The 53783-nt window shown below is 71.9% G+C and carries 37 protein-coding genes, 1 tRNA gene, 1 rRNA gene and 1 pseudogene; 29 read left to right on the top strand and 11 right to left on the bottom strand.

Annotated features, from left to right (window positions below; translation table 11 throughout):
- The first annotated feature begins 10 nt into the window (after positions 1 to 10).
- Both rrf and SCWH03_RS26930 read left to right on the top strand, forming a co-directional pair.
- Positions 11 to 127 (top strand): 5S ribosomal RNA (rrf, locus tag SCWH03_RS26935).
- A 317-nt stretch (positions 128 to 444) separates the two neighbouring features.
- Positions 445 to 517: transfer RNA gene (locus SCWH03_RS26930), tRNA-Thr, on the top strand.
- A gap of 60 nt (positions 518 to 577) precedes the next feature.
- On the opposite strand, the gene SCWH03_RS26925 is transcribed toward SCWH03_RS26930, so the two are convergent.
- The gene (locus SCWH03_RS26925; RefSeq protein ID WP_173267319.1) at positions 578 to 3232 is read right to left on the bottom strand and encodes a SpoIIE family protein phosphatase; all 2655 of its coding nucleotides are present in this window, start codon (positions 3230 to 3232) and stop codon (positions 578 to 580) included.
- 272 nt (positions 3233 to 3504) lie between these two features.
- On the opposite strand from SCWH03_RS26925, the gene SCWH03_RS26920 reads away from it, so the two are divergent.
- The 10 genes from SCWH03_RS26920 (at position 3505) to SCWH03_RS26875 (ending at position 18604) form a co-directional block, all read left to right on the top strand.
- Entirely contained in the window at positions 3505 to 9000 is a 5496-nt protein-coding gene (locus SCWH03_RS26920; RefSeq protein ID WP_173267318.1) for a HAMP domain-containing protein, read from the top strand.
- Between the two features lie 306 nt (positions 9001 to 9306).
- Positions 9307 to 9984 carry a response regulator gene (locus SCWH03_RS26915; protein ID WP_173267316.1) on the top strand — a complete coding sequence of 226 codons (678 nt, stop codon included), beginning with the start codon at positions 9307 to 9309 and terminating at the stop codon, positions 9982 to 9984.
- A gap of 476 nt (positions 9985 to 10460) precedes the next feature.
- Positions 10461 to 13238 (top strand): DNA translocase FtsK, encoded by a 2778-nt coding sequence (locus tag SCWH03_RS26910; RefSeq protein WP_173267314.1) that lies wholly within the window; start codon positions 10461 to 10463, stop codon positions 13236 to 13238.
- A gap of 205 nt (positions 13239 to 13443) precedes the next feature.
- Positions 13444 to 14265: a helix-turn-helix domain-containing protein gene (locus SCWH03_RS26905; protein ID WP_173267325.1), complete on the top strand. Its 822-nt coding sequence runs from the start codon at positions 13444 to 13446 to the stop codon at positions 14263 to 14265.
- A 119-nt stretch (positions 14266 to 14384) separates the two neighbouring features.
- The gene (gene rimO, locus SCWH03_RS26900) at positions 14385 to 15878 is read left to right on the top strand and encodes a 30S ribosomal protein S12 methylthiotransferase RimO (RefSeq protein WP_173267312.1); all 1494 of its coding nucleotides are present in this window, start codon (positions 14385 to 14387) and stop codon (positions 15876 to 15878) included.
- Complete coding sequence (pgsA, locus tag SCWH03_RS26895; RefSeq protein ID WP_173267310.1) at positions 15875 to 16552, top strand: CDP-diacylglycerol--glycerol-3-phosphate 3-phosphatidyltransferase; 678 nt, start codon at positions 15875 to 15877, stop codon at positions 16550 to 16552. Before rimO ends, pgsA begins: the two co-directional genes overlap by 4 nt.
- Positions 16549 to 17073, top strand: coding sequence for a CinA family protein (locus SCWH03_RS26890; protein ID WP_173267308.1), 525 nt, complete (start codon positions 16549 to 16551; stop codon positions 17071 to 17073). The genes pgsA and SCWH03_RS26890 overlap by 4 nt, the downstream gene beginning before the upstream one ends.
- A gap of 94 nt (positions 17074 to 17167) precedes the next feature.
- Positions 17168 to 17545 (top strand): helix-turn-helix domain-containing protein, encoded by a 378-nt coding sequence (locus tag SCWH03_RS26885; RefSeq protein WP_173267306.1) that lies wholly within the window; start codon positions 17168 to 17170, stop codon positions 17543 to 17545.
- Positions 17546 to 17663: 118 nt separating this feature from the next.
- The gene (locus tag SCWH03_RS26880) at positions 17664 to 18134 is read left to right on the top strand and encodes a Dps family protein (protein WP_173267304.1); all 471 of its coding nucleotides are present in this window, start codon (positions 17664 to 17666) and stop codon (positions 18132 to 18134) included.
- A 215-nt stretch (positions 18135 to 18349) separates the two neighbouring features.
- Positions 18350 to 18604 (top strand): hypothetical protein, encoded by a 255-nt coding sequence (locus SCWH03_RS26875; RefSeq protein ID WP_173267302.1) that lies wholly within the window; start codon positions 18350 to 18352, stop codon positions 18602 to 18604.
- 549 nt (positions 18605 to 19153) lie between these two features.
- On the opposite strand, the gene SCWH03_RS26870 is transcribed toward SCWH03_RS26875, so the two are convergent.
- Both SCWH03_RS26870 and SCWH03_RS26865 read right to left on the bottom strand, forming a co-directional pair.
- On the bottom strand, positions 19154 to 19987 hold the full coding sequence (locus SCWH03_RS26870) for an Fpg/Nei family DNA glycosylase (RefSeq protein ID WP_173267301.1): 834 nt from the start codon (positions 19985 to 19987) through the stop codon (positions 19154 to 19156).
- Between the two features lie 335 nt (positions 19988 to 20322).
- The gene (locus SCWH03_RS26865; protein WP_173267299.1) at positions 20323 to 24945 is read right to left on the bottom strand and encodes an ATP-dependent helicase; all 4623 of its coding nucleotides are present in this window, start codon (positions 24943 to 24945) and stop codon (positions 20323 to 20325) included.
- Positions 24946 to 25001: 56 nt separating this feature from the next.
- Between SCWH03_RS26865 and SCWH03_RS26860 the strand changes: the two genes are divergently transcribed.
- The 7 genes and pseudogenes from SCWH03_RS26860 to recX all read left to right on the top strand — a co-directional run.
- On the top strand, positions 25002 to 25886 hold the full coding sequence (locus tag SCWH03_RS26860) for an AraC family transcriptional regulator (protein WP_254077054.1): 885 nt from the start codon (positions 25002 to 25004) through the stop codon (positions 25884 to 25886).
- Between the two features lie 188 nt (positions 25887 to 26074).
- Positions 26075 to 26869 carry an AzlC family ABC transporter permease gene (locus tag SCWH03_RS26855; RefSeq protein ID WP_371872788.1) on the top strand — a complete coding sequence of 265 codons (795 nt, stop codon included), beginning with the start codon at positions 26075 to 26077 and terminating at the stop codon, positions 26867 to 26869.
- Complete coding sequence (locus SCWH03_RS26850; RefSeq protein ID WP_173267297.1) at positions 26866 to 27174, top strand: AzlD domain-containing protein; 309 nt, start codon at positions 26866 to 26868, stop codon at positions 27172 to 27174. The genes SCWH03_RS26855 and SCWH03_RS26850 overlap by 4 nt, the downstream gene beginning before the upstream one ends.
- 206 nt (positions 27175 to 27380) lie before the next feature.
- Positions 27381 to 27575 (top strand): DUF3046 domain-containing protein, encoded by a 195-nt coding sequence (locus SCWH03_RS26845; protein WP_173267295.1) that lies wholly within the window; start codon positions 27381 to 27383, stop codon positions 27573 to 27575.
- Between the two features lie 462 nt (positions 27576 to 28037).
- A complete protein-coding gene (locus SCWH03_RS26840; protein WP_173267293.1) occupies positions 28038 to 29180 on the top strand; it encodes an AI-2E family transporter in 1143 nt (380 codons plus the stop codon).
- A 309-nt stretch (positions 29181 to 29489) separates the two neighbouring features.
- A complete protein-coding gene (gene recA, locus SCWH03_RS26835; protein ID WP_173267291.1) occupies positions 29490 to 30623 on the top strand; it encodes a recombinase RecA in 1134 nt (377 codons plus the stop codon).
- Positions 30518 to 31225, top strand: a pseudogene (gene recX, locus SCWH03_RS26830) (recombination regulator RecX); the annotation flags it as partial. The gene recA and the pseudogene recX, both read left to right, overlap by 106 nt.
- 321 nt (positions 31226 to 31546) lie before the next feature.
- Here recX and SCWH03_RS26825 read toward each other — a convergent pair.
- The 5 genes from SCWH03_RS26825 to SCWH03_RS26805 all read right to left on the bottom strand — a co-directional run bounded on the left by SCWH03_RS26825 (position 31547) and on the right by SCWH03_RS26805 (position 37244).
- Positions 31547 to 33157, bottom strand: coding sequence for an FAD-dependent monooxygenase (locus SCWH03_RS26825; protein WP_173267290.1), 1611 nt, complete (start codon positions 33155 to 33157; stop codon positions 31547 to 31549).
- Between the two features lie 697 nt (positions 33158 to 33854).
- Entirely contained in the window at positions 33855 to 34769 is a 915-nt protein-coding gene (locus SCWH03_RS26820) for an amino acid ABC transporter permease (RefSeq protein ID WP_173267289.1), read from the bottom strand.
- Positions 34766 to 35431, bottom strand: a complete 666-nt coding sequence (locus SCWH03_RS26815) for an amino acid ABC transporter permease (RefSeq protein WP_173267288.1) — start codon at positions 35429 to 35431, stop codon at positions 34766 to 34768. The genes SCWH03_RS26820 and SCWH03_RS26815 overlap by 4 nt, the downstream gene beginning before the upstream one ends.
- A gap of 96 nt (positions 35432 to 35527) precedes the next feature.
- Positions 35528 to 36370 (bottom strand): glutamate ABC transporter substrate-binding protein, encoded by an 843-nt coding sequence (locus tag SCWH03_RS26810; protein WP_173267287.1) that lies wholly within the window; start codon positions 36368 to 36370, stop codon positions 35528 to 35530.
- Between the two features lie 88 nt (positions 36371 to 36458).
- Positions 36459 to 37244, bottom strand: a complete 786-nt coding sequence (locus SCWH03_RS26805; RefSeq protein ID WP_173267286.1) for an amino acid ABC transporter ATP-binding protein — start codon at positions 37242 to 37244, stop codon at positions 36459 to 36461.
- Positions 37245 to 37498: 254 nt separating this feature from the next.
- Between SCWH03_RS26805 and SCWH03_RS26800 the strand changes: the two genes are divergently transcribed.
- Together SCWH03_RS26800 and SCWH03_RS26795 are read left to right on the top strand one after the other, a co-directional pair.
- Positions 37499 to 38200 (top strand): response regulator transcription factor, encoded by a 702-nt coding sequence (locus SCWH03_RS26800; protein WP_173267285.1) that lies wholly within the window; start codon positions 37499 to 37501, stop codon positions 38198 to 38200.
- A 14-nt stretch (positions 38201 to 38214) separates the two neighbouring features.
- Complete coding sequence (locus tag SCWH03_RS26795) at positions 38215 to 39612, top strand: sensor histidine kinase (protein ID WP_173267284.1); 1398 nt, start codon at positions 38215 to 38217, stop codon at positions 39610 to 39612.
- 445 nt (positions 39613 to 40057) lie between these two features.
- Here the strand turns inward: SCWH03_RS26795 and SCWH03_RS26790 are convergent, their stop codons facing one another.
- The gene (locus SCWH03_RS26790; protein ID WP_173267282.1) at positions 40058 to 41056 is read right to left on the bottom strand and encodes a TAXI family TRAP transporter solute-binding subunit; all 999 of its coding nucleotides are present in this window, start codon (positions 41054 to 41056) and stop codon (positions 40058 to 40060) included.
- 150 nt (positions 41057 to 41206) lie between these two features.
- On the opposite strand from SCWH03_RS26790, the gene miaB reads away from it, so the two are divergent.
- Both miaB and SCWH03_RS26780 read left to right on the top strand, forming a co-directional pair.
- Positions 41207 to 42697, top strand: coding sequence for a tRNA (N6-isopentenyl adenosine(37)-C2)-methylthiotransferase MiaB (gene miaB / locus SCWH03_RS26785; protein ID WP_173267280.1), 1491 nt, complete (start codon positions 41207 to 41209; stop codon positions 42695 to 42697).
- Positions 42698 to 43081: 384 nt separating this feature from the next.
- The gene (locus tag SCWH03_RS26780) at positions 43082 to 43798 is read left to right on the top strand and encodes a class III extradiol dioxygenase subunit B-like domain-containing protein (protein WP_173267279.1); all 717 of its coding nucleotides are present in this window, start codon (positions 43082 to 43084) and stop codon (positions 43796 to 43798) included.
- 385 nt (positions 43799 to 44183) lie between these two features.
- Here SCWH03_RS26780 and SCWH03_RS26775 read toward each other — a convergent pair whose 3' ends face one another.
- On the bottom strand, positions 44184 to 44441 hold the full coding sequence (locus SCWH03_RS26775; protein ID WP_173267277.1) for an Rv0909 family putative TA system antitoxin: 258 nt from the start codon (positions 44439 to 44441) through the stop codon (positions 44184 to 44186).
- A 19-nt stretch (positions 44442 to 44460) separates the two neighbouring features.
- Positions 44461 to 44769 (bottom strand): hypothetical protein, encoded by a 309-nt coding sequence (locus SCWH03_RS26770; RefSeq protein WP_173267275.1) that lies wholly within the window; start codon positions 44767 to 44769, stop codon positions 44461 to 44463.
- A 384-nt stretch (positions 44770 to 45153) separates the two neighbouring features.
- On the opposite strand from SCWH03_RS26770, the gene miaA reads away from it, so the two are divergent.
- The 6 genes from miaA (at position 45154) to hflX (ending at position 53483) form a co-directional block, all read left to right on the top strand.
- The gene (gene miaA / locus SCWH03_RS26765; RefSeq protein WP_173267273.1) at positions 45154 to 46092 is read left to right on the top strand and encodes a tRNA (adenosine(37)-N6)-dimethylallyltransferase MiaA; all 939 of its coding nucleotides are present in this window, start codon (positions 45154 to 45156) and stop codon (positions 46090 to 46092) included.
- Positions 46093 to 46197: 105 nt separating this feature from the next.
- Positions 46198 to 46650, top strand: coding sequence for a hypothetical protein (locus SCWH03_RS26760; protein WP_173267321.1), 453 nt, complete (start codon positions 46198 to 46200; stop codon positions 46648 to 46650).
- Between the two features lie 29 nt (positions 46651 to 46679).
- On the top strand, positions 46680 to 47573 hold the full coding sequence (gene dapF, locus SCWH03_RS26755; RefSeq protein WP_173267271.1) for a diaminopimelate epimerase: 894 nt from the start codon (positions 46680 to 46682) through the stop codon (positions 47571 to 47573).
- 305 nt (positions 47574 to 47878) lie between these two features.
- On the top strand, positions 47879 to 50011 hold the full coding sequence (locus SCWH03_RS26750; protein WP_173267270.1) for a RelA/SpoT family protein: 2133 nt from the start codon (positions 47879 to 47881) through the stop codon (positions 50009 to 50011).
- A 142-nt stretch (positions 50012 to 50153) separates the two neighbouring features.
- Complete coding sequence (locus SCWH03_RS26745; protein WP_173267268.1) at positions 50154 to 51641, top strand: M1 family metallopeptidase; 1488 nt, start codon at positions 50154 to 50156, stop codon at positions 51639 to 51641.
- A gap of 351 nt (positions 51642 to 51992) precedes the next feature.
- Positions 51993 to 53483, top strand: coding sequence for a GTPase HflX (hflX, locus tag SCWH03_RS26740; RefSeq protein WP_173267266.1), 1491 nt, complete (start codon positions 51993 to 51995; stop codon positions 53481 to 53483).
- The last annotated feature ends 300 nt before the right edge of the window (positions 53484 to 53783 follow it).

The following is a 53783-nucleotide window of genomic DNA, read 5'->3' as shown; positions in this document are numbered from 1 at the left end:
TTCATAGAGTTTCGGTGGTCATAGCGTGAGGGAAACGCCCGGTTACATTCCGAACCCGGAAGCTAAGCCTTTCAGCGCCGATGGTACTGCAGGGGGGACCCTGTGGGAGAGTAGGACACCGCCGAACAATTATTGAGCCTCAACCCCCGGGTGAATACTCGGGGGTTGAGGCTTTTTGGCGTTCCCCAAGTGATGTCCCGTTGTCTTCGGTGAATCAGCGCGCGGAGTCGGATGCGGTGTATCGCCGGGCGGAGGCCGTCCTCGTACCGGGTGCACCCCGGGTGAATCGACAACGCGCCGGAGAGACCCGGCCGGGGCCGGCCGCACGAGGTGGACTTACCTTGCTGACGTGCACTCAGAGAGTCGCCCGACTGATTAGGAGCACACGTCAGTTCGGGGTATGCTTCATTCCGTTGCCGAGTAGACGACCACACAAGGCAACAGGCCCCTATAGCTCAGTCGGCAGAGCGTCTCCATGGTAAGGAGAAGGTCAACGGTTCGATTCCGTTTGGGGGCTCCGATCGATACAGGCCCCCCGCCTCCCGGCGGGGGGCCTGTTGCGTACCCGTGTCCCGTGTCAGCTTCCGTGCGGTTCAGGTACGCGCATCGCGAGGATCGCCATATCGTCCGAGGCCGGCTCGGCCGCGAAACGCTCGACCGCGCGGAGCACACGTGCCGCGACCGCCCCGGCCGTCAGGCCCGTGCACGTCGTCAGGACATCGGTCAGACCGTCGTCCCCGAGCATGCGGGTGCCCTCACGCCGTTCTGTGACACCGTCGGTGACACAGAGAAGCACGTCGCCCGGATCGAGGGTGACTGTCTGCTCGTAGAGCTCCAAATCCTCCATCACCCCCAGCAGCGGTTGCGGCTCGGCCGCGGGCTCCACGGAGCCGTTCTGGCGCAGCCGCAGCGGCAGGGGGTGCCCGGCGCAGACGACCTTCAGCAGCGCCGAGCCGTCCTCCTGGGGCCAGAGCTCGCCGTACAGCAGGGTGAGGAAACGGCTGCGGGAACCCTCGTCGAGGATCGCCGCGTTGAGCCGCTCCAGCACCGCCGGACCGCCGAAGCCCTCCCGTGCGAGCAGCCGCAGTGCGTGGCGGGCGAGGCCGGTCACCGCGGCCGCCTCGGGGCCCGTGCCGCAGACGTCACCGATGGCGAAGCCGTACGCCCCGTCGCGGATCGGGAAGAGGTCGTAGAAGTCCCCGCCGACCTCGTTTCCCTCGCCGGCCGCCCGGTAGATGACCTCCACCTCCACGCCCGGTACCTGCGGCAGGCCCGGTGGCAGCAGGCTGCGCTGCAGTGACTGGCTGATGGCCGTGCGCTCGGAGTAGAGCCTGGCGTTGTCCAGCGCGAGGGCGGCCCGGCGGGAGAGGTCCTCGGCCAGTTCCAGGATCTCCTGGCGGAAATGGTCGTCGGACGGTTTGCCCAGCGTCAGCATCCCGATGACGCGGTTGCGGGCCACGAGGGGAAGGACCACCGTCTCGCCGCCGACCGCGGAGGCCGTGGCCAGAGTGGTGCCGATGCCGGACGACATATGGGCGGCGCCGAGGCCGAGTTCACGCATGGAGGTGCGCAGAGCGGCCTGGTGCGCCGCCTGGGCCGGGGCGGTCCATACGCGGGCGCCGGGCGCCGGAACCGGGTCCGGCGGTTCGATCTTGGAGAGCAGGGCCTTGAGGCCGTCGATGCGGTCCTCGTCCTCGTGCAGGACATACGAGAGGTAGGGCTCGGAGGACTGGTCGGAGATCGTGTAGACCGCGCACCAGGTGGCGAGCGTCGGCACGGTCATCTGCGCCATCAGGGCCAGGGTCTGGTCGCGGTCGAGCGTGCCCGCCAGCAGGTCCGAGGCCTCGACGAGGAAGCTGAGGGATCCTCGGCGCAGCCGCTCCAGCTCGCCCAGCCGTGCGGACTCGACGGCGAGTGCGATCCGGTCGGCGGCGAACTGCAGGCGCAGCGCTTCCTCGTTGGAGTAGCGGCCCGGGACCTCGGCGGCGACGCCCAGGGAGCCGGTGAGCCTGCCCTCGACCTTCAGCGGGACGGTGACGACGGAACGCATTCCGGTGCCGCCGAGGAGAGGAACCGCACCGGGGACCGAGGTGAGGTCCTCGTGGACGGCGGGCATACGGGCCGAACCGTAGCGGCCCGTGCCCGCCTCGACGGGAACCCGGGCGAAGCGCTGGCGGGCCGAGGGGAGCCCGGTGGTGGCCCGTACCTCGAGTTCCGTCTCGTCGTCGGTGGCCAGCAGGAGGAACGCCGCGTCGCCGTCGAGCATGTCGCGGGCGCGTTCGACGGTGCGCCGGAGGAGGCCGTCGAGATCGTCCGGCGCCGGGGAGCCGATGAAGACCTCGAACGGGTCCGCGCTGCGGTGGTCGCGGGCGGTGCCGTCCGCCGAAGGGGCGCGCGTCGGCGTCCGGAGCACGGCCCGCTCGTAGTCGCGCACCAGCAGGCAGACGGTGGACGCCTCGCCCCGGGTGTCGCGTACGCGGAGGTGGGAGGCGTAGACGGGGACCACCCGGCCGTCCATGCCGCGGATGCCGTAGCTGCCCTCCCAGCGGGAGAGCCGCAGTGCCTCCGCGAGGCCGGTGCCGATGCCGGGGGTCTGCGGCCAGGCGGCGAGGTCGCCGAGCGGCTTGCCGACCACCTGGTCCGCCGCGTACCCGAAGAGGTGTTCGGCGTCGTCGTTCCATGAGCCGACGGCACCGTTGCGGTCGATCTGGACGACGGCGACGCGGACGCGCTCGTCGGCGACGGGAAGAAGGTCGACCGGGAGGACCGGGCCCGCCGAGCGCGTCCCCACGGTGCGCTGCGGAAGGTCGAGTCGGAACCAGACGTGCTTGCGGGTCGGCGTGTACTCGACGCCCCAGCGGGAGGCGAGGGCGGCGCAGAGCAGCAGTCCGCGCCCGTTCTCCCGGTCGGGGTGGGCGACGGCTCTGCTGCCGCTCTGGATGGGGATCTCGCGTTCCGGATAGCGGTCGGCGACCTCGATCCGCACGCCTGCCCCGGTCCGCAGGCAGAGCACGTCCGCGGCGGTACCCGCGTGGATCACCGCGTTGGTGACGAGTTCACTGGTGAGGACGACGGCGTCGTCGACGACATCGCAGTACCCCCAGCCCTGGAGGGTGTCGCGGACGAACGTGCGCGCCGTGGCCACCGACCGTCCCTCCGGGGCGAAGCATGCGGCCGCCCGTGCGGTGATCTCGGAACTGCTCGTACGCATCTCGACGCCCGGCTCGGCCATGGTCGATGTCCGCCCCTCCCGGTGCCCGGTCTGGTAGTCCTTGCGCCATGCCGCCCCCCGCCGGGCGACCGGGGCGGTTGGACAGCCGGATGCCAGGTTACTTACCTTCGCTGTCCGAGCGGATGCCGGTCACCGCCGTTTCCGCCTTACAGGGGTGGGGACGCTATGCGAAGCTGCCGAACTGTTATGGCCTGGTTCGGCCGTGGTGAAACACTGGGCAAGCTTGCTGAGACAACCCGAGCTTTACGGGCGACCCCTGCGGGAGGGACAAGGTGGAGTCTGGTGCGACGGCGCGTGGCGAGGGCACGCGCGCACAAGGCGGACAGTCCCGGAGGAATCAGTCACGCGGGGGAACCACCCAGGTGGACACCGCGGCACTGAACCGGCTTCTCGCCGCCCTGTCGGCCATGCGGGACGGAAACTTCCGTAAGCGGCTGACCGTTTCGGGCGATGGCGTGATGGCCGAGATCGCCGCCGTCTACAACGAGGTCGCCGACCGCAATCTGCATCTGACCGGGGAGCTCGCGCGTGTCCGGCGTGTCGTGGGCCGTGAGGGGAAACTCACGGAACGCCTCGCCCCCGGCGCCTGCGAGGGTTCCTGGGCGGCCGCGATCGAGGCGTCCAACGAGCTGGTGGACGATCTGGCGCGCCCGGTGTCCGAAGTGGGCCGGGTGCTGTCGGCGGTGGCTGAGGGCGACCTGGAGCACCGCATGGAGCTCCGGTCGCACGCGGCGGACGGCTCGGGTGGGGCGGTGCGGCCGCTGCGCGGCGAGTTCCTGAAGGTCGCGCGCACGGTGAACAACCTGGTGGACCAGTTGTCCGCGTTCACCGACGAGGTGACGCGGGTGGCGCTTGAGGTCGGTACCGAGGGCAAGCTCGGCGGCCAGGCCCAAGTGCGCGGTATGTCCGGTTCATGGAAGGATCTCACGGATTCCGTGAACACCATGGCGTACCGGCTCACGGCGCAGGTCCGCGACATCGCCCTGGTGACCACGGCGGTCGCCAAGGGGGACCTGTCGCGCAAGGTCACCGTGCATGTCGCCGGCGAGATGCTGCAGCTGAAGAACACCGTCAACACGATGGTCGACCAGCTGTCCTCGTTCTCCTCGGAGGTGACCCGGGTCGCCCGTGAGGTGGGTACCGAGGGCGAACTGGGCGGCCAGGCGACGGTGCCGGGGGTCGCCGGCGTGTGGAAGGACCTCACCGACTCCGTCAACACGATGGCGGGCAATCTGACCTCGCAGGTGCGGGGCATCGCCGAGGTGACGACGGCGGTGGCGAACGGCGATCTGTCGCAGAAGGTCACGGTGAGCGCGCGGGGCGAGGTCGCCCAGCTGGCCGAGACCATCAACCAGATGACCGAGACCCTCCGCACGTTCGCGGACGAGGTGACCCGGGTGGCCAGCGAGGTGGGCGCCGAGGGCCTGCTCGGCGGCCAGGCCCAGGTGCCGGGTGCCGCGGGCACCTGGAAGGACCTGACCGATTCGGTCAACACGGTCTTCCGGAACCTGACCACCCAGGTGAGGGATATCGCGCAGGTGACGACGGCGGTGGCGAACGGTGATCTGTCGCAGAAGGTCACGGTCGACGTCGCGGGCGAGATGCTCGAGCTGAAGAACACCGTCAACACCATGGTGGACCAGTTGCAGTCGTTCGGTTCCGAGGTGACCCGGGTGGCGCGGGAGGTCGGTGTCGAGGGCCGGCTGGGCGGGCAGGCCGCTGTGCCGGGCGCGGCGGGCACGTGGAAGGACCTGACCGATTCGGTCAACACGGCGTTCCGCAATCTCACCGGTCAGGTGAGGGATATCGCGCAGGTGACGACGGCGGTGGCGAACGGTGATCTGTCGCAGAAGGTCACGGTCGACGTCGCGGGCGAGATGCTCGAGCTGAAGAACACCGTCAACACCATGGTGGCGCAGCTGTCCTCGTTCGCCGACCAGGTGACGCGCATGGCCCGGGACGTGGGGACGGAAGGCCGACTCGGCGGCCAGGCGCGGGTCGACGGAGTGTCCGGCACCTGGAAGGAACTCACCGACTCCGTCAACTTCATGGCGGGCAATCTGACGTCGCAGGTGCGCCAGATCGCCCAGGTGACCACGGCGGTGGCGCGGGGTGATCTGTCGCAGAAGATCGATGTGGACGCGCGGGGCGAGATCCTGGAGCTGAAGAACACCATCAACACGATGGTGGACCAGCTGTCGGCGTTCGCCGAGCAGGTGACCCGGGTGGCGCGTGAGGTGGGCACGGACGGGCGGCTCGGCGGCCAGGCGCAGGTGCCGGGCGTGGCCGGGGTGTGGCGGGACCTGACGGACTCGGTGAACGGCATGGCCGGGAACCTCACGGCCCAGGTGCGCAACATCGCCCAGGTCGCCACGGCGGTGGCGCGGGGTGATCTGTCGCAGAAGATCGATGTGGACGCGCGGGGCGAGATCCTGGAGCTGAAGAACACCCTCAACACGATGGTGGACCAGCTGTCGTCGTTCGCCGAGCAGGTGACCCGGGTGGCGCGTGAGGTGGGCACGGAGGGCATCCTCGGCGGCCAGGCCGAGGTGCAGGGAGTCTCCGGTACCTGGAAGGACCTCACCCAGTCCGTCAACTTCATGGCGAACAACCTGACCAGCCAGGTGCGCAACATCGCCGAGGTGACGACGGCGGTCGCCAAGGGCGATCTGTCGAAGAAGATCACGGTTGACGCCAAGGGCGAGATCCTGGAGCTGGTCACGACCGTCAACACGATGGTGGACCAGCTCTCCAACTTCGCCGACGAGGTGACGCGGGTGGCGCGGGAGGTGGGCACCGAGGGCATCCTCGGCGGCCAGGCCCGGGTCCGAGGTGTCACGGGCATCTGGAAGGACCTCAGCGACAACGTCAACCTGATGGCCAACAACCTGACCAGCCAGGTGCGGAACATCTCCCGGGTGTCCTCGGCGGTCGCCACCGGCGACCTGACGAAGAAGGTGACGGTCGAGGCCCGTGGCGAGGTCGCGGAACTCGCCGACACCGTCAACACGATGGTGACGACCCTGTCGTCGTTCGCCGCAGAGGTCACCCGGGTGGCGCGGGAGGTGGGCACCGAGGGCATCCTCGGCGGCCAGGCGCGGGTGCCGGGCGTCGCCGGCACCTGGAAGGACCTGACCGAGTCGGTGAACTCGATGGCGTCCAACCTGACCGGTCAGGTGCGGCAGATCGCGACGGTCACCACCGCCATCGCCAAGGGCGATCTCACCAAGAAGATCGACATCGATGCGCGGGGCGAGATCCAGGACCTCAAGGACACCATCAACACGATGGTCGACCAGTTGTCGTCGTTCGCCGAGGAGGTCACCCGGGTGGCCAGGGAGGTGGGTACGGACGGCATGCTCGGCGGTCAGGCCCGGGTGCGCGACGTGGACGGCACCTGGCGGGACCTGACGGAGTCGGTGAACGAGATGGCCGGGAACCTGACCCGGCAGGTGCGCGCGATCGCCGCCGTCGCCACCGCGGTGACCCGCGGCGATCTCAATCTGAAGATCGACGTGGACGCGGCCGGCGAGATCCAGGTCCTGCAGGACAACATCAACACGATGATCGCCAACCTTCGGGACACCACCCTCGCCAACGAGGAGCAGGACTGGCTGAAGGGCAATCTGGCCCGTATCTCCGGTCTGATGCAGGGCCGCCGGGACCTCGACGACGTCGCCTCGCTGATCATGAGCGAGCTGACACCGGTGGTCTCGGCGCAGCACGGTGCCTTCTTCCTCGCCATGCCGACGGGCGGCGGGGACGAGCTCGGCCCGGGCGGTGAGAGCTCGTACGAGCTGGTGATGCGCGCCAGTTACGGCTACTCGGCCGGGCTGATGCCCACCTCGTTCCGGCCGGGTGAGACCCTGATCGGCACGGCGGCCGAGGAGAAGCGGACGATCCAGGTCAACGTTCCGCCGGGGTATCTGAAGATCTCGTCGGGCCTCGGTGAGGCGTCGCCGGCGCATGTGATCGTGCTGCCGGTGCTGTTCGAGGGCAAGGTGCTCGGTGTGATCGAACTTGCGTCGTTCCAGCCGTTCACCCAGATCCAGCGCGATTTCCTCAACCAGATCGCCGAGATGATCGCCACCAGCGTCAACACCATCAGCGTGAACACCAAGACCGAGGTGCTGCTCATGCAGTCCCAGGAGCTGACCGAGCAGCTGCGGGAGCGCTCGGAGGAACTGGAGAACCGGCAGAAGGCACTGCAGTCCTCGAATGCGGAACTGGAGGAGAAGGCCGAGCTGCTGGCCCGGCAGAACCGCGACATCGAGGTGAAGAACACCGAGATCGAGGAGGCGCGGCAGGTGCTGGAGGAGCGGGCCGAGCAGCTCGCCGTCTCCATGCGCTACAAGTCCGAGTTCCTGGCGAACATGTCGCACGAGCTGAGGACCCCGCTCAACTCGCTGCTGATCCTGGCCAAGCTGCTGGCGGACAACGCGGACACCAATCTCACGCCCAAGCAGGTGGAGTTCGCCGAGACGATCCACGGGGCGGGGTCCGACCTGCTGCAGCTGATCAACGACATCCTCGATCTGTCGAAGGTCGAGGCCGGCAAGATGGACGTCAGCCCGACCCGGATCGCCCTGGTGCAGCTCGTCGACTATGTGGAGGCGACGTTCCGGCCGCTCACGGTGGAGAAGGGGCTCGACTTCTCGGTGCGGGTCTCGCCGGAGCTGCCCGCGACGCTCCACACGGACGAGCAGCGGTTGCTGCAGGTGCTGCGCAACCTGCTCTCGAACGCCGTGAAGTTCACCGACACCGGGGCCGTGGAGCTGGTGATCCGGCCGGCCAGTGCCGATGTGCCGCAGTCGATCCGCGAGCAGCTGCTGGAGGCCGGTTCGCTGCGCGAGGCCGACGGCGATCTGATCGCCTTCTCGGTCACCGACACCGGCATCGGGATCGCGGCCAGCAAGATGCGGGTGATCTTCGAGGCGTTCAAGCAGGCCGACGGCACGACCAGCCGCAAGTACGGCGGTACGGGCCTGGGGCTGTCGATCAGCCGGGAGATCGCCCGGCTGCTCGGGGGCGAGATCCACGCGGCGAGCGAGCCGGGCCGCGGTTCGACGTTCACGCTGTATCTGCCGCTGCGCCTCGGCGAACTGCCGCCGCAGGGCTATCCGCCGCTCGTGCCCGGTTCCGAGGCGCAGGCTGCGGCGCTTGGCGACATGCGGCAGGCCGAGTATCCGCCCGGCGCGCAGGGGCCCTCCGCCGGGGAGCCGAACGGGGCCGGCGGTACGCTGTTCCGCCGCCGCCGCAAGGCGCTGGGGGCCGCGGACCTGCGGGACGCGCTGCCCGGGCAGCCCACGGCGGCCACGAGCTTCGTGGCTGAGCCCTGGACGGGGCTGTCCCCGCAGGAGCAGGGCAAGGAGCCGCGCCGCGCCTACCAGTTCCACAGTGAGAAGGTGCTGATCGTCGACGACGACATCCGCAATGTCTTCGCGCTCACCAGCGTCCTGGAACAGCACGGTCTGTCCGTGCTGTACGCGGAGAACGGGCGGGAGGGCATCGAGATGCTGGAGCAGCACGATGATGTGGCGGTCGTGCTGATGGACATCATGATGCCCGAGATGGACGGCTATGCGACGACGACCGCGATCCGCAGGATGCCGCAGTTCGCGGGGCTGCCGATCGTCGCTCTCACGGCGAAGGCGATGAAGGGGGACCGGGAGAAGGCGATCGAATCGGGTGCTTCCGACTACGTCACCAAGCCGGTCGATCCTGATCACCTTCTCGCTGTGATGGATCAGTGGATGCACGGAAAGTGACGATGGTTGCTCAAGTGCACATCACAGTCTGATTGCGGATCGTAGGGATTCCCGTGAACCGCTGACTGGCCGTGCCCGGAAGCGTGTGGGGAGGGAGAATCCGGGGAACCTTCTCGTCTCCCACCGCGTTTCCGCGGTGTGCGCGGTGACATCGCGGTGACAGGGTGTGGCGACGGGCGGGGTGCGGCTACCATGACCGGCACAAGGACGGGCGGCGCAAGGGAGTCGTCCCTCGGGGCGGCGCCCGGTGTCTCCGCCGGCTCATCGAGCCGGGGAGAGCCAAAGCCGGGGCGAGGAGGGCGAGGCATGGTGCAGAAGGCCAAGATCCTCCTGGTCGATGACCGGCCGGAGAATCTGCTGGCGCTGGAGGCCATCCTCTCCGCGCTCGATCAGACACTGGTTCGGGCATCGTCCGGGGAGGAAGCGCTCAAGGCGCTGCTGACGGACGACTTCGCGGTCATTCTGCTGGACGTTCAGATGCCGGGAATGGACGGGTTCGAGACCGCAGCGCACATCAAGCGCCGGGAGCGGACCAGAGACATCCCGATCATCTTCCTCACCGCGATCAACCACGGCCCGCACCACACCTTCCGCGGTTACGCCGCAGGCGCGGTGGACTACATCTCCAAGCCGTTCGACCCCTGGGTGCTCCGGGCCAAGGTCTCCGTCTTCGTCGAGCTCTACATGAAGAACTGCCAGCTGCGCGAGCAGGCGGCCCTGCTCCGGCTCCAGCTGGAGGGCGGGCTCGGCGCGGGCGAGGCCAAGGAGCCTGCGGGGCTCCTCGCCGAACTGTCCGCGCGGCTGGCGGCGGTGGAGGAACAGGCCGAGGCGCTCTCCAAGCAGCTCGACGACGAGTCCGCGGACGCGGCGGCCGTCGCCACCGCGGCCCACCTCGAACGCAAACTCACCGGACTGCGCAGAGCGCTGGACGCCCTGGAGCCCGGCGCGGGCGCCGGTTCGCCCGCGCTTCCGTCCCAGAGCTAGTGCTGAGCCGGTGCCGCGACCGGAACGGTTCCAGCGGCCCGTGCCACCTGAGCGGCGCCTCGCGCCCCTTTCGCGCTGCCTGGGGGCCGTCCCCCGTAGGAGGGACGCCCCCCGGCCTGGTGACGCCTCCTCACGTCCCGGGGGCCGGGAGGAGGCACGGCGCCCGGGCTCTTGGATCCCAGGGGCCCGGGAGACCCCGGGCACCAGGCCCGGACGCTCCCGGCACCCTCACCGCGGTGCTTTCCGGCGGACCGTTCTCCTGCTGCTTTTGTCCCGCAGCCACCGCCGGGACCGGTCGAGGGCCGCAGGCGCGGCACACGCGCGGCACGCCCGCGGCACACGAAGGGGGCACCCGAACGGCACTGGTGAACGGCCGCTGAGCGAATGTCAGCTCGCGGACACCCCAAGGACGACACGAACGGGTGAACCGGTGGGCACGCGTGTCCCTCGCCTTCCACACCGGTAACCTCACCACCATGGCCTCACGTACGTCCGGCAAGGGTTCCCCAGGCGCGTCGGGTACCGCGCAGCCGCGCTCCGGCCGTACGACCGGTGCCGCGAAGAAGGCGGCGCCCGCCAGGAAGGCCACGGAGCGGAAGCCGGCTGCCAAGCGCGCTCCGGCCCAGAAGACGCCCGCCCGCAGGGCGGTGGCGAAGAAGGCCGCGCCCAGGCCCGCGCCGAACCCCACCGGCGGTGTCCTGTGGCTGATCCGCGCCATGTGGCTCGGCGTCGCTCACGCGGTCGGTGCCGTGTTCCGCGGCATAGGACGCGGAGCCAAGGGGCTCGACCCCGTGCACCGCAAGGACGGGCTCGCGCTGCTGCTGCTCGCCCTCTCGCTGATCGTCGCCGCGGGCACCTGGTCCGATCTGCGCGGCCCGGTCGGCGACCTCGTCGAGATGCTCGTCACCGGTGCCTTCGGCCGGCTCGATCTGCTCCTGCCGATCCTGCTCGCCGCGATCGCCGTAAGGCTGATCCTCCACCCCGAGCAGTCCGACGCCAACGGCCGTATCGTCATCGGGCTCACGGCGCTGGTCGTCGGCGTGCTCGGACAGGTCCACATCGCCTGCGGCTCGCCGGGACGCGGGGACGGCGAGGAGGCGATGCAGGCGGCGGGCGGCCTGATCGGCTGGGCCGCCTCCAGGCCGCTGGTCCTCATGATGACGGAGGTGCTCGCCGTACCGCTGCTGGTGCTGCTCGCGGTCTTCGGTCTGCTCGTCGTCACCGCCACCCCGGTCAACGCGATCCCGCAGCGGCTTCGCGGGCTCGGGGTCCGCCTCGGGCTGCTGGAGGAACCGTACCGGCGAGGTGCGGACGAGGCCGGAGAGCCGGGGGAGCGCGAGGAGGAGTGGCACGAGGCGACCTCCCCGCCCCGCCGCACCTCTGTGCGCCGGGGCGCCGAGGGGTACGGCACCGACACGGCCGAGGAGGCGGCGCTGTCCCGGCGCAGGCGGCGAGGACCCTCCACCCAGCCCGACGCCGGACGGCCGATGGACGCCGTCGACGTCGCCGCTGCCGCCGCTGCCGCTCTCGACGGGGCCGTCCTCAACGGCATGCCGCCGTCGCCCGTCGTGGCCGGTCTGACCCGCGACCTCACCGCCGACCGGGAGCGCGCCGCCGGGCCGCTGCCAGGTGTGCGGAAGGCGCGGCCCGCGCCGGCGGTGCCCGCGGAGGCGGCGGAGACGCAGGCCCCTGCGGGCTCGGTGCCCGATCTGACGAAGCCCGCTCCCGACACGCCGCAGTCCCTGCCCCCGCGGGCCGAACAGCTCCAGCTCTCCGGTGACATCACCTACGGGCTGCCGTCCCTGGACCTTCTGGAGCGCGGCGGGCCGGGCAAGAGCCGCAGCGCGGCCAACGACGCGATCGTCGCCGCGCTCACGAATGTCTTCACGGAGTTCAAGGTCGACGCCGCCGTCACCGGTTTCACCCGCGGTCCGACGGTCACCCGCTACGAGGTCGAACTCGGCCCCGCCGTCAAGGTGGAGCGCATCACCGCGCTGACGAAGAACATCGCCTACGCCGTGGCGAGCCCCGACGTGCGGATCATCTCGCCGATCCCCGGCAAGTCCGCCGTCGGCATCGAGATCCCGAACACCGACCGGGAGATGGTCAACCTCGGCGACGTGCTGCGGCTGGCGGACGCGGCCGAGGACGACCACCCCATGCTGGTCGCACTCGGCAAGGACGTCGAGGGGGGCTACGTCATGGCCAACCTGGCGAACATGCCGCACATCCTGGTCGCCGGCGCCACCGGCTCCGGCAAGTCCTCCTGCGTCAACTGCCTGATCACCTCGGTGATGATGCGGGCCACCCCCGAGGACGTGCGGATGGTCCTCGTCGACCCCAAGCGGGTCGAACTCACGGCCTACGAGGGCATCCCGCACCTGATCACGCCGATCATCACCAACCCCAAGCGGGCCGCGGAGGCCCTGCAGTGGGTCGTGCGTGAGATGGACCTGCGCTACGACGACCTGGCCGCCTACGGATTCCGGCACATCGACGACTTCAACCGGGCCGTGCGCAGCGGCCGGGCCAAGGCTCCCGAGGGCAGCGAGCGCGAGCTCCAGCCGTACCCCTACCTGCTGGTGATCGTCGACGAGCTGGCGGATCTGATGATGGTCGCCGCACGCGACGTCGAGGACGCCATCGTCCGGATCACCCAGCTGGCCCGTGCCGCCGGCATCCATCTGGTCCTGGCCACCCAGAGGCCGTCGGTCGACGTGGTCACCGGCCTGATCAAGGCGAACGTCCCCTCCCGGCTCGCCTTCGCCACCTCCTCACTCGCCGACAGCCGGGTCATCCTGGATCAGCCGGGCGCGGAGAAGCTGATCGGCAAGGGCGACGGCCTGTTCCTGCCCATGGGAGCGGGTAAGCCGACCCGGATGCAGGGCGCCTTTGTGACCGAGGAGGAGGTCGCGTCCGTCGTACGCCACTGCAAGGAGCAGATGGCCCCCGTGTTCCGGGACGACGTGGTGGTCGGGACGAAGCAGCAGAAGGAAGTCGACGAGGACATCGGCGACGACCTCGACCTGCTCTGCCAGGCCGCCGAGCTGGTGGTCTCCACGCAGTTCGGCTCGACGTCCATGCTGCAGCGCAAGCTCCGGGTCGGCTTCGCCAAGGCGGGCCGCCTCATGGACCTCATGGAGTCCAGGAGCATCGTGGGCCCCAGTGAGGGCTCGAAGGCGCGCGACGTGCTGGTGAAACCCGATGAGCTGGATGGAGTGCTCGCGGTGATCCGTGGGGAGTCTGATTCGTAGGAAAGGGCGGGGCAACCGTTTCCCCCGGCTGTACGTCACGTTGGATGGAGAGCGGGGCGTTCCCCGCTCTCCCCGCTCTCCATACCAATGTGACGTACGGCCATTCCGATGGCGTACAAACTGCGTCCGCCCGGTTGCCCCACCCTTTCGTACCACCCCTAGACTGAACCTCCAGCAGGTGGCTACACGCTCGAAAGGCGCCCCCGTGTCCATCGGCAACTCCCCCGAAGACGGCCGTCCTTCCCTCGAAGACGACGGGCCTTCGATCGGCCGCTCGCTCCGGCAGGCGCGTACCGACGCAGGTCTGACCGTCGACGAGCTCAGCATCTCCACCCGTGTGCGCGTCCCCATCGTGCAGGCGATCGAGCAGGACGACTTCTCGCGCTGCGGCGGCGACGTCTACGCCCGCGGGCACGTCAGGACGCTCGCGCGCGCCGTGGGGCTGGATCCGGACCCCCTCGTCGCGCGGTACGACGCCGAGCACGGCGGACGTCCCTCGCCGACACCGGCGGCCCCGCTCTTCGAGGCGGAGCGCATCCGTCCGGAGCGCAGGCGCCCCAACTGGACCGCAGCGATGGTCGCCGCGATCGTCGCCGTCATCGGCTTCGTGGGCTTCACCCTTTTCAGCGGCCCTGACGGAGCCGGCAGCACCAAGCAGGTCGCCGAGGGCTCCGCACCCGAGAGGAGCAGCCCCCTGCCGTCTCCGGCGAAGCCGGCGGCGCCCGAGCCAGAGGCCTCGGAGAGCGCCATCGCCGCCGTCCCGCAGGACAAGGTGACGGTGAAGCTGACGGCGGTCGACGACAAGAGCTGGATCTCCGCCAAGTCCGCCCACGGCAAGCTGCTCTTCGACGGGCTGCTCCTGGCGGGCGAGTCAAAGACCTTCCAGGACGACGAGCGGCTGGATCTCATCCTCGGCAACGCGGGCGCCATCGAACTCTTCGTGAACGGCAAGAAGGTCGAGGACGAGTTCGAAAGCGGGCAGGTGGAGCGGCTCTCCTACGCCAAGGGCGACCCCGAGGCCGGCTGAACGCCGCCGGCACCGGGCGGCCCCTCGACCGGGGCCGGCCGCGAGCCGCCCGCCGCCCGTCGCGAGGGCGGCAACCCTGGCGGACAGGGCGCGGGCCGGGACGAAGTAGTCTTGAGCCCATGCCCGAACGCCGTACCGTCGCCCTTGTCACTCTTGGCTGCGCCCGTAACGAGGTGGACTCGGAGGAGCTCGCAGGCCGCCTGGCAGCGGACGGCTGGGAGCTCGTCGAGGAAGCCGCCGATGCGGATGTCGCGGTCGTGAACACCTGCGGCTTCGTCGAGGCCGCCAAGAAGGACTCCGTCGACGCCCTGCTCGAGGCCAACGATCTCAAGGACCACGGGAAGACGCAGGCCGTCGTGGCGGTCGGCTGCATGGCCGAGCGGTACGGCAGGGAACTCGCCGACGCCCTGCCCGAGGCCGACGGAGTGCTGGGCTTCGACGACTACGCCGACATCTCGGACCGCCTCCAGACCATCCTGAGCGGAGGCATCCACGCCTCCCACGCGCCGCGGGACCGCCGCAAGCTGCTGCCGATCAGCCCGTCGGCTCGGCAGGGCGTGGACGTGTCCCTCCCCGGGCACGCCCAGGCCCCTGCCCCTGCCCCTGCCCCGCAGGACGTGCCCGCGGATCTCCCCGAGGGTCTGGCGCCCGCCTCCGGACCGCGCGCACCCCTCCGCCGCCGGCTGCACAGCAGCCCGGTCGCCTCGGTGAAACTGGCCTCCGGCTGCGACCGGCGCTGCTCGTTCTGCGCCATCCCGTCCTTCCGCGGCTCCTTCGTCTCCCGCAGGCCGAGCGATGTGCTGGGAGAGACCCGCTGGCTCGCCGAGCAGGGCGTGAAGGAGATCATGCTGGTCTCCGAGAACAACACCTCGTACGGCAAGGACCTCGGCGACATCCGGCTGCTGGAGGCGCTGCTGCCCGAACTCGCCGCCGTCGACGGCATCGAGCGGGTAAGGGTCAGCTATCTGCAGCCGGCCGAGATGCGCCCGGGGCTGATCGACGTCCTCACCTCCACTGAGAAGGTCGCACCCTATTTCGACCTCTCGTTCCAGCACAGCGCCCCCGGAGTGCTGCGCGCCATGCGGCGCTTCGGCGACACCGAGCGGTTCCTGGAGCTGCTGGAGACCATCCGCGGCAAGGCCCCGGAGGCAGGTGTGCGCTCCAACTTCATCGTCGGGTTCCCGGGTGAGGACGAGGCGGACTTCGCCGAGCTCGAGCGCTTCCTCACCGAGGCGCGGCTGGACGCGATCGGTGTCTTCGGCTACTCCGACGAGGAGGGCACCGAGGCCGCAGGTTACGAGCGCAAGCTGGACCAGGACGTCGTCGACGTGCGCCTGGCGCGGCTGTCCCGGCTCGCCGAGGAGCTGACCGCCCAGCGGGCCGAGGAGCGCCTGGGCGAGTCCCTGCGGGTCCTCGTCGAGTCCGTCGACGGCGAGGACGGCTCCGTCGGCCGTGCGGCCCACCAGGCGCCCGAGACCGATGGGCAGGTGCTCTTCCCGAGTACCACGGGCCTGGCGCCCGGACGTATGGTCGAAGCGAAGGTCGTCGGTACGGAAGGCGTCGATCTCGTGGCCGACGTGGTTTCGGACTGTCGCGAGGAGGCGGGCAGATGACCGGAGCGCCGGCATCCGCCGCGGGCGGTACCGGGAGGCCGGCGCCCGGCGGGAAGCTGGGCGCTGCGGCCGTCAACCAGGCCAGCCTGTGGAACATCGCCAACATCCTCACCATGGTGCGGCTGCTGCTCGTGCCCGGATTCGTCGTGCTGCTGCTCATGGACGGCGGGCACGACCCGGTCTGGCGGGCCTGGGCGTGGGCGGCCTTCGCCGTCGCCATGATCACGGACATCTTCGACGGGCATCTGGCGCGTACGTACAACCTGGTCACGGACTTCGGGAAGATCGCGGACCCGATCGCCGACAAGGCGATCATGGCCGCGGGGCTGATCTGCCTGTCGACGCTCGGGGATCTGCCGTGGTGGGTGACCGGAGTGATCCTCTTTCGCGAGCTGGGGATCACCCTGATGCGCTTCTGGGTGATCCGCCACGGAGTGATCCCCGCCAGTCGCGGCGGCAAGCTCAAGACCCTCGCGCAGGGCACCGCGGTCGGCATGTACGTGCTCGTGCTCACCGGGCCGCTGGCCACGCTGCGCTGGTGGGTGATGGCCGCGGCGGTGATCCTGACGGTCGCCACCGGCCTGGACTACGTACGTCAGGCGGTAATCCTGCGGCGCAGGGGGCTCGCGGCCGAACGGTCCGCCGAGCGGGAGCGGGCGGAGTCGCCGCGATGAGCAGCGCGGCCGGGGTGCTGTCCCTGCTGGCGGAGCGCGGCCAGAGCCTGGCCGTGGCGGAGTCCCTCACGGGAGGTCTCGTGGCCGCGGAGCTGACCTCCGTTCCGGGAGCGTCGAGGAGCTTCCTCGGGTCCGTGACCGCGTACGCGACCGCCCTCAAACGGGACCTCCTGGGGGTCGACGAGGCCCTCCTGTCCGCTGACGGGGCGGTGCATCCGGAGGTCGCCGCGCAGATGGCCGCGGGTGTGAGGACCCGGATGGAGGCCGACTGGGGCATCGCCACCACCGGCGTCGCGGGGCCCGATCCCCAGGACGGACAACCGGTGGGCACGGTCTTCGTCGCGGTCGCGGGTCCCGGCGGCACTGGCAAAGTGGCCCGGCTGAGGTTGAACGGCGACCGCTCGGTCATCCGTAGAGAGAGTGTCCGAGGGGTGCTGGCACTGCTCGCCGGCGAACTCTCGGGCGACGGGCGGGCACAGGATACGGAACAGAACGGGGGGAACGGATGTTTGCAGCCCTGAGTGAACACGACATCGCTCCCCGCACGGCCGCGGCGCGAGGCGGTACGGTGGGGCGTGAAGGATGCGGCTACGCGGTCCGAGGAGGGAGCCACCGATGATTCTGCTCCGTCGCCTGCTGGGTGACGTGCTGCGTCGGCAGCGCCAGCGCCAGGGCCGTACTCTGCGCGAAGTCTCCTCGTCCGCCCGAGTCTCTCTCGGCTATCTCTCCGAGGTGGAGCGGGGGCAGAAGGAGGCTTCCTCCGAGCTGCTCTCCGCCATCTGCGACGCGCTTGACGTACGGATGTCCGAGCTCATGCGTGAAGTCAGCGATGAGCTGTCGCTCGCCGAGCTGGCGGAGTCGGCGGCGAGCGGGCCGGTGTCCGCGCCGGTGCGTCCGCTGAACTCCGTGTCCGTGACATCGGTCGCGGGCGTGCCGACGGAACGGGTGACCATCAAGGCGCCGACGGAAGCAGTGGACGTCGTCGCCGCCTGATCTCCAGGTGTGAGCCCCGGTCGGGTGGGTACCCGACCGGGGCTTCTCTCATCCCCGAATAACCGTTTTATTCCATATGTGTCATGGTGGAGAACGGTGCCGTCGAACGGAGGTCACTATGTGTGCGGTGAAGAGCATCCTGCCCGAGGACGCGCGCAAGGTCACGGGCGAGGCCCTCCAGGGCGCCCTGGTCGATCTGATCGATCTTGCGCTCGTGGCCAAGCAGGTGCACTGGAACGTGGTCGGGCCCCGCTTCCGCTCGGTGCATCTGCAGCTGGACGAGGTCGTGACCACGGCGCGGATGCACTCCGACACCGTGGCCGAGCGCGCTTCCGCCATCGGGGTCGCCCCCGACGGCCGTGCCGAGAGCGTCGCGTCCGCGAGCGCCATCGGGAAGGTCCCGGACGGCTGGATCCAGGACTCGGACGTCGTCAGCACCATGGTCAAGTCGCTGTCCGCGGTGATCGACCGGATGCGGGAGCGTATCCGGATCACCGACGAGCCGGATCCGGTGAGCCAGGACATCCTTATCGCGCTCACGGCCGATCTCGAGAAGCACGCCTGGATGTTCCAGGCAGAGAGCGTCTAGCCGTGGGTATATCCGGAGCCTCCTCCGGAGCCTCCTCCGGGGCCGCTGCCGCGGCCGGGGCGGACATCGCGCCGGGACGGCTGCGGGGGCGCACGGTCCGGGGCACGGCCCCCAGGGGCGCCAGGCGCGGATGCTGCGAGCGCGCCGGGTATGCAACCGGTGCGCCCTCCCGCCGCGTGATCCGTCCGGTCTAGCGTCGACCGGAGGAGGCGGCCATGGAGAGGCGATGGGTCCTGCTGCCGGCGCTCGCGCTGGGCGCTACGTGGTGGTGGGCCGTGCTGCGGCTGGTGCTGGTGCCGGAGCACGCGGGGCTCGTCGAGGGGGCAGTGGCGGCAGGCGGGTGGGGGCTCAGCCTGCTGCCGGTGCACGTGGCGTCGCGGACCGGGGACGCCCGTGGGGCCGGGGGGGCGAACACGGCTACCAGGGCCTCGCGACGCCCCCGTTCGGCCGGAGGGTACGGCACGCCGTGAACGACGGCGGTCGGAGGCGGGGCGCGGTATCGCGCCGAGCGGCGCGTGTCCGCGTCTCGCCGCCCCGTCCGAGCGCTGGGAACCCGGCCATGACCGCCTCCGCCCCCTCTGTGGGAGCGCACGCCGGTAGCTGCCCTGGGGCGGGTGGGTACCGGCCTGGCCCGGGGCGCGGGCCCGGCCTGCGGCGGCGCTGGAACGCGCCTGCCCGGCCGGTTTGCACAGCACGCGGTGAGCGTGCGGTGATACCCGCCTCGGTGGGTCGACGGTGGTGGTGATGCCTCCGCGGCCCTGCTGGCGGACGCGCCGCGGCCCACGGGACCCCGAACGCGCGGCGGTCGTGTGACGGTCGTGTCCTGGCCGTACCCGGTGGAGGCCCTGACCGGAGCGTGGGCCGACATCCGAATCTCCGTCCATCGCCGGTGCGCGGTGAAGAGACGGGGCAAGGCGGCCCTGGCCGCTTCCGGGGCATCCGCCGTCCTCCCCGTCGCGCTCCGGGAGGGCAGCGGTGGCGACGCCGTGCGGCGGAACCGACAGCGCGATGATGGGGCGTCAGTCCGCGGGACCGGACTGGCACCCCGGGCACCAGTAGGAGACCCGGTCGTCCCGGCCGGCCCTGCGGATCGCGGTGCCGCAGCGCAGGCACGGGTGACCCCGCCGCCCGTACACGAAGAGGCGCTGCTCGCCCGGGCGCAGGGGGTTCTCTCGCCGGTCGCCTCCGCGGCCGCCGACGCTTCCACCGGGGGTGGTGCGCCGGTCGAAGGTCTCCTTGTTGGTCTCCAGCAGACGCCGGGCCGTTGCGACCAGGCGCTCGGGAAGGTCCGGAGGCAGGTCGCCGACCGGGAGCCAGGGAGTGACCCCGGCCAGGAAGGCCAGCTCCGACTTGTAGACATTGCCGATGCCCGCGAGGTTGCGCTGGTCCAGCAGGGCCTCGCCGATCGGTCGTGCCGGGTCGGCCAGCAGGTTGCGCACGGCAGCGTCCGGATCCCAGTCCGGACCCAGCAGATCCGGCCCGAGATGCCCCACCGCCTTCTCCTCGTCTCGCGTGCGCAGCAGTTCCAGCACGGGCAGGCGGTATCCCACGGCGGTGTGCCCGGTGTTGCCGAGTACGGCCCGGATCTGGTGGTTCGGTCCGCCGAGCCGGCACCCGCCACCGGGGAAGACCCGCCAGGAGCCGTCCATCCGGAGATGGGAGTGCAGGGTGAGCCCACCTTCGATACGGGTGAGCAGGTGCTTCCCTCGCGCGGTGACGTCCAGCACCTCCCGGCCGGTGAGATCGGCGGTGGCGAAGCGGGGAACCCTGAGTTCGGAGCGGGTCAGCGTCCATCCCGCCAGCGCGGTGTGGAGCTTTCGGGCAGTCCGCCAGACAGTGTCTCCTTCGGGCATGCCTCCATGATGCGCGTTCCGGCCTCATGGCGTTCCGGCCTCATGGCGGCCGGGCCGGGGATACGGCCGTTCCGGCCGCTGATGGCGAAGCCCCGGCGTGCGGGCGGGCCTGCCCGAGCCTCCTCCGACCGGTGGCGCGAGAGGACCGGTGCCCGCCCTTAGCGCTGCCGGGACCCTTCCTGCGCGCGGCGCCGGCAGTCGGGCAAGGGGCCGGGGCCCGCGGTCGCACGGGTGCGCTCTCTCCGGGCGCCCGCCCCCTGGAGAGAAGGCACCCGCCGGCCGCCGTGCCCCTCGGCTGGAAGCGTGCCCGTGGTCAGGCCGTGGTCAGGCCGTGGTCAGGCCCGTATGCGCAGGCCGCGCGGGGTGGCGTGGAAACCGCTCTCCTCCAGCGGGCGGGAGAGCGGAGAGGTCAGAGCCGGCGCACCGTTGATCCGCTCGACCGTGATCGTGCCGAGCATGCCAGCCCCGCCCGCCTCGGCCAGGGCCCCGGCCGCGGCACGGAGCGCGGGGTCGTCCGGTTCGGAGGGCCAGAACAGCAAGGTCTTGCCGCCCCGCTCCAGGTAGAGCGTGAGTTCCCCGTCGACGAGTACGACCAGTGAGCCCGCCTTGCGGCCCGGTTTGTGGGTCGCGCCGACCGGCGGCTCGGGCCAGGGCAGCGCGGCCCCGTACACGTTCGCCGGGTCGGCGGCGGCCAGGACCGTCGCACGCGGTGCGGTGTTCCCGTCGGCGCGCTCCCGGGCACCGGCCGCGGCCCGCAGCCGGTCCACCGCCCCGTCCATCGCGAACTGGGCGGCTCCGAGCCCCTCGACGACATAGCCGCGCCGGGCCTGCCCGCTGTCCTCGAAGACGGAGAGGATGCGGTATGTCGCCGAGAAGCCGCCCTCGACGCCTTCGGCGGCGACCGCGCCTCTGGTGACGACACCATGCCGGTCGAGCAGTGTGCGGGCGAGGGCATGGGCGCGGTGCGTGGGGTCGGGCTCGTGCGCGGGCAGCAGTGACCAGCGTCCGGAGACGGTGGGTGGGCCGTTCCGGGACGCGGTCCGTGCGGCAGAGGTCAAGGAGCCGTACCGGCCGCGCGGGACCGTGCGCCGGGCACGGTGCGCGGTGGAGCCCGCCGTCCGTCCGGACCCCAGGAGCGAGCGCAGCGGCGCCAGGGTGTCGTTGGTCAGCCGCCCGGACCAGGCGAGTTCCCACAGCGCGTCGGCGAGCTGGGGGTCGGTGACCTCCGGGTGCGTGGTGGCCCGGACCTGGTCCGCGATGTGGCGGAAGAACAGGCCGTAGCCTCCCGCGAGGGTGCGCAGCACCGATTCGTGGAGGGCCGTCAGCTCCAGCGGGTGGGGCTGCGGCAGCAGGAGTGGGGCGGCGTCCGCGTGATAGAGCGAGACCCAGCCGTCCTTGCCCGGCAGGGCTCCGGCTCCGGCCCACACCACCTCGCCTGACGTGGTCAGCTCGTCCAGCATGCCCGGTGTGTATCCGGCTACCCGGGAGGGGAGGATCAGCTTTTCCAGCGCGGAGGCGGGCACGGGGGCTCCCTGGAGCTGCTCGACGGTACGGGCCAGTCCGTCGATTCCGCGCAGACCGGTGCCGCCCAGGTGCTGCCACTGGGGCAGGAAGGTGGCGAGGGCGGCGGGCGGCACCGGCTCCAGCTCCTGGCGGAGCACGGCGAGGGAGCGGCGCCGCAGCCGGCGCAGCACGGTGGCGTCGCACCACTCCTGGCCGATGCCCGAGGGATGGAACTCGCCCTGGACGACCCGCCCTGCAGCGGCGAGCCGCTGCAGGGCCCCGTCCGTCACGGCCGCGCCCAGTCCGAATCGCGCTGCTGCCTGCGACGAGGTGAAGGGCCCGTGGGTGCGGGCGAAACGGGCCAGCAGATCGCCGAGTGGGTCCTTCACCGGCTCGGTGAACGCCTCCGGGACGCCCACCGGAAGCGCAGTGCCGAGTGCGTCCCTGAGACGCCCCGCGTCCTCCACCACCGCCCAGTGCTCCGCACCGGCGATCCGTACCCGGATGGCGCGGCGGGTGCCGGCGAGTTCCCCGGGCCAGCCCGGGTCGGCTCCGCGCTCGGTCAGCTCCCCGGTCGTCAGCGGCCCGAGGACCCGCAGCAGGTCGGCGACGCCTTCCACGTCCTTCACCCTGCGGTCGTCCGTGAGCCACTGGAGTTCCCGCTCCAGCTCGTCCAGGACGTCCGCGTCGAGCAGTTCACGCAGCTCCGCCCGGCCGAGGAGCTCGGCGAGCAGCCGGGAGTCCAGCGAGAGGGCCGCGGCCCGGCGCTCGGCGAGCGGCGAGTCGCCCTCGTAGAGGAACTGGGCCACGTAGCCGAAGAGGAGCGAGCGTGCGAAGGGGGAGGGCTCGGGGGTGGTGACCTCGACGAGCCGCACCTTGCGGGACTCGATGTCGCCCATCAGCTCCTCGAGCCCGGGGACGTCGAAGACGTCCTGGAGGCACTCCCGCACGGCCTCGAGGACGATCGGGAACGAGCCGAACTCGCTGGCGACCTGGAGCAGCTGGGCCGCGCGCTGGCGCTGCTGCCACAGCGGGGTCCGCTTGCCGGGGTTTCTGCGCGGCAGCAGCAGGGCGCGTGCCGCGCACTCGCGGAACCGGGAGGCGAACAGCGCGGACCCGCCCACCTGGTCGGTGACGATCTGACCGATCTCGCCCTTGCCGAACAGGGTGTCGCCGGCGCCGACCGGCGCCTGGTCGCCGTCGTAGGAGGTGTCGGGGTGCACCTGGTCCTGGTCCAGCAGGTCGAGGCCCATCAGGTCGGCGTCGGGCAGCCGCAGCACGATCCCGTCGTCCGCGTGCATGACCTGGGCGTCCATGCCGTACCGCTCGGAGAGGCGCGCGCCCAGAGCCAGCGCCCAGGGAGCGTGGACCTGGGCGCCGAACGGCGAGTGCACCACGACCCGCCAGTCTCCCAGCTCGTCCCGGAAGCGCTCGACGACGATGGTGCGGTCGTCGGGCACATGTCCGCAGGCCCGGCGCTGTTCGTCGAGGTACGACAGGACGTTCCCGGCCGCCCAGCCGTCGAGGCCGGCAGTCATCAGCCGCAGCCGGGCGTCCTCCTCGGGCAGCGACCCGATCTCGCGGAGGAAGGCGCCCACGGCCCTGCCCAGCTCCAGCGGGCGGCCCAGCTGGTCGCCCTTCCAGAACGGCAGCCTGCCGGGTGCCCCAGGGGCGGGGGAGACGAGCACCCGGTCGCGGGTGATGTCCTCGATCCGCCAGGACGTGGTGCCCAGGGTGAAGACGTCGCCGACCCGGGACTCGTAGACCATCTCCTCGTCGAGTTCGCCGACCCTGCCGCCGCCCTTCTGGGGGTCCGCACCGGCGAGGAAGACGCCGAACAGCCCGCGGTCCGGGATGGTGCCACCCGAGGTGACCGCCAGGCGCTGTGCACCGGGGCGGCCCGTGACCGTCCCGGCGACCCGGTCCCACACCACCCGGGGGCGCAGCTCGGCGAAGGCGTCGGACGGGTACCGGCCCGCCAGCATGTCCAGCACGGCCGTGAAGGCCGACTCGGGGAGCGAGGCGAAGGGCGCGGCGCGGCGCACGACCGCCAGCAGGTCGTCGAACTGCCAGGTGTCCAGGGCGACCATGGCGACGAGCTGCTGGGCCAGCACGTCCAGCGGATTGGCGGGGACGCGGAGCGATTCGATCGCCCCCGTGCGCATCCGCTCGGTGACGACGGCCGCCTGGACCAGATCACCCCGGTACTTGGGGAAGACGACACCCGTGGACACCGCGCCCACCTGGTGCCCGGCACGGCCGACGCGCTGCAGGCCGGAGGCGACCGACGGCGGGGACTCGACCTGGACGACCAGGTCCACCGCGCCCATGTCGATGCCCAGCTCCAGGCTGGACGTCGCGACGACGGCGGGCAGCCTGCCCGCCTTCAGGTCCTCCTCGACAAGTGCGCGCTGCTCCTTGGAGACCGAGCCGTGGTGCGCACGGGCGAGCAGCGGGGGCGCGCCCTGCGCCGCGCCGGACTGCGCCATGATCTCGGCGGGCGGGGCGCCGTCGGGAAGGGGCTTTCCCATGGTCCGCTCGTAGGCGATCTCGTTGAGCCGGTTGCAGAGCCGCTCCGCGAGACGGCGGGAGTTCGCGAAGACGATCGTGGAGCGGTGGGCCTGCACCAGATCGGCGATGCGCTCCTCCACCTGCGGCCAGATCGACGGCTTCTCTCCGGGGCCGTCCGGTTCGGACGCCGGAGAGCCGCCGAGCTCCCCCATGTCCTCGACCGGGACGACGACGGACAGGTCGAACTCCTTCCCGGAGGGCGGCTGGACGATCTCCGCCCGGCGCCCCGGCGACAGATAGCGGGCCACCTCGTCCACCGGCCGGACGGTCGCCGAGAGGCCGATCCTGCGGGCCGGCCGGGGCAGCAGTCCGTCCAGGCGCTCCAGAGACAGCGCCAGGTGCGCGCCGCGCTTGGTGCCGGCGACCGCGTGCACCTCGTCCACGATCACCGTCTCGACGCCGCTCAGCGACTCGCGGCCGGCCGAGGTGAGCATCAGGAACAGCGACTCGGGGGTGGTGATCAGGATGTCCGGGGGGCGGGTCGCCAGCGCCCGCCGCTCGGCCGCGGGGGTGTCTCCGGACCTGATGCCGACGCGGACCTCGGGCTCGGGCAGCCCGAGCCGCACCGCCTCCTGCCGGATACCGGTCAGCGGGCTGCGCAGGTTGCGCTCCACGTCGACCGCGAGGGCCTTCAGCGGCGACACGTACAGCACCCGGCAGCGCTTCTTGGCGTCCGCCGGTGGCGGGGCGGACGTCAGACCGTCGAGGGCGGCCAGGAACGCGGCGAGGGTCTTCCCGGATCCGGTCGGGGCCACGACCAGCACGTCGGAGCCGCGGCCGATCGCCCGCCAGGCGCCCTCCTGAGCCGCGGTGGGCGCGCTGAAGGCCCCGGTGAACCAGCCGCGGGTCGCGGCGGCGAAGGTGTCGAGTGCACTGCCAGCCATGACACCCATCGTGCACCGACCCACTGACAAGCGCCCGGACCTGCGAGGATATCGACATGGCCGAGGGCGAGTGGGCGCGGTACTGGCAGCACGAGCGGCTTCCGGGCATCGACCTGCTCCGGGCCCGTTACGTGCGGCACGCGTTCCCCCGCCACAGCCACGAGGGCTACGTCTTCGGGACGATCACACACGGCCTCGAGGAGGTCGGGCTGCCGGGCGGCACGGTGCACGCCGGGCCGGGCACGGTGGTGATGATCAATCCTGAGGTGCCGCACACCGCCCGGGCCGGGGTCGCGGAGGGCTGGGTGTACTCGACGCTCTACCCGTCGTCCCGGGTGGTGGCGGAGATAGCGGCGGAGACCACGACGATCAGGGGAACCGCCGGCTTCGCGGAGACCGCCGTGGACGACCCCCGGGCGGCCCTGCTGATCCGCGAAGTGCACCGTGCGGCCGAGGAGGGCGACGCGCTCGCCGCCGACAGCGTGCTGCGGATCATGGTGGCGCGGCTGCTGCGCCGCCACGGGAGCAGCCTCCCGGCCCGCGTGCCGCTCACGGCGGGTGCGCGCGATGCCGAGCGCGCCCGGGCGGTGCTGGAGGAGCGGATGGCGGACCCGCCCACCCTGCACGGCCTCGCCGCGGAGCTGGGGACCGGCCCGTTCGCCCTGCTGCGGGCCTTCCGCGACCGCTACGGGATGCCTCCGCACACCTGGCTCACCGACGCACGCGTGCGCCGGGCCCGGGGGCTGCTGGATGTGGGCGTGGTTCCCGCGCAGGCGGCCGCCGCGGTCGGATTCACCGATCAGCCCCACCTGAACCGGCACTTCAGACGGATCGTGGGGGTGCCCCCGGGGGCCTACCTGCGGGGAAGGGGAGTCCGGTGGGCCCCGGCAGTCTCGTCCTCCGTCGGGGCGGGCGGCGGCCGGCCACTGCGGCGCGGGTAGGTCTCACGGTGCGCGGAGGCGGGTACGGCGGCTCGGGGCACGGCAGGGGTGCCGGACGGAAGGCGGACGGCGGAGGGCCGCGGGGGGCGGCGGCGGGGAGACGCGGCGTGTCAGGTCAGGGATGAGGCGGCGCCCGCGTGCAAGAACGTACAAGACCGTGATGGGTCCGGCCCCGTAGCGTCCATGACGTGTCCGAGCAGACAGCATCACCAGACATACCCGTCGACGTCGAACGCCGCACCGCGGCCGGTGCGGCGGACTCGGCCGGGGCGCCTCATACCACCGGCGTACCGGAGAAGGCCGACTCCGCCGTGGTGCGGGACGCCCTCGGGGTGGGCGTCGCCGTCGGCCTGTCCGGCTTCGCCTTCGGTGTGACCGCCGCGGGCGCCGGCCTCGACGTCCCCCAGACCTGCGCTTTGAGCCTGTTCGTCTTCACCGGTGCGTCGCAGTTCGCATTGGTCGGGGCGCTGGCCGCGGGCGGCAACCCGTTCACCGCCGCCGCCGGAGCCTTCTTCCTCGGTACCCGCAACGCCTTCTACGGCCTGCGGCTCTCCCAGCTCCTCGCCGTGCGCCGCGCCGTGCGTCCCCTCGCGGCCCACTGGGTCATCGACGAGACCACCGCGGTGGCCCTGGCGCAGCCCACCCGCAGGGCCGCCCGTATCGGCTTCACCGTCACCGGGCTGACACTCTATCTGCTGTGGAATCTCACCACCCTGCTCGGGGCGCTTGGCGCCGAGGCGGTGGGCGACATGAACGCCTGGGGACTGGACGCGGCCGGGCCCGCCGTCTTCCTGGCACTGCTGGCACCCATGCTGCGCACGACGAGCGATCGGGTGGTCGCGGGGATCGCGGTCGCCCTCGGGCTGGGGCTGCTGCCGGTGCTGCCCGCCGGAGTGCCGGTACTGGTCGCGGCACTGGCGGCGCCCGCCGTCCTCTGGTGGCAGGGGCGGATGACCGGCAGGCGGAAGGGGGCGGACCGTTGAACGCCTGGATCGCCATCGGAGTCACCACCGCCGCCTGCTACCTGGTCAAACTGGCCGGTCTGCTGGTGCCGGCGGGCACGCTGGAGCGACCGCTCGTCCGGCGGCTCGCCGCCCTGCTCCCGGTTGCCCTGCTGGCCGCGCTCACGGCCCAGCAGACGTTCGGCGCGGGCCGTGTACTGGTGCTGGACGCCCGCGCGGCCGGGCTGGCCGCCGCGGCGGTGGCGCTGGTCCTGCGGGCGCCGCTCCTGGTCGTGGTCGCCGCAGCCGTGGCCGTCACCGCGGCGGCAAGGGCTCTCGGGGGCTGAGCCGGCGGCCCCGTCCCGCGGAGCCGGGGCGAGGGGCGAGGGGCCGTGGACGAGAGCCGGAGACGACCGGTGCTCGTGTCGCGCGACGGTATGGCACGGCGCGTGCCGGAGGTGCTCCGGCCCTGCTCCGGCGGACAGGGGCGAACGGGCTTCGCGCACAGCGTACGGACGGGGCTGGACCTCTCGGGTGGGCGGATACTGATGTCATGCGGCTGACGACTTTCTGGGAGCGGATGGAAGAGCACTTCGGTGCGGTCTACGCCGACTCCTTCGCACGCGACCATGTGATGGCGGAACTCGGGGGCCGGACGGTGTACGAGGCGCTGGCGGCCGGCTGGGAGACGAAGGACGTGTGGCGCGGCGTGTGCGCGGCGGCCGGGATCCCCGCGGACAGGCGCTGACCGGGCGCCCGCCCCGCCCTCCGGCCCGGCGCCCGCCCCGCCCTCCGGCCCGGCGCCCGCCCCGCCCTCCGGCCCGGCGCCCGCCCCGCCCTCCGGCCCGGCGCCCGCCCCGGCCCCTGGCCCGGGTCGGTCCCCTGCGTCCCGCGGTCCGCTCCGGGGACCGTGTGGTCCCGCGATGTGCCGACCCCGGCCCGTGGTCCGCGCCTTGTCCACAGGCCCGCGCCGGGCGCCACCGTGGTAGGCGAGACTTGCTCCGTGGCAGCGGACGACGGGACCACCCAGGAAGAGAACCGCCCGGCCTCCCGGCACGCGGAGGCCGGGCGGCCGGACGGCGGCGCCGGAAGTGGCGCGGCAGGTGCCCCGGCCCGGGGGGCCGTCCCCCCGCCCGCAGCCGCGCCGGACGGGAGCGGCGGGAGCGGCGGGGACTGCCGGGCAGCGGGCGCGGCGGTCCCACAGCTCCGGATGCCCCGCTGGCTGCCCCGCGCGATGGTGCTGGCGCTGGCCCTCTACGGGTGCTTCCAGCTCGGCAGCTGGGCCTTCCACCAGCTGATCGGTCTGTTGGTCAATGTGCTGATCGCGTTCTTCCTGGCGCTCGCGATCGAGCCGGCCGTCGGCCGGATGGCGGCCCGCGGCATACGCCGCGGCATCGCCACCTTCCTCGTCTTCATCGCGGTGCTGGCCGCGAGTGTCGGCTTCGTCGTGGTGCTCGGCTCGATGCTGGCCGGTCAGATCGTCGAGATGGTCGAGGATTTCCCCGAGTACCTGGACCAGGTGATCAACTGGATCAACAGGACCTTCCACAGCGAACTGTCCAGGGTCGCGATCCAGGACAGCCTGCTGCGTTCGGACTGGCTGCAGAAGTACGTGCAGAACGGCGCGACCGGTGTACTCGATGTCTCCGCGACGGTGCTCGGCGGTCTGTTCAAACTGCTGACGATCTTCCTTTTCTCCTTCTACTTCGCGGCGGACGGGCCGAGGCTGCGGCGCGCGCTGTGCTCGGTGCTGCCGCCGTCCAAGCAGGCCGAGGTGCTGAGGGCGTGGGAGATCGCCGTCGACAAGACCGGCGGATATCTGTACTCGCGCGGCCTGATGGCGCTGATCTCGGGGTTCGCCCACTACGTGCTGCTCGCGATGCTGGATGTGCCCTATGCCCCGGCGCTGGCCGTGTGGGTGGGACTGGTCTCGCAGTTCATCCCGACCATCGGCACCTATCTCGCGGGTGCCCTGCCGATGCTCATCGCCTTCACGACCAACCCCTGGTATGCGCTGTGGGTGCTGGGCTTCGTGCTGATCTACCAGCAGTTCGAGAACTACGTACTGCAGCCGAAGCTCACCGCCCGGACCGTGGACATCCATCCTGCGGTGGCGTTCGGGTCGGTCATCGCCGGCACCGCCCTGCTCGGTGCCGTCGGCGCGCTGATCGCGATCCCGGCCGTCGCCACGCTGCAAGCCTTCCTCGGGGCCTATGTGAAGCGGTACACGGTGACGGAGGACCCGCGTGTGCACGGGCACCGGAGGCACGGCGAGGTGGTACTGGCCCGGGTCCAGCGGGCCCTGCGCGGCAAGAGGGGCGGGGCGGCGGCCGGCAGGAAGGGCGGCGGCTGAGGGCCCCCTCAGGGATCGCGGCCGTCCGCCCGAAGGCCCGGGCTCCGGGCGCGTCCCGGCGGTCGCCCCGGCGTGCCGCCGGGGCCCGTCGCGGCAGTGCCGCGACGGGCCGGGGCAGGGTGTGGCGCACGGTGCAGCGACGCGCTTGACACCAAAATCGAACATCTATTCTTATAGAGGTCCGGCCTCGGGGTCCCGGGGTTCCCGCCGGGTTGTCCACAGGCTCGAGGACGTCGGGGCGCGTTGTCAGAGGCAGGGGTTAGCGTCTTGGACGTGAAGCGATCGACTCAAGCAAACCGGGTGGAACCCATGGCAGGAACCGACCGCGAGAAGGCGCTCGACGCCGCGCTCGCGCAGATTGAACGACAGTTCGGCAAGGGCGCCGTGATGCGCATGGGCGAGCGGTCGAAGGAGCCCATCGAGGTCATCCCGACCGGCTCGACGGCGCTTGACGTCGCGCTGGGTGTCGGAGGCCTGCCGCGAGGCCGTGTCGTGGAGATCTACGGGCCGGAGTCCTCCGGCAAGACGACCCTGACCCTGCACGCCGTCGCCAACGCGCAGAAGTCGGGCGGCCAGGTCGCCTTCGTCGACGCGGAGCACGCCCTCGACCCCGAGTATGCGAAGAAGCTCGGCGTCGACATCGACAACCTCATCCTCTCTCAGCCGGACAACGGTGAGCAGGCTCTCGAGATCGTCGACATGCTGGTTCGCTCCGGCGCGCTCGATCTGATCGTCATCGACTCGGTCGCCGCGCTCGTACCGCGAGCGGAGATCGAGGGCGAAATGGGCGACTCCCACGTGGGTCTGCAGGCTCGGCTCATGAGCCAGGCCCTGCGGAAGATCACCAGCGCGCTCAACCAGTCCAAGACCACCGCGATCTTCATCAACCAGCTCCGCGAGAAGATCGGCGTGATGTTCGGCTCGCCCGAGACGACCACCGGTGGCCGTGCCCTGAAGTTCTACGCCTCGGTGCGTATCGACATCCGCCGCATCGAGACCCTGAAGGACGGCACCGAGGCCGTCGGCAACCGCACCCGCTGCAAGGTCGTCAAGAACAAGGTCGCCCCGCCCTTCAAGCAGGCCGAGTTCGACATCCTCTACGGCCAGGGCATCAGCCGCGAGGGTGGGCTGATCGACATGGGCGTGGAGCACGGCTTCGTACGCAAGGCCGGCGCCTGGTACACCTACGAGGGCGACCAGCTCGGTCAGGGCAAGGAGAATGCGCGCAACTTCCTGAAGGACAACCCCGACCTCGCCGATGAGATCGAGAAGAAGATCAAGGAGAAGCTGGGTGTCGGAGTGAGCAGCACCGAGGCTCCGGCGGCCGAGCCCGGTGCGGACACGGCGTCCGCCGCGTCCGCCGAAGCCCCCGCCAAGCCGGTGCCCGCGTCAGCCTCCAAGACGGCGAAGGCCGGCAGGGCTGCTGCGGCGGCCAAGGGCTGAGCGGCATCGTGCCCGATCCGAGCGCGCGGCGTACCGCGCAGGGGACGGGCGGCAGCTCAGCGTCGTCGAGGGCCGATGAGGAGCTGCCGCCCCAGGACCCGGCGGAGAGGGCGAGGGCGATCTGCCTGCGCCTGCTCACCGGCACCCCCCGGACCCGGAGACAGCTCGCCGAGGCGCTCCGCAGACGAGACATCCCGGACGACGTCGCCGAAGTGGTGCTGTCCCGCTTCGAGGACGTCGGCCTCATCGACGATGCGGCGTTCGCGGGTGCCTGGGTGGAGTCACGGCACCACGGCCGGGGGCTCGCCCGACGCGCTCTCGCGCGTGAACTGCGCACCAAAGGCGTCGATCCGGGGCTGATCGAGGAGGCGGTCGGCCGGCTCGACGCCGACCAGGAAGAAGAGACGGCGCGCGAGCTGGTCACCAGGAAGCTGCGCTCCACCCGGGGCCTCGACCGGGATCGGCGGCTCCGCCGCCTTGCGGGCGCGCTCGCCCGCAAGGGGTATCCGGAGGGGATGGCCCTGAGGGTGGTCCGCAGGGCACTAGAGGAGGAGGGTGAGGACACCGAGGCACTGGACGGCTTGGAGGACGGCCTCTCCTGAGGACTGCCCCGGACCCCCGCCCGGTTGCGGCTCGGACTCCGACTCCGCTCCACCTCTCAGGACTGCTCTGACGTAGGCCCCCTTGGTTCGGGGATGCGCGTAGGGTCCGGTACCCCGGCCGGTCCAGGCAGCCCGTACGGTTCATAGGGTGCGTGTTCGGTACGGCTCCAGGCTCCGGTTCAGGCAGCCCGTCCGATTCAGGGCCGGGTCAAGTTGACGACAACGCGTTCGGTACGGGATGTGCCGGCCGGCCGCACGGATGCCGTGCCTCCGCGCGGGGCGACCGGCATACGCAATACGGCTGGCTGGCTGGCAGGCAGGTCAGTCCGGCCGGGCGGCGGCGTGCTCGGAAGGGGCCTTTGAGGCCGCGGGCGCACCCCCGCGCACCGCGTCGGCCGCGGCGTACAGCTCCGCGGGACGCACGCCTCCGAAGGCCGCCACAAGGTGTCCGTCCGGTCTCACCATCAGGACCGTGTGCGCTGACGCACCCGGGTAGGACTCGGCTACGAGCAGCTCCGCCCGGGTGGGGAGTTCCGACACCGCCGAGGCGAGCTGCGGCATGACGCCCGCCGTCACCCAGTGGCGCCGGTCCCATACCCCCGTGCCGGGGGCGACCAGCACCACCAGCAGCCGGGCTCTGCCCAGCCGCTGCCGAAGCCCGGTGGTCGATCCTTCGGGAGTCGTCACGGCGACGTCCGCCACCGGAGCGCCCACAGGCGTGGCGACGGCGGCGTGGCTCTCGGTGTGCTGGGGCGTGAGGGGGGAGTGCGGATAGGAGGGGGGTGCGCCCAGTGCACCGAGCCCGAGGTGTCCGTCCGTCAGCAGGGCGCCGTGCCCCCGGGAGGCGCCCGGCAGACAGCTCCGAAGACCCCCGGTGCCGCGCAGTATCGGCAGGGACTGGTCAGCAGCCCGCAGCCGTGCGGCAACCGCCGTGCGCCGTTCGGCCTGGTAGCTGTCGAGCAGGAGGTCGGAGGCGCCGTGGCGCCAGGCGTGGGCCAGTTTCCACGCCAGGTTGTCGGCGTCGCGCAGCCCCTCGTCCACCCCCTGGGTGCCGACCGCGCCGAGAAGATGCGCCGCGTCTCCGGTGAGGAAGGCGCGGTCCGCCCGCCAGCGCCGGGCCAGCCGATGATGGAGGGTGTGGACGCCGGTGTCGAGGAGGTCGTACTGCGGCGGACCGTCGCACCAGCCGGCCAGGGTGTCCCGGACCCGTGAGACCAGTGCGTCGGGCGTGACCAGTTCGCCGCGGCCCGGCAGGAGCCAGTCCAGCCGCCACACACCGTCGGCCAGAGGGCGGGCGGTCACCTCGTCGCCGACCGCCCGCCACGGTGGCAGCCGGTGCACTACCCCTTCGCCCGGCCAGGGGAGTTCGGTGCGCAGGGCCGCGACGGCGTGGCGTTCCACCGCGGTCCGGCCGGGGAAGCGGATGCCCAGGAGTTTTCTGACCGTCGAGCGGGCCCCGTCGCAGCCGACCAGGAAACTCCCGCGCCACCGGGTCGCCTCGGGGCCGCGTGTGTGCGCGGTGATACCGCTTCCGTCCTGTTCCAGCGCGTCGAGTCGGTGGTGTGCGGCGACCTGCACCAGATCGGAGGCTTCCACGGCGTTCCACAGCCCCCGCGTCAGCGCATGCTGCGGAATGTGCACGGGAGCGGGTAGATCTTCTCCATGGAACTCCACCCGGTGCAGTTCCTGCTTGCGTCGAAGCGCACGCCAGCCCACCCAGCGCAACCCCTCGTCGCGCACCGTGGAGCAGCCCAGCCGCTCGGCCAGGGCCGCGGTGTCGGCGCGCAGGACGACCGTGCGCGCGGGGCGCGGGTCGCCCTTGGCCTCGCCCCCGCCCTCGTCGAGGAGCACGGAGGGAACGCCCTGCGCGGCGAGGGCGAGGGCGAGGGCGAGTCCCACCGGACCCGCGCCGACCACGATCACCGGATCCACGGCGCTGCTCCTGGGACCTGCCGGGACGGAGGGAACAGAGGGAAAGGGCAGGTTGGCGCCCGGTGCGCGATCACAGAACGTATGCAACCCACTGCCGCTGCCGCCGTCAAGCGATGAAGGGCGGGTTGAGGCCGCCGAGTACCGGGGGAAGGAGAGGCGACGGGGGGAAGGCGAGCCGGCTCGCATCGCGAGGCACGATACCGCCGAGCACATCCGGGCCCTTGCGCTGTCCGCCGGCGGTGACCGGCAGCGAGAGGTCACCCGACTCCGTCGGCGACCCGTCATCAGTGACCGAGGCTGGTGCCGGCCCCGTGCTACGCGACGCCACGAGGCACTCCGGTGGGTGGCCCGGCATGGCGGCCAGGCCGGATGGCGTCCGGCCGGGTGGTGCAGGGGATCAGGGCGGCGGAGTCCGCGGGGCGCCGGCGGTGAATCGGTAGGATCGGACGTCCGGCCCGCCTGAGCGGGACACCGCGCGGGGTGTCGTCTCCATGGAGACCTGCACGGACCTCGAACCGGAACGCGGAGCGCCCCACCACCCGCACCACTTCGCGGGGCACGGCCCCCGGCCGGGCTGCTGCACTGGTCGATCTGGCGCGGACGCCACCAGGCAACAGCCCGACACAGCCGCTACCGGCGACGGCCCCGACGACGAGCCCGCTGGATGCGGAACGGGTCGGAAGGCCGTACCGGAGTGTCAAGGGCCGCTGACGGTCTCAGAGTTGCCGCCCCTGGCGGGAACCGCCCCGGCGGTCTGCAGACCGCCACCGGGTTCGGTGGGCGCGAGGGGGCCGCTGGACTTCTTGCCGCGCCGGACCCTGCGTTCCAGCCAGCTCGCGCAGCTCGTGAGAAGGAAGTTCAGCAACACGAAGATCACCGCGACCACGAGGAAGCTCGGAATGACGTTGGCGTAGTTGGCGGCCAGCGTCTGACGGGAGTTCAGCAGCTCGGTGAATCCGAACATCACGCCGCCGAGGGCGGTGTCCTTCACGATGACGACGAGCTGGCTGACGATCGCCGGCAGCATGGCCGTCACGGCCTGGGGCAGCAGCACCAGCGTCATCATCTGGCCCTTGCGCAGGCCGATCGCCTTGGACGCCTCCGTCTGCCCGGTGGGCAGTGACAGGATCCCCGCCCGCACGATCTCGGCCAGCACCGACGCGTTGTAGAGCACCAGCCCGGTGACCACGGCGTACAACGGCCGCTGTTCGCTGCTGATGCCTGTGTTCATCGCGTAGAACTGGAAGGCGAACAGCATCAGGATCAGCACCGGGATGGCGCGGAAGAACTCGACGACCGCACCCGCCGGCACACGTATCCACGCGTGGTCGGAGAGCCGCGCGATTCCGAAGAGCGCACCCAGCGGCAGGGCGATCACCATGGAGAGCGCCGCCGCTTTGAGCGTGTTCGCGAGCCCCGGCAGCAGATACGTCTCCCACGCCGGGAGACGGGTGAACGGTTCCCACAGCGCCCACTCCAGCTGGCCCTTCTCGGCAAGCTGGGCGATCGCCCACCACAGTCCCGCGATGAGCAGGGCGAGAAAGACGACCGTGTAGGCGATGTTGCGGACCCGGGCCTTCGGTCCGGGGGTGTCGTACAGGACCGAACTCATCGCTTCACCGCCACGCGCTTGCCGACCCAGCCCAGCAGCAGGCCCGTCGGCATCGTCAGCACCACGAAGCCGAACGCGAACACTGCGGCGATGAGCACGAGTTGTGCTTCGTTCTCGATCATTTCCTTCATCAACAGGGCGGCCTCCGCGACGCCGATGGCAGCCGCCACCGTGGTGTTCTTGGTGAGCGCGATCAGCACGTTGGCCAGCGGTCCGACGACCGAACGGAAGGCCTGGGGCAGCACTATGAGCGTGAGCACCTGGGTGAAGCTCAGCCCGATCGCGCGCGCGGCCTCGGCTTGGCCCAGCGGCACTGTGTTGATACCCGACCGCAATGCCTCGCAGACGAACGCTGCCGTGTACGCCGAGAGGCCGAAGACGGCCAGCCGGAAGTACTGCGAGTCGAAGTCGCCCGCGCCGAGCGTCACGCCGTACACATCGGCCAGCCCCAGCGCGGTGAACACGATGATGACCGTGAGCGGGGTGTTCCGGACGATGTTGACGTAGGCGGTCGCGAAACCGCGCATCAGCGGTACGGGACCTACCCGCATCCCGGCCAGAACGGTTCCCCAGACCAGGGAAAACAGGGCGGACAACAGCGTGAGCTGCAATGTCACCCAGAATGCCCCGAGCAGGTCGTAGCCTTCAAGGAAATCAAACACAGAACTATCCGCATCCCGCGCGCGTGTATGGATGGCAGGGGCGCGCGGCCGTGCGATCGCGCGCCCCTGATGACCGGTCAGGCCGACCGGGAGGTGTTACTTCAGCTCACCGATCTTCGGAGCCGGCTCGAACTCGTAGCCCGCCGGGCCGAAGGTCTCGTCCATGACCTTCTGCCAGCTGCCGTCCGAGACCATCTTCTCGAGCGCCTCGTTGATCTTGGCGGTCAGGTCCGAGCCCTTCTTGACGCCGATGCCGTAGTTCTCGTTGGACAGGTTCAGGCCGGCGAGCTTGAACTTGCCCTTGTACTGGTCCTGCGCCGCGTATCCGGCAAGGATCGAGTCGTCGGTGGTCAGCGCGTCCACGACCTTGTTCTGCAGGGCGCCCAGGCACTCCGAGTAGCCGCCGCGGTTGACGAGTCCGGCGTCCTTGGCGAAGTCGTTCTTGACGTTCTGCGCCGAGGTGGAACCGGTCACCGAGCAGAGGTTCTTGGTGTTGAGGTCGGTGGCCTCGGAGATGCTCGTGTCGTCGGCGCGCACCAGCAGGTCCTGGTGCGCCAGGAAGTACGGTCCGGCGAAGTCGACCTTCTGCTTCCGCTCGTCGTTGATCGAGTAGGAGGCGATGATGAAGTCCACGTCACCGTTCTGCAGCGCGGTCTCGCGGTCCGCGCTCTTGGTCTCCTTGAAGGTGATCGACTTCTCGTCGTAGCCGAGCTCCCCGGCCACGTACTTGGCGACCTCCACGTCCATACCGGAGAACGAGCCGTCCGGCTCCTTGAGGCCGATGCCGGGCTGGTCGAACTTGATCCCGACCGTGATCTTGCCGGTGCCGCTCCCGTCTCCCGCGGAGTCGTCGGTGCTGCCGTCGCCCCCACAGGCCGTGACGGTGAGGGCGAGAGCGGCGGCGGCCGCTGCGGCGGCGGAGGCCTTGCGGAACTTCATGTGGACTTCCCTTGGTTGGACGTGATGTGTGCGATCGGCAGAGCTTTCCCCGGGTCGACGGTGCCCGGGGAAGGACCGGTTCAGCGGTTCAGTGGTGCAGGATCTTCGAAAGGAAGTCCTTGGCCCGTTCGCTGCGCGGGTTGCTGAAGAACTCCTCCGGCGTGGCCTCCTCGACGATCCTGCCGTCGGCCATGAAGACGACGCGGTTGGCGGCGCTGCGGGCGAACCCCATCTCGTGGGTGACGACGACCATCGTCATGCCGTCCCGTGCCAGCTGCTGCATGACCTCGAGCACCTCATTGATCATCTCGGGGTCGAGCGCGGACGTGGGCTCGTCGAACAGCATGACCTTCGGGTTCATCGCCAGGGCCCGGGCGATCGCGACGCGCTGCTGCTGACCGCCGGAGAGCTGCGCCGGGTACTTGTCGGCCTGCGAGCCGACGCCCACCCGGTCGAGCAGGCCCCGGGCCTTCTCCTCGGCTGTCTTCTTGTCCGTCCTGCGGACCTTCAGCTGGCCCAGCATGACGTTCTCCAGCACCGTCTTGTGGGCGAAGAGGTTGAACGACTGGAAGACCATGCCGACGTCGGCACGCAGCCGGGCCAGTGCCCTGCCCTCGTCGGGCAGCGGCCTTCCGTCGATCGTGATCGAACCGGAGTCGATCGTCTCCAGACGGTTGATCGTGCGGCACAGCGTGGACTTTCCGGACCCGGAGGGCCCGATCACCACCACGACCTCGCCGCGCTCGATCGTCAGGTCGATGTCCTGGAGCACATGCAGCGCGCCGAAGTGCTTGTTGACGTTGCTCAGTACGACCAGGTCCGTCGTGGCCGGCACGGCGCCCTCGGGGCCCTTGGTCACTGATACTCCGCTCATCGGCTTCTTGCTCCGTCCTCCTCGGTTGGGAGGACCTTAATGAGGTGCTGCGACCAGCGTCATTACATCTGAGCGGAAATTGAGCATAACGATCCGGTCGCAACCGGACACTCTGGGTATACGGGGCGTCGGTCGGAGTACCGGGTGGATAACGAAGAAGCCCAGGTCGCCGGTGTGCCTCTTGACGCGTGGTGGGACTATCGGTCTTTATGCCCTGGTAACCACATGCGAGTCACCACCGGGAGGGGGGACATATGAGACTGCTGCTCGTCGAGGACGACGACCACGTCGCCGCGGCCCTGTCCGCGGTGCTCGCACGGCACGGCTTCCAGGTCACCCACGCCCGCAACGGCGAGGAGGCACTGCAGGCCGTGCTGCCGGCGGCCGCCGAGGGAAAGGCGCCCTTCGGGGTGGTGCTGCTCGACCTGGGGCTGCCGGACCAGGACGGCTACCAGGTGTGCGGGAAGATCCGGAAGCTCACCAGCACCCCGGTGATCATGGTCACCGCGCGCTCGGACGTGCGCTCCCGCATCCACGGGCTCAACCTCGGCGCGGACGACTACGTGGTGAAGCCCTACGACACGGGTGAGTTGCTCGCCCGCATCCACGCCGTCAGCCGGCGTACCGCCCCCGGCGAGGAGACCGCGCCGGACCCCGGCAGCGCGCTCAGGCTCGGCCCGGTCACCATCGAACTGCCCACCCGCCGGGTCAGCGTCGACGGGGCGGACGTCCCACTGACCCGCAAGGAGTTCGACCTGCTGGCGCTGCTCGCGCAGCGGCCCGGGGTCGTCTTCCGCCGTGAGCAGATCATCAGCGAGGTGTGGCGCACCAGCTGGGAGGGGACCGGCCGGACGCTCGAGGTGCATGTCGCGTCGCTGCGCTCCAAGCTCCGCATGCCCTCCCTCATCGAGACCGTGCGCGGCGTCGGCTACCGCCTCGTCGCTCCCGCCGGGTAGGAGGCCCGCGCCCCTTGCGTACCCGCCTCCTCCCGCTGCTCATCGTCCTCATGGCGGGTGTCCTGCTGGCTCTTGGACTCCCGCTCGCGGTGAGCCTGGCGGCAGCCGAGCAGCAGCGGGTGGTGGTCGACCGGCTGGACGACACGGCACGGTTCGCCGCCCAGGCCCAGTTCGTCACCGAGGGGGACACGGGGCATGCCGAGCGCCGAACCACCCTCGAGGAGGAGCTGACCCGCTACCACGACGTGTACGGGATACACGCCGGCGTCTTCCACCGCAGCCGTGCCGCCATGGCCCGGGCCCCCTGGCACTGGGAGGTCCCCGAGGCGGGGGTGGGCGCCCAGGCATTCGCCGAGGCCCTGCTCGGCCGCCGCAGCCAGGACCCGCCGCAGGTCTGGCCGTGGCAGCGGGACGGCCGGATCGTGGTCGCCTCGCCGGTCGTGCGCGACGGCGACGTCGTGGCGGTCGTCGTCACCGACTCGCCCACCGGGCAGCTGCGCTCCCGCATCCTGCGCGGCTGGCTGCTCATCGCGGCCGGTGAGTCCGCGGCGATGCTGCTCGCCGTGGGCGCCGCGTTCCGGCTCACCGGGTGGGTGCTGAGGCCGGTGCGCGTTCTCGACGCCGCCACCCACGGCATAGCGACCGGCCGGATGAACTCCCGGGTCGCCGCGGCCGGCGGCCCACCGGAACTCCGGCGACTGGCCCGTTCGTTCAACGAGATGGCCGACAACGTCGAGCTGGTGCTGGAGCAGCAGCGCGCCTTCGTCGCCGACGCCTCACACCAGCTCCGGAACCCCCTCGCCGCACTGCTGCTGAGGATCGAACTCCTCGCGCTCGAGCTGCCCGAGGGCAACGAGGAGATCGCCTCGGTGCGCACGGAGGGCAAGCGGCTCGCCCGGGTCCTCGACGACCTGCTGGACCTGGCACTCGCCGAACACGCCTCCGCCGACATCCGGCTCACCGACATCGGTGAGCTGGCCGCCGAGCGGGTGGCGGCCTGGCGGCCGCTCGCGGAGAAGAAGGGGGTGCGGCTCAGCGGCCACGGGCCGGCGGTCACCGCCTGGGCCGACCCGATCGCGCTCTCCAGCGCACTGGACGCCGTGATCGACAACGCGCTGAAGTTCACACCGAAGGGGGAACAGGTCACGGTCACCGCCTCGGCGGACGGCAAGATCTCCACGATCGTGGTGGCCGACGGCGGACCCGGGCTCACCGACGAGGAGCTCACCCGGGTCGGCGACCGCTTCTGGCGCAGCGGCCGCCACCAGAACGTGAAGGGCTCGGGCCTCGGACTCTCCATCACGCGCGCGCTGCTCTCCGCGGGCGGCGGTTCGATCGCGTACACGCGCAACGAGCCCCGCGGACTGCGGGTGACGGTCGCGCTTCCGCGCAATCCGCCGGCGGTCCGATGACGGGCCGATGACGGTCCTGTGACGGGCCGGGCGGCCTGCGGGGCGCCCGCCGGGCTCCTACCAGTTCGCCGACCGGTCCGACATCGCGATGTGGCCGCACATCGGCGACGGTACGGGCGCCAGGATCAAGGAACTGATCTGATCGAGCATCCCCAGGCAACTGGCCCGAGAGGCGGGCAGGCCCGGTGCGTAGGGCCTCCACCGCCTGCGGGGCGGCGCTGCCAAGCGCCGGCAGCTGCTGCGTGCCCCCCCCGGTGACGCCACCGGGGGGCACTGCAGCGACGGCTGCCGCGACTGTCGCCCCGACCGCCTCCAGGCCGCAGACGGACAGGGCGCCGGTCGGGCGCCGACCGGGCACCGGTCCCGGCAGCCTCGCGGAACCGTCCGCGCCGGCGGTCCCCGGGCGCGGGCAGGGCCGGTGGCCTCGCGGCCGGGACCGCCCGCGCTACGGCTTCGCGGAGCTGTAGTACCGCCGGGCACCCTCGTGAAGCGGCAGCGGATCCGTGTAGATCGCCGTACGCAGGTCCACGAGCTGTGCCGGGTGCACCTGGCGGCCGATCCGGTCGCGGCTCCGTATCACGGTCCGGGTCAGCCGTTCGGTCAGCTCGGGGTCCGCCCTGTCGGTGGTGACGAGCAGGTTGGCCACGGCGACGGTCTGCACCGGGGACCTCGCCCCCATCCTGGGGTAGGCGTCGGCCGGGATCACCGCCGAGTGGTAGTACCGCGTCGCGTCTCCCGTCGCGTGGACGCGGCCGATGAGCTCGTCGCCGACCGGGACCAGCCGGACCGGGAAGCGCTCCGACAGGTCCCGGATCGCGCCGGTCGGCAGTCCCCCCGACCAGAAGAAGGCATCCAGCTCGCCCTGCTCCAGCCGCTGGGGCACCGTGTCGAGGCCTGCGGACACCGCGTCGATGTCCTGACGGGAGTCCAGGCCCGCGGCCGTGAGCACCCGGTCCGCGATGAGGCGGACGCCGGAGCCCGGATGCCCGACGCCCACGCGCTTGCCCCGCAGATCCGCCGGGGTCTCCACGGGGGAGCCCTGGGGCACGATCAGCTGCACATAGTCGTCGTAGAGCCGCGCACAGCCGCGCAGCCGATCGGCGCCGGCCCTGCCGTCGAGCCGGTACTTCGCCACCGCGTCGGCGGTCGCGACGGTGAAGTCGGCCTCGCCGCTCACCACCCGCTCGAGGTTCTGCTGCGAGCCCTCGCTGGTACGCAGCTCTATCGACACCCCCGGCAGATCGCGGGCCAGGGCGTGCTGGAGCAGGTCTCCGTACCGCTGGTAGACGCCGCTCTTCACCCCCGTGCTGAACGTGAGCCGACCGCTCGGGCCGTCCTTGCCCGTCGGCAGCAGCCACCACAGCAGCAGTCCGCAGACGACGGCCAGCGCCGCGGAGACCTGCAGGGCGCGGCGCCGTCGGGTCCGGGACGAAGCGGGAAGCATGGCGCGATCCTGCCAGCTCACCCGCGTGTCTGGCCAGGCCCGGCTCTCCGGCCCACCGGGGTCACGCTCCCCGCCGCTGCGGCCCTCCCGCCTTCCGCCCCGGAACGCGGGGGCGACCGGCGGCCCTCACCCCGTACCCTGGTGTGCGAGATGAGCGCGAAGACCTACGAGGTGCGCACCTACGGGTGCCAGATGAACGTCCACGACTCCGAGCGGTTGTCCGGCCTGCTGGAGGACGCGGGCTATGTCCGGGCGCCCGAGGGCACGGGTGAGGGCGAGGCGGATGTCGTCGTCTTCAACACCTGTGCGGTCCGGGAGAACGCCGACAACAGGCTGTACGGCAACCTCGGGCGGCTCGCCCCGATGAAGGCCCGTCGGCCGGGTATGCAGATCGCCGTCGGCGGCTGTCTGGCCCAGAAGGACCGCGACACCATCGTCGCGAGGGCGCCCTGGGTCGACGTCGTCTTCGGCACGCACAACCTCGGCAAGCTGCCCGTGCTGCTGGAGCGCGCCCGTGTGCGGGAAGAGGCGCAGGTCGAGATCGCCGAGTCGCTGGAGGCCTTCCCCTCCACGCTTCCGACGCGCCGCGAGAGCGCGTACGCGGCCTGGGTGTCCGTCTCCGTCGGGTGCAACAACACCTGCACCTTCTGCATCGTGCCCGCGCTGCGGGGCAAGGAGAAGGACCGCCGCCCCGGCGACATCCTCGCCGAGGTCGAGGCGCTGGTCGCCGAGGGCGTCTCGGAGATCACCCTGCTCGGCCAGAACGTCAACGCCTACGGTTCCGACATCGGCGACCGCGAGGCGTTCTCCAAGCTGCTGCGCGCCTGCGGAGGGGTCGAGGGACTGGAACGCGTCCGCTTCACCTCCCCGCACCCGCGCGACTTCACGGACGACGTGATCGCCGCGATGGCCGAGACCCCCAATGTGATGCCGCAACTGCACATGCCGCTGCAGTCCGGCTCGGACACGGTGCTCAGGGCGATGCGCCGCTCGTACCGGCAGGAGCGCTACCTCGGCATCATCGAGAAGGTGCGTGCGGCGATCCCGGACGCGGCCATCTCCACCGACATCATCGTGGGCTTCCCCGGCGAGAGCGAGGAGGACTTCGAGGAGACCCTGCACACCGTCCGCGAGGCCCGGTTCGCCCAGGCCTTCACCTTCCAGTACTCCAAGCGGCCCGGGACCCCGGCCGCCGAGATGGACGGGCAGATCCCGAAGGAGGTCGTCCAGGCGCGCTACGAGCGGCTGGTGGCGCTCCAGGAGGAGATCTCCTGGGAGGAGAACAGGAAGCAGGTCGGCCGGGTCGTCGAGGTCATGGCGGCGGAGGGCGAGGGGCGCAAGGACGGCGCCACGCACCGGCTGTCGGGCCGCGCGCCGGACAACCGCCTGGTGCACTTCACCAAGCCCGCGGAAGAGGTGCGACCTGGCGACGTCGTGACCGTCGCGATCACCTACGCGGCTCCGCACCACCTGCTGGCCGAGGGCGAGGCGATCTCCGTGCGGCGTACCCGGGCCGGCGACGCCTGGGAGAAGCGGCACACAGGCCCGCAGCGGCCCGCCGGCGTGATGCTCGGGCTGCCCGCGGTCGGCGTCCCGGCCCCGCTGCCCGCTCCGGCGGGAGGCTGCTCGGCGGTGGGCTGACCCGCGGGCGCCGCCACGGGGTGCGGGAGCCTGTGCGCTTGTGGTCCGGGTGGGTGTCCGCCGGCGCGGGCGCGGTCGGCGCGGTGGGCGCGCTTCCTGCGGGTCCGGTGGCGCGTCCGCGGTTTTCCGTGGGCGCCGATCGGCGGGCCGGGGCCCCGTGTTGCCTTCCGCGGGTGTCCCTCGGCCGGGTTTGCCGGTGTGCACGCGGTTTCGCCCGGGCGTCCGCGGTGGCCGTGGTCCACGCGGCTCCCTGCCCAGGTGCAGGTGCAGGTGCAGGTGCAGGTGCAGGTCGCCGGTACGGAGTCGTACGGCCCGCGGCCCCCGGTGCGGGTATCCGCAGGGCGGCCGGGACCTTCAGGGGGCGCGGCCCCTTAGGCTGCGCTCATGCTTGTCGCCGCCGCCGTCTGCCCCAGCCCTCCCCTCCTGGTCCCCGATGTGGCCGCCGGCGCCGCATCCGAGCTCGGCACGGCCCGGACCGCCTGTGCCGAGGCGCTGGGCGTGCTGGCCGGGGCGCGCCCCGAGCTGCTGCTCGTGGTGGGCCCCGCCGGGCCCGGTGAGCGGCCTGGGCCCTACGCGCCGGGGACACCCGGATCACTCGAGGGTGTCGGCGTGCCCGCCCGGTTTTGCCTGGGGACGGCCGAAGGGCCTGCGCCGGAAGGGAGGCTGCCCCTGGCGCTGGGTGTCGGAGCCTGGCTCCTGGAACGGGCGCGATGGTCCTCGGCCCCGGTGGAGGGTCTCGCAGTGGACACCGGCCTTTCGGCCGAGCGCTGCAAGGAAGCCGGACGGGAGCTCGCCGGGCGGGTTAGCCGGGTCGCGCTGCTCGTCATGGGCGACGGCAGCGCGTGCCGCAGCCGGAAGGCTCCCGGGTATCTGGACGATCGGGCGGCGCCCTTCGACGCGCAGGTCGCCCGAGCGCTCGGCACTGCTGACAGCGCAGGTCTCGCCGCTCTCGACGCGGCACTGGCCCGCGAACTCGGCGCGGCCGGCCGTGCACCGTGGCAGGTGCTCGCGGGCGCCGCCGAGGGCGCCCGCCTGAGCGGACGGCTGCTCTACGAGGAGGCTCCCTACGGCGTCGGGTACTTCGTCGCCGCCTGGTCCTGACCCCGGGCCCTCCCTGCCCGGGCCGTCCGGGGCCGGGCCCGGGCGCCGCGTGGTGCCCCGCGAAGCGGTGCAGGTGGTCGAGTGCTTCGCGTTCCGGTTCGAGGTCCACGGCAATCTCCGTGGGCGCGTCACCCCGCGCACCGTCACGCTGAGGCGGGCCGGATGTCCGGTCCGGCCGGGTCACCGCCGACGCCCCGCGGATTCCGCCGCCCTGGTCCCCTGCACCGCCCGGCGGTGACGCCATCGCGCGCCGTTCCCGCCCGGGCGCATGTCCGCGGAGCCGGGGACGTGACAGACGTACCGGCACCCCGAGGTGTGCCGGTACGCGCGACCGCCGGCCGCGGCACGCACGCTCCGCGGCCGGCGGCCGGTGCCCGGCGCGCTCTCAGGAGGCCGGCGGCGGGGCGCCCTTGCCGCCCTCACGGGTGCCGTCGTCCTTGTGGGCGAGGCGGCCCCAGGACTCCTCCGCCTTTCCGGTGCCGGACTCGATCTTCTCGCTGTCCGTGCCCTCGGCCCGGTGGTCGACCGTCCGTGCGGCCTTCTCCCACCCCGCCTCGACCCTGTGCCCGTGCCGGTGGGCGAGGTCGGCGAACTTCGCCCTGGCGGGCGCGAGCCCTGCCTTCAGCGTGTCCATGATCCCCACGGTTCACCTGCGCTCATCCCTACCGCCGGGCGCCCTGCCCGGCCTCGTTGTCCACGGCCTCGCTGACGGACTGCTGCTTCGGGATCTCGACCTGCTCCTCGCCGGGGGACCCGGCGGGGCCCGACGGCCCGGACCCGCCGGGCGCGGCGGAGGCCACGGGACTCCCGCCGGCACTGGCGCCGGACCCGGCAGTGGCACCGGCGTGGCCCCCGGCCTCTTCGCCATCGCCGCCGTCCGCACAGCCGGTGGCCTCGTCAGCGGACGCCGGTCGCTCCGGTTCCACCGGCTCCTCCGCCTCCACCGGTCGCTCGGCATCCACTGCATCCACGGGGCCCACGGCATTCACAGCATCCGCGCCATCCGCGCCATCCGCGCCATCCGCGCCATCCGCGCCATGCACGGCCTCCTCGGCCGGCTCCCCGTCGGTCCGAGCCGCGGAGCCCTCCGCCGTCTGATCGGGGACGCGTTCCTCGGCCGTCACCTCCACGGCCCCTTCGGCTTTCCGGCGAAACCTGGCGAAGAATCCCATATCCACTCCAAAGATCAACTCGTGCGAGCGAAGCTCCGCTCCACCCGGAGCGGTCCGTCGCCTCGCCCCGAGGGCGCCGGTCCCGCGACCGGCGCCCAGAACCTCGCAACAGGCAACGACCCCGCCCGGACCGCGTCACGTAACTCGTTCGGGGACGGCCGGGTCGTTTGCGAGACTGGTGCGGTGAGAAGCGCAGCCCCCGCACCGCGGGTCATCGCCGTCGTCGGCCCCACCGCGGCCGGCAAGTCCGATCTGGCCGTCCATCTGGCCCGGCGACTCGGCGGCGAGGTCGTCAATGCCGACTCCATGCAGCTCTACCGCGGGATGGACATCGGTACCGCGAAACTGGCCGAGGAGGAACGCGGCGGGGTTCCGCACCACCTGCTCGACATCTGGGACGTCACCGAGACCGCGAGCGTCGCCGAGTACCAGAGGCTGGCGCGGGCGGAGATCGACCGGCTGCTCGCCCGCGGACGCACCCCCGTGCTCGTCGGCGGGTCGGGGCTCTACGTGCGCGGAGCGATCGACGCGCTGGAGTTCCCCGGCACCGACCCCGAGGTGCGCGCACGGCTCGAGGCGGAGCTGGCGGAGCGCGGCTCGGGGGCGCTGCACGCACGCCTGGCCGCCGCCGACCCGGACGCCGCCCTCGCGATCCTTCCGGGCAACGGCCGACGGATCGTCCGGGCCCTGGAGGTGATCGAGATCACCGGCAGGCCCTTCACCGCGAACCTCCCGGGACACGAGGCCGTGTACGACACCCTGCAGATCGGTGTCGACGTCGCCCGCCCGGAGCTCGATGAGCGCATCGCACTGCGCGTGGACCGGATGTGGGACGCGGGGCTCGTCGAGGAGGTGCGGATTCTGGAGGCGCGGGGGCTGCGTGCCGGGCGGACCGCCTCGCGCGCACTCGGCTACCAGCAGGTGCTCTCGACGCTCGCGGGGGACTGCACGGAAGGGGAGGCGCGCGCCGAAACCGTGCGCGCCACCAAGCGGTTCGCGCGCCGCCAGGACTCCTGGTTCCGGCGTGATCCACGTGTGCACTGGCTGAGCGGCGCCGCCGCGGACCGCGAGGAACTTCCGGGCCTGGCTCTCTCGTTGGTCGAACGACCGGTTACAGCCTGATCACGTGATGGCATCGGGACGCCACGGCCGTCAATGCGGTGCCCCGGGCCGTGCCATCATCGAGCATCGATCGACTTCTGGTCCGAGTGGGGAGGGCGCGTGGCGATGGAGGCCGGCCCTCGCGACAGAGAACAGCAGGCACAGGACGACCCGCCCCGTCTGAGCCCCGACGGCCCGGACGAGGCCGGGGATCTGCTCGAGGACGGCTCGGGTGCCGGCGGCGCGGTCGAGGTGGAGCTGCGCCCGCCGCGGCGGCTCAGGATCTGGCAGCTCGCCCCCATCGTGGGGCTCGCCGCCGTCGGCTCGCTGATGTTCGCGTTCCCGCTGGCGTTCGGCTCCGGGGACGGCGGTGCGGTGGTCGCCATGCTCGGCCTCCTGATCAGCTGCTGCGCCGCGGGCTGGGGCATGATGGCCGCCCGCCGTGTCGGCCACACCTGGCCGGGCCTGCCCGAGCGGAGCTCCGGCGACCGCCCGGACTGGCGTGTGATCGCCCTGTACGTGGTGATGGCGGCCGTCCTCGTCGCCCTCGCCGTGTGGCGCGTGGCCCGGCTCCGCTGAGCGCCCCGAGGTCCCCGTACGATGGGGCTGTGACCAGCGCTGCTCCCGCCCCCGCCCAGCCGCTCCCGCCTGTCGCCTTCCTCAAGGGCCACGGGACCGAGAACGACTTCGTGATCGTCCCGGACCCGGGCAACGAGCTCCGGTTGCCCGCGTCCGCGGTCGCTGCGCTCTGCGACCGCCGTGCGGGCATCGGCGGCGACGGGCTGCTGCGCGTGGTGCGCTCATCTGCGCACCCCGAGGCGCGTTCCCTGGCGGGCGAGGCCGAGTGGTTCATGGACTACCGCAACGCGGACGGTTCGATCGCCGAGATGTGCGGCAACGGCGTGCGGGTCTTCGCCCGCTATCTGCAGCGCGCCGGCCTCGTCGACGCGGGTGATCTCGCGGTGGCCACCCGGGGCGGCGTCAAGCGGGTGCACATCGCCGAGGACGGCGGCATCACCGTCGCCATGGGCCGGGCCCTGCTCCCGGGGGACGGCGTCACCGTCACCGTAGACGGCCGCGACTGGCCCGCCCGCAACGTGAACATGGGCAATCCGCACGCGGTCGCCTTCGTCGAGGACCTCGACCACGCGGGCGACCTCTGCACCGCGCCGCCGTTCACCCCGGCCTCGGTGTACCCGGACGGGGTAAACGTCGAATTCGCCGTTGACCGCGGCCCGCGCCATCTGGCCGTGCGGGTGCATGAGCGGGGCTCCGGCGAGACCCGCTCCTGCGGCACCGGCGCCTGCGCCGTCGCCGTCGCGGCGGCGCGCAGGGACGGCGCGGACCCTGCCGTGACCGGCTCTCCCGTGACCTATCGGGTGGACCTCCCGGGCGGCCGGCTGACCGTGACCGAGCACCCGGACGGCGAGATCGAGATGACCGGTCCCGCGGTCATCGTCGCCGAAGGCCGTATCGACCACGCCTGGCTCGAGGCACTCTGACCGGACCGTGGCCGACCCCCGACCCCGCATACCCCGTACCCCGCATACCCCGCACCCCGCATACCGGTATGCCCCGTACCCAGGGTTCGCCTCGAAGGTCACGGCGCGGGCGCCCGTCCGCGCTCCTCGGCACCTCGCACGTCTCCGGGAGCGGCGGTCACCGTTGCCGTCGCTCGAATGAGTGATCCGATTCACGCTGGGCGAGAGGTGAACTCGGCCGCGTGGTGCGCTCGGTAGCATCAAGCACCGGCAGGGAGGGCACGCCTGGCCCACCCGCCGCCGGTCGACGCCGCCGGAGGTGCCCCATGAGTGCAGAGGCCGCCAACCCTGGTGCTTCCAGCCGCAGACGGGCCCGCCCCAGGCTCGACCTCCGTCGGCTGGGCAGAGCAGCGCTGCTCGGTCCCGCAGCGCGGGGCCGGGTCCCGGATGCCATCGGCCACGTCGCCGAGGCTCATCGCGCCCACCATCCCGACGCCGATCTGGCGATCCTGCACAGGGCGTACGTCCTCGCCGAGTCCTCGCACCGGGGGCAGTTCCGCAAGAGCGGCGAGCCGTACATCACGCACCCCCTCGCCGTGACCCTCATCCTCGCCGAACTCGGCGCTGAGACGACGACCTTGACCGCCTCGCTCCTCCACGACACCGTCGAGGACACCGATGTGACGCTGGTGCAGGTCCGGGAGGAGTTCGGTGAGGAGGTCTGCTACCTCGTCGACGGGGTGACCAAACTGGAGAAGGTCGACTACGGCGCGGCCGCCGAACCCGAGACGTTCCGCAAGATGCTCGTCGCCACCGGCAACGACGTCCGGGTCATGTCCATCAAGCTCGCGGACCGGCTGCACAACATGCGCACCCTCGGCGTGATGCGCCCCGAGAAGCAGGAGCGTATCGCCAAGGTCACCCGCGACGTGCTGATCCCGCTCGCCGAGCGGCTCGGCGTCCAGGCGCTCAAGACCGAACTGGAGGACCTGGTCTTCGCGATCCTCCACCCGGAGGAGTACGCACGCACGCGTGCGCTGATCGCGGAGAATGCCGACGCGGTGGACGCCCTGGCCGCCGTCGCCGGCAAGGTCAGGGCCGTCCTGCGGGACGCGGGCATCCAGGCCGAAGTGCTCCTCCGCCCGAGGCACTTCGTGTCCGTGCACCGGGTACGGCTCAAGCGGGGCGACCTGTCCGGCACGGACTTCGGCCGCCTGCTGGTGCTGGTCGGCGAGGACGCTGACTGCTACGCCGCCCTCGGTGAACTGCACACCTGCTTCACGCCGTTGATCTCCGAGTTCAAGGACTTCATCGCCGCTCCCAAGTTCAACCTGTACCAGTCGCTGCACACGGCGGTCGCGAGCACCGACGGCGCGGTCGCCGAAGTCCTCATCCGCACCCACCAGATGCACCGCGTCGCCGAGGCCGGCGTCGTCGCCCTCGGCAATCCGTACACGGCGGACACCGCGGAGGGAGCCGGCCTCCCCGGGGCGGCCGAGCCCTCCGCCGGGGCCGAGGGCGAGCGGGCGGACCCGACCAGGCCGGGCTGGCTCTCCCGGCTCCTTGACTGGCAGGAGTCCGCCCCCGACACCGATACCTTCTGGACCTCGCTCCGGGCGGACCTGGCCGAGGACCGCGAGATCACCGTCTTCCGCGCGGACGGCGGCACCCTGGGGCTCCCCGCCGGAGCGAGCTGTGTGGACGCCGCCTACGCGCAGTACGGCGAGGCGGCGCACACCTGTGTCGGCGCCCGGGTCAACGGCCGGCTCGCCGCGCTCGCCACCCGGCTGTCGGACGGCGACACCGTCGAGCCGCTGCTCGCCCAGGACGCGGCCTCCGGGCCCTCGCCGGACTGGCTCCAGCACACCCGTACCCCCGCGGCCCGGATCGCGATCACCGGATGGCTCGCCGAGCACCCCGAGGCAGCCAGGCCGCAGGCCGCGGCGCCCCGCGCGGCTGCCGCCGGCCCGTCGGCGGCCTCCGGAGGCCGCCGACGGGCCGGCGCGAACGCCGTCGCCGAGGCGCCCGGACTCCCGGGCGCCACCGTCCGCCTCGCCGGGTGCTGCACCCCGGTGCCGCCCGACGCGGTGACGGGGTTCCCGGTCCGCGGCGGCGCGGTCACCGTGCACCGCGGTGAGTGCCCGGGCGTGTCCCGGATGCGCGCCATGGGGCGGCGGCCCGTCGAGGTGCGCTGGGGCCGGGCGGCGGAGTGCCGTGTGACGCTGGTCGCCGAGGCGTTCGGCCGGCCCCGCCTCCTCGCCGACCTCACCGAGGCCATCGCGACGGCGGGGGCGGCGGTCGTCTCCGCCACCGTCGAACCGCCGAGCGAGCAGCGGGTACGCCACACGTACACGCTCCAGCTCCAGGACGCCGCCGGGCTTCCCCCGCTGATGCGGGCGATGCGCGATGTGGCGGGGGTGTACGACGTGAGCCGCGCACGGCACCCGGCCGCGCACTGAGCGGCCTGCCGCCCCGGCCGCGGCCCGCCGTCCGGGTGGCGCGCGGGGCACGGCACCCGGACCGGCCAGACTGTCACCCGTTCGGGTGTGCGCGGAGCGAGCCGTCACGCTCCGCGTTCCCCGCGCTGGTAGCGGTGAGGGCATGCGCCTCACTCCACGACGCCTGCGGGCCGCGTCGCTCGCCGCCGCCTCGGCCGCGCTGGTCGCCGCCGTACTGCCCGGCCCCGAACCACTGGGTATCGGTGACCCGCTGTTCCCGTATCTGGGCAACCCCGGGTACGACGTCCTCACCTACGACATCGCCTTCACCTACCGAGGCGTCAACAGCAAGCCGCTGGATGCCGTCACGAAGATCGACGCACGGGCCACCCGGAACCTGGAGCGGATCAACCTCGACTTCACCAGCGGCACCGTGAGGGCGGTGGAGGTGAACGGCCGCAGTGCCGCCTTCACCACCGTCGGCGAGGACCTGGTGATCACCCCGCGGGGGGCCGTGGGCGCCGGCACCCCGTTCGCCGTCACCGTCACCCACACCAGCGAGCCACCGGGCGAGCAGGCCGGCGGCTGGGTCCGCACCGCCGACGGCCTGGCGATGGCCAACCAGGCCGACGCCGCCCACCGCGTCTTCCCCTGCAACGACCATCCCGCCGACAAGGCGCACTTCACCTTCCGCGTCACCGCTCCCGCGGAACTGACCGCCGTGGCCAACGGCCTCCCGGTCCCGGCCGCAGGGCACGGCGACGCCACGTCCGCCACCAGGACCTGGGTGTACCGCACCCGGCACCCCATGGCGACCGAACTGGCCCAGGTCAGCATCGGCAGATCGGCCGTGGTCCACCGGGAGGGCCCCGACGGCCTGCCGCTTCGGGACGTCGTCCCCGCTGCGCAGGCGGCGCGGCTGGAGCCCTGGCTCAGGAAGACCCCCGCGCACATCACCTGGATGGAGGGCAAGGTCGGGCGCTACCCGCTCGAGACGTACGGCCTGCTGCTGGCACAGGCCGAGACCGGCTTCGCACTGGAGACCCAGACGCTGTCGCTCTTCGCGATGTCGATGTTCACCGACGACCGGTACCCGAAGTGGTACGTCGAGTCCGTCATGGTGCACGAACTCGCCCACCAGTGGTTCGGGAACAGCGTCTCCCCCCGGACCTGGTCGGATCTCTGGCTCAACGAGGGGCATGCGACCTGGTACGGGGCGCTGTACACCGAGGAGCACGCCGGGCGGCCGCTGGAGGACCGGATGCGCGAGGCGTACGCGAAGTCCGACCGCTGGCGCGCCGCCGGGGGACCGCCCGCCGCCCCCGAACCCGCGGAGCCCGGCCGGCAGCTCGGGCTGTTCCGGCCGATCGTGTACGACGGCAGCGCACTGGTCCTCTACGCGCTCCGCCAGGAGATCGGGAAGGACGCCTTCGCCACACTGCAGCGGGCCTGGGTCGCCGAGCACCGCGACGGCACGGCGACGACGGCCGACTTCACCGCCCTGGCACAGCGGATCTCCGGCCGCGACCTGACCGGGTTCTTCCGGGGCTGGCTCTACGGTGCGACGACCCCGAAGATGCCGGGTCACCCGGACTGGCGCAGCGAGCCACCCTCGGACCGGCCGGCCGCCGCTCCGGCCGGGGAGCACTGACCTCCGCCCACTCCGGCCGGGGAGCCGCCGGCCTCCGACACCGCAGCCTGGCCCTGGGCGGCCAGCAGCCCGGCCCTGGGCCGACGTCACACGAGCCCCCGAACCCGCCGACGGCTTCCGGGCCCGGGCGGGAGCGGAAATCGAGGTGACGGCCGCGTCGGTGCCGTGGGACCATCGGCAGGTCGGCGCGGCGGCGGGCGGACCCCTCCCGGAGGGGGAGCAGTTCGGCACCGGCCCGTCCACCCCGGCGCGGCACCGGGAATGTTCCCCGGCCGTGACGCGTTGCCATGACTGCCGGAGTATGCGGGGCGCATGCGGCCCGCAGCGGCCTCCCATCGACGTAAGGATCCCATGACCTCCTCTTCATCCACTTCCCAGGACGCGCTGAGCTTTGCGGAGACCTCCCGCACCGAGAGCCTTCGGGCCGATGCCCTGATGGAAGAGGACGTCGCCTGGAGCCACGGGATCGACGGAGAGCGGGACGGCGACCAGTTCGACCGCTCCGACCGCGCCGCGCTGCGACGCGTGGCGGGCCTTTCCACCGAACTCGAGGACGTCACCGAGGTCGAGTACCGGCAGCTGCGCCTCGAGCGTGTGGTGCTCGTCGGTGTGTGGACCTCCGGGACCGCCCAGGACGCGGAGAACTCGCTCGCCGAGCTGGCCGCCCTCGCCGAGACGGCGGGAGCCCTGGTGCTGGACGGCGTGATCCAGCGCCGTGACAAGCCGGACCCGGCCACCTACATCGGCTCCGGCAAGGCGAACGAGCTGCGCGACCTCGTGCTCGAGAGCGGAGCCGACACCGTGGTCTGCGACGGTGAACTCAGCCCTGGCCAGCTCATCCACCTCGAGGACGTGGCCAAGGTCAAGGTGGTCGACCGGACCGCGCTGATCCTGGACATCTTCGCGCAGCACGCCAAGTCCCGGGAGGGCAAGGCGCAGGTGGCCCTGGCACAGATGCAGTACATGCTTCCCCGGCTGCGCGGCTGGGGCCAGTCGCTGTCCCGGCAGATGGGCGGCGGCAGCGGCGGCATGGCGACCCGCGGCCCCGGTGAGACCAAGATCGAGACAGACCGGCGCCGGATCCGCGAGAAGATGGCGAAGATGCGCCGGGAGATCGCGGAGATGAAGACCGGCCGGGAGGTCAAGCGGCAGGAGCGCAGGCGGCACAAGGTCCCCTCCGTGGCGATCGCGGGCTACACCAACGCGGGCAAGTCCTCGCTGCTCAACCGCCTCACCGGCGCCGGTGTCCTGGTGGAGAACGCGCTGTTCGCCACCCTGGACCCGACCGTGCGGCGGGCCGAGACGCCGAGCGGCAGGCTGTACACGCTGGCCGACACCGTCGGGTTCGTCCGGCACCTGCCGCACCACCTGGTCGAGGCGTTCCGCTCCACGATGGAGGAGGTCGGCGAGTCCGACCTGATCCTGCACGTCGTCGACGGTTCGCACCCCGCACCGGAGGAGCAGCTGGCCGCCGTCCGCGAGGTGATCCGGGACGTCGGCGCGGTGCACGTGCCGGAGATCGTCGTGGTCAACAAGGCGGACGCGGCCGATCCGCTGGTGCTGCAGCGCCTGCTGCACGTCGAGCGCCGGGCCATCGCCGTCTCGGCGCGTACGGGCTCGGGGATCGACGAACTCCTCGGGATCATCGATTCGGAACTGCCCCGCCCGCAGGTCGAGGTCGAGGCCCTGCTGCCGTACACAGAGGGAGCGCTCGTCTCACGGGTCCACGCCGACGGCGAGGTGCTGTCGGAGGAGCACACCTCCGAGGGCACCCTGCTCAGGGCGAGGGTGCACGAGGACCTCGCGGCCGCGCTCGGGCCGTACGTCCCCGCGGCGCGCTGAGCCCTTCCCGGTCCGCTCTCTCCGTACGACCGTGCCATCCCGGCCCGGGAACGCGCCTCGACGCGGGGCGCCCCCACCGCGGGTGGGGCCCCGGCACAGGGCGCGGCCGCGGTATGCCTCCGGGGCCCCACCGGCAGCGCGCCGGCGGGGCCCGGAGGCATACCGCGGCCCGCGGCGCGGCCACCGGCCCGCGAACCTGCGGCTGACGGCGTCGTACACGGCATTCGCCGTCACAGCGAAGGCGCGCGGCGCGCCCCGCCCTCGCGGAGCCAGGTGTCCCTTTCCCTGTCCCAGTCCTTC

Source organism: Streptomyces pacificus, assembly GCF_011766325.1.
Taxonomy (GTDB): domain Bacteria; phylum Actinomycetota; class Actinomycetes; order Streptomycetales; family Streptomycetaceae; genus Streptomyces; species Streptomyces pacificus.
This window is presented reverse-complemented; position numbering and strand designations above follow the sequence as displayed.

Excerpts from the sequence above, each read along its gene's own strand:
- SCWH03_RS26925 (WP_173267319.1), bottom strand. The coding sequence starts at position 3,232 with ATGGCCGAGCCGGGCGTCGAGATGCGTACGAGCAGTTCCGAGATCACC.
- SCWH03_RS26915 (WP_173267316.1), top strand. The coding sequence starts at position 9,307 with ATGGTGCAGAAGGCCAAGATCCTCCTGGTCGATGACCGGCCGGAGAAT.
- SCWH03_RS26910 (WP_173267314.1), top strand. The coding sequence starts at position 10,461 with ATGGCCTCACGTACGTCCGGCAAGGGTTCCCCAGGCGCGTCGGGTACC.
- rimO (WP_173267312.1), top strand. The coding sequence starts at position 14,385 with ATGCCCGAACGCCGTACCGTCGCCCTTGTCACTCTTGGCTGCGCCCGT.
- pgsA (WP_173267310.1), top strand. The coding sequence starts at position 15,875 with ATGACCGGAGCGCCGGCATCCGCCGCGGGCGGTACCGGGAGGCCGGCG.
- SCWH03_RS26890 (WP_173267308.1), top strand. The coding sequence starts at position 16,549 with ATGAGCAGCGCGGCCGGGGTGCTGTCCCTGCTGGCGGAGCGCGGCCAG.
- SCWH03_RS26885 (WP_173267306.1), top strand. The coding sequence starts at position 17,168 with ATGATTCTGCTCCGTCGCCTGCTGGGTGACGTGCTGCGTCGGCAGCGC.
- SCWH03_RS26880 (WP_173267304.1), top strand. The coding sequence starts at position 17,664 with ATGTGTGCGGTGAAGAGCATCCTGCCCGAGGACGCGCGCAAGGTCACG.
- SCWH03_RS26875 (WP_173267302.1), top strand. The coding sequence starts at position 18,350 with ATGGAGAGGCGATGGGTCCTGCTGCCGGCGCTCGCGCTGGGCGCTACG.
- SCWH03_RS26870 (WP_173267301.1), bottom strand. The coding sequence starts at position 19,987 with ATGCCCGAAGGAGACACTGTCTGGCGGACTGCCCGAAAGCTCCACACC.
- SCWH03_RS26865 (WP_173267299.1), bottom strand. The coding sequence starts at position 24,945 with ATGGCTGGCAGTGCACTCGACACCTTCGCCGCCGCGACCCGCGGCTGG.
- SCWH03_RS26860 (WP_254077054.1), top strand. The coding sequence starts at position 25,002 with ATGGCCGAGGGCGAGTGGGCGCGGTACTGGCAGCACGAGCGGCTTCCG.
- SCWH03_RS26845 (WP_173267295.1), top strand. The coding sequence starts at position 27,381 with ATGCGGCTGACGACTTTCTGGGAGCGGATGGAAGAGCACTTCGGTGCG.
- SCWH03_RS26840 (WP_173267293.1), top strand. The coding sequence starts at position 28,038 with ATGCCCCGCTGGCTGCCCCGCGCGATGGTGCTGGCGCTGGCCCTCTAC.
- recA (WP_173267291.1), top strand. The coding sequence starts at position 29,490 with ATGGCAGGAACCGACCGCGAGAAGGCGCTCGACGCCGCGCTCGCGCAG.
- SCWH03_RS26820 (WP_173267289.1), bottom strand. The coding sequence starts at position 34,769 with ATGAGTTCGGTCCTGTACGACACCCCCGGACCGAAGGCCCGGGTCCGC.
- SCWH03_RS26810 (WP_173267287.1), bottom strand. The coding sequence starts at position 36,370 with ATGAAGTTCCGCAAGGCCTCCGCCGCCGCAGCGGCCGCCGCCGCTCTC.
- SCWH03_RS26805 (WP_173267286.1), bottom strand. The coding sequence starts at position 37,244 with ATGAGCGGAGTATCAGTGACCAAGGGCCCCGAGGGCGCCGTGCCGGCC.
- SCWH03_RS26800 (WP_173267285.1), top strand. The coding sequence starts at position 37,499 with ATGAGACTGCTGCTCGTCGAGGACGACGACCACGTCGCCGCGGCCCTG.
- SCWH03_RS26790 (WP_173267282.1), bottom strand. The coding sequence starts at position 41,056 with ATGCTTCCCGCTTCGTCCCGGACCCGACGGCGCCGCGCCCTGCAGGTC.
- miaB (WP_173267280.1), top strand. The coding sequence starts at position 41,207 with ATGAGCGCGAAGACCTACGAGGTGCGCACCTACGGGTGCCAGATGAAC.
- SCWH03_RS26780 (WP_173267279.1), top strand. The coding sequence starts at position 43,082 with ATGCTTGTCGCCGCCGCCGTCTGCCCCAGCCCTCCCCTCCTGGTCCCC.
- SCWH03_RS26760 (WP_173267321.1), top strand. The coding sequence starts at position 46,198 with ATGGAGGCCGGCCCTCGCGACAGAGAACAGCAGGCACAGGACGACCCG.
- SCWH03_RS26750 (WP_173267270.1), top strand. The coding sequence starts at position 47,879 with ATGAGTGCAGAGGCCGCCAACCCTGGTGCTTCCAGCCGCAGACGGGCC.
- SCWH03_RS26745 (WP_173267268.1), top strand. The coding sequence starts at position 50,154 with ATGCGCCTCACTCCACGACGCCTGCGGGCCGCGTCGCTCGCCGCCGCC.
- hflX (WP_173267266.1), top strand. The coding sequence starts at position 51,993 with ATGACCTCCTCTTCATCCACTTCCCAGGACGCGCTGAGCTTTGCGGAG.